The following is a 55,229-nucleotide window of genomic DNA, read 5'->3' as shown; positions in this document are numbered from 1 at the left end:
AGTACGTGGGCAAGCTCATGCGCCAGTTGGACGAGGCGCAGGTCAGCGCCATCGAGGCGGCCGTGGCCGAGCAGCACCAGGGCAGTGCCGCCGAAACGCAGCGTCTGCACGAGGCCGAACGCTGGCGCGAGCGGCTGCTCGCCGACGACACGGCCCTGGAGGCGTGGCGCGAGGTCGAGCCCGGCGGCGACTGGCAGCGCCTGCGCGCCCTGATCCGCCAGGCGCGCAAAGACGCGCAGACCCGCGCCGCGCCGGCACCCGGCCAGGCCCAACGCCAAGGCCGGGCCTACCGCGAACTGTTTCAGCACATACGCGCGGCGCTGGACGCCCGTTCCGCCGACGCGCCCACTGCACAACCCTGACCATGAACGCTTTCGACCCCGTCACCATTGGCATCGTCTCGATCAGCGACCGCGCCAGCAGCGGCGTCTACGAGGACAAGGGCCTGCCGGCGCTGCGCGATTGGCTGGGCCGGGCACTGAAAAATCCGATCACCTTCGTCGAGCGCCTGATCCCCGACGAGCGCGAGCGCATCAGCGCCACGCTGGTCGAATTGGCCGACCAACACGGCTGCAGCCTGATCCTGACCACGGGCGGCACCGGGCCGGCGCCGCGCGACGTCACGCCGGAGGCGACACTGGCCATTGCCGACAAAGAAATGCCGGGCTTTGGCGAGCAGATGCGCCAAATCAGCCTGCGCTTCGTGCCCACGGCCATCTTGTCGCGGCAGGTGGCTGTGATACGCGGGCGCAGCCTGATCATCAACCTGCCCGGCCAGCCCAAGTCGATCGCCGAGACGCTGGAGGGTTTGCGCGACGCCGATGGCCAACCGGTCGTGCACGGCATCTTCGCCGCTGTCCCCTACTGCATCGACCTCATCGGCGGCCCCTACCTGGAAACCGACCCCGCCGTGTGCGCCGCCTTCCGGCCGAAGTCGGCCGTGCGGCCGCCCCGCGCCACCTGAACCCCTGCCGTGGACCCCTCACCCGTCCCCAACCTCGCAGCACCCGCGCAGCCGCTCTGGCGCGTTTGGGCGGCTGGCGTGGCGGTGACGGTGGCGCTGATTGCGGTGGCCCTGTGGGGCGTCCACGCGGCCAGCCGCTGGTGGGCCGACAACCAATGGACGCGTGAACTCGACACGGAACGCGCCCGCGCGCAGATGCTGGCGTCGGCCACCGCCACCGTGTTGACGCAACGCCTGGCGCTGGCCCAGGGGGTCGCGGTCAGTTTTTCACAGGGCGGCGACGTGCGCGCGCTGCTCGACGAACGGGCACGCAACCCCATGGCCGCCGGCGTGGTCGAACGGCAGCAGCGGCTGGATGCGCGCTTGGACATCGTCGTGCGTGAGCTGGGCCTTGGCCTGATCGCCGTGGCCGACCGCGAGGGGACGGTGGTGGCCGCAGGCGAGCCACCGGGCATTCCCTCCTTTGTGGGCAATCGATACCGTGATGGGCCGCTGCATGTGGCCACGCGCGAAGGGCGGTCGGCGCACCTGTTCATGGTCGGCGAGACGACGGGACGGCGCAGCGTGGTGTTTGCCGAGCCGGTGCAGGTGGATGGCCACTTCGTGGGGTATGTGGGGGTGTCGATCATCCTCGACGAAAGCCTGCTGCCCACCGCGGCCGCCGGCGCCATCGTCAGCGATGCGCACGGGGTGGTGGTGCTCAGCCGCGAGCCGCGGTGGCGGTTTCAGCGGCTGGTGCACAAACCAGCTGGCCGCCGCCCGCCGACGTCGACTGGCCGCTCTACGGCGACCGGCCACCGCAGCTGTGGCCGTGGCAGCCAGGCCCGCTGCCCGGCCTGTGGTGGCTGGCACGCGCGGGCGAGGGCACGCCGGTGCTGGAGGCACGCAGCGACGTCTTCGACGGCCTGCTGCACGTGCACGTGCTGCAGCCAGCCAGTTGGATCGACGATGTGGAGCGCCAACGGCGCTTGCTGTTCGGCCTCGGGTCGGGCTTGGCCGTCGCGGTGTTGACGGCGCTGGTGTTGCTCGCAACCGCGCTGTGGCAGGCCCGGCAGCATCGCGTCGCGCTGACAGCCATCAACCGCGAGTTGCAGCGCTTGGTCATCACCGATGCCTTGACCGGCATCGCCAACCGCCGGCGGCTGCTGGAATTGCTGGACGACGAGTTGCGGCGCATGCGCCGCCAGGGCCGGCCGCTGACGGTGCTCTCGCTCGATCTGGACCACTTCAAACAGGTCAACGACACCCACGGACACGCCACCGGCGACGCCGTGCTGCAGCATGTCGTGCGCACGGTGCAGCAGCACCTGCGCGCCACGGACCACTTTGGCCGCATGGGGGGCGAGGAATTCGTCGTGCTGCTGCCCGACACGGGGGCCGACGCGGCACAGAAAGTGGCCTGGAAATTGCGCGAAGCGGTCGCCCGCACGCCGCTGCAAACCCCGGACGGCCTGGTGGTGCCCGTGACGATCAGCGTGGGCGGCGTCACCAGCACCGACCCCAGCGCAACCGCCGCCAGCGTGCTGGCGCAGGCCGACGCCGCCCTCTACGCGGCCAAAGCAGCCGGGCGCGACTGCGTGCGTTGGACCAGCAGCGCCGGCGTCACTTGCCCAGCAGTTGATTGAGCCGCTCGGCTTCGAAATGCTCCGTCTTGGCCGCCTCGGCCGGCACGCAGTCGCCGCGCTGCGCGCAGACGAGCTTTTCGATCGCCTGCCACAACAGCGCGATCTGGTGCTCGTGCGCGGCGGCGTTGTCGATCAGGCCGCGCAGCGCCTGGCTCAGCGGGTCGTCGTTTTGCGTCACGCCGTACGCCGAAAACCCCATTTTCGCCGCGGCGGCCTCGCGCTTTTCGTCGGCATCGGCAACGATGATGCGCGCCGGGTTGCCCACGGCCGTCGCACCGGCCGGCACCGGCTTGGTCACCACGGCGTTGCTGCCAATCTTGGCCCCGTCGCCCACGGTAAAGCCCCCCAGCACCTTGGCGCCGGCGCCGACGATCACGTTGCGCCCCAGCGTGGGGTGGCGTTTGGCGCCCTTGTAGAGCGACGTGCCACCCAGCGTCACGCCGTGGTAGATGGTGCAGCCGTCGCCCACCTCGGCGGTTTCGCCGATCACCACCCCCATGCCGTGGTCGATGAAGACGCGCTCGCCGATGCGCGCACCGGGGTGGATTTCGATGCCGGTGAGCCAGCGGTTCCAGTGGGAAATCCAGCGCCCCAGCCATTTCCAGCCCGCGCGCCAGCACGCATGCGCCAGGCGGTGCAGCACGATGGCGTGCAAGCCCGGGTAGCACGTCACGACCTCCCAGCGCGAGCGCGCGGCCGGATCCCGCTCGAGGATGGCGTCGATATCGGCTTTGAGGCGTCGGAACATGGTCGAGGGCAAAGGAGCAAAACCTGAGTCTAGCGCCTGACGCCGCGCGCGGCGTCGATCATGGCCCGCGCCACCCCGCGCAGGATGTGGACTTCGGGCACGGTGGGCGCGGCGCGCTGGAGCAGGCGCCGCAACCGCGGCATCAGTTTTTTGGGCGCGGCCGGATCCAAAAAGCCCACGGCCACCAACGCCTCCTCCCAGTGCGCCAGCATGGCCGAAACCGCGGGGGCATCTGCTGGCGGTTCGGCCATGGGGCCGCGCGCGCGCGCCCGCGCCGGCATGGCCCCAATGCCGCCCAGGGCCAGCCGCCACTCGTAGGCGATCAGCTGCACCGCCGCTGCCAGGTTGAGCGACCCATAGTCCGGTGCGGTCGGGATGCGCAGACACACGTGGCAGCGGTACACATCCTCGTTGGCCATGCCGTAGCGCTCGGGCCCAAACAAAAACGCCACGCCACCCGTCGACGCCGCACGCATGCGCGGCGCCAGCGCCGCCAGGTGGTCGCGCGGGGCCGCCACCGGGGGGCCAAAATCGCGTGGCGTCATGGCGGTGGCGCACAGGTGGGTCATACCCTCCAGCGCCGCGTCCAGGGTCTCGACCAGGCGCGCGCGTGCAAGCACGTCGGTGGCGCCGCTGGCGCGCTCGATGGCCTCGGGGCGCTGCAGCACGTCCGGCCAGCGCGGGCGCACCAGCACCAGGTCGTCAAAGCCCATGACCTTGAGCGCGCGCGCCGCCGCCCCCACGTTGCCTGCGTGGCTGGGTTCGATGAGGACGAAACGGGTCGGAAGGTCCTGGCTCACGGTTTGGCGAAACACGGGGGCACCGGTAGAATCCCGCTATTGTCGCTGCCATCGCGCAGCTCCCGTCGCTCTTGCCCACAATTCATGTCCTCCCACCTCCACCCCATGCTCAACGTGGCCATCAAGGCCGCGCGCGCCGCTGGCGCCCTCATCAACCGGGCCTCGCTCGACCTCGACACCCTGCGTGTCGGCGCCAAGCAGACCAACGATTTCGTCACCGAGGTCGACCACGCGGCCGAAGCCGCCATCATCGACACGCTGCTCGGTGCCTACCCCGAGCACGGCATCTGGGCAGAGGAATCCGGCCGCCGGGAGGGCAAGGGCAAAGGCCGCGCCTTCACCTGGATCATCGATCCACTGGACGGCACCACCAATTTCATCCACGGCTTTCCGGTGTACTGCGTCAGCATCGCGCTGATGGTGGATGGGCGTCTGGAGCAAGCCGTCATTTACGATCCCACCCGCAACGACCTCTTTACCGCCAGCAAGGGGCGGGGGGCCTACCTCAACGACCGCCGCATCCGCGTGGCGCGGCGCGTGCAATTGCGCGACTGCCTGTTGAGCACGGGCTTTCCCTTCCGCCCGGGCGACGCGTTTCAGACCTACCTGCGCATGTTTGGCGAGGTGATGCCGCGCGTCGCCGGCCTGCGCCGGCCGGGCTCTGCCGCGCTGGATCTGGCTTATGTGGCGGCAGGCTTTAGCGACGGCTTCTTTGAAATGGGCCTGAGCCCCTGGGACGTGGCGGCTGGCGCGCTGCTGGTGACCGAGGCCGGCGGGCTGGTGGGCAATTTCACCGGCGAGGCCGACTTCCTGGAACAAAAGGAATGCTTGGCAGCCAACCCGCGCATCTACGGCCAGTTGGTGGGCGTGCTGAGCAAGTACAGCAAGTTCGCCCCGGTGCGTGACAAGATGGCGCTGGATGCTCAGATGGGGACAGACGCGCCGCGCGCCCCCGCCGCCGATGCGCGCGCGGCGGACGACACCCCCGGCGCAGACGCCGCTGGCAGCACCGACGCCCCGTGGTGAGTGGTCCCGGCGGACAATGGCGACCACGACCCTAGCAGCGGACGCTCCCGCCCCCGGCGGCGCGCCCCCCGCGCCGCTGGAGGCCCACACGCCGATGATGCAGCAGTGGCTGCGCATCAAGGCCGACTACCCCCACACGCTGGTGTTTTACCGCATGGGGGATTTTTACGAGCTGTTCTACGACGACGCCCACCGGGCGGCGCGGCTGCTCGACATCACGCTGACCACGCGCGGCCAGTCGGCCGGTGCGCCGGTGGTGATGGCCGGTGTCCCGGTCCATTCGGTGGAGACGTATCTCGCGCGCCTGATCCGCCTGGGCGAATCGGTGGCGATTTGCGAGCAGGTGGGCGACGTCTCCAGCGCCAAAGGGCCGGTGGAGCGGCAGGTGGTGCGCGTGGTGACCCCAGGCACGCTGACCGAGAGCGAACTGCTGGCCGACAAAACGGACGCGCTGCTGCTCGCGGTGCACCTGGGCGCGCGGCGGCGCTGCGGTCTGGCCTGGCTGGCCGTCACCGAAGGCACGGTGCACCTGGCCGAGTGCGACTGGGCGGCGTTGCGCGGCTGGCTGCAGCGGCTGGCGCCGCACGAGGTGCTGCACGGCGGTGACCTGGCCCCGGCGGCCGAGGCCGAGCTGCGCGCCTGGCTCGACGCGGTGGCCACGAGCGTGCGCCCGGCCCTGACGGTGCGACCGGCCTGGGTGTTCGATGCGGCGCTGGGCCAGCGCAAGCTGTGCGAACAGTTGCAGGCCGCCACCCTGGCCGGCTGGGGCGCGCAAGACTTGGCCGAGGCCCATGCCGCCGCCTCGGCCCTGCTGGACTATGCCGAGCACACGCAAGGGCGGCAGCTGGGGCATGTGCGCGCCCTGCGCGTGGTGCGCCCGCAGGAATGGATCGAGCTGCCGGCGACCACGCGCCGCAACCTGGAACTCACCCAAACCCTGCGTGGAGAGCCCGCGCCCACCCTGTTGTCGCTGCTCGATACCTGTGCCACGGGTATGGGCAGTCGCCTGCTGCGGCGCTGGCTGCTGGAGCCGCCGCGCGAGCGCACCGTGGCGCGCGAACGGCTCGATGCCATCGGCGTGCTGCGCACCCACGGCCCTGACGACCTGCGCCGCGGCCTGCGCGGCCTGAGCGACGTCGAACGCCTGGCGGCGCGCATCGCGCTGCGCCAAGCACGCCCGCGCGAGTTGGTGGGGCTGGCGCAAACCCTGCAACGCGCCGACCATCTGGCCCAAGCGTTGGCGGCCCTGACCGCTGCCCACGCCAGCGCGCTGCTGGCGCGCGTCGCCACGGACCTGCGCCCGCCCCTGGCGGTGGCGCACCTGCTGCAACGCGCCCTGCTGCCCGAGCCGGCGGCCCTGATCCGCGACGGTGGCGTCATCGCCCCCGGCTATGACGCCGAACTGGACGAACTGCGCGCCATCCAGGCCAACGCCGACGCCTTTTTGCTCGACCTGGAAGCACGCGAGCGCGCCCGCACCGGCATCGCCAACCTGCGCGTGCAGTACAACAAGGTGCACGGTTTCTACATCGAGGTCACGCAGGGCCAGCTCGACAAGGTGCCCGACGACTACCGGCGCCGCCAAACGCTCAAAAACGCCGAGCGCTTCATCACGCCCGAGCTCAAGGCCTTCGAGGACAAAGCCCTGTCGGCCCAGGAGCGCGCGCTGGCGCGCGAAAAATGGCTCTACGAACGCCTGCTCGACGAGCTGCAGCCCTACGTGCCCGCGCTGGGCACCCTGGCACGCGCGCTGGCCACGCTGGACGTGCTGGCGGCGCTGGCCGAACGCTCGCTGACCCTGGAGTGGCAGGCGCCAACCTTCGTGCCCGAGCCACGCATCGAAATTCGCCAAGGCCGCCACCCGGTGGTGGAAGCACGCCTGCGCGAAACCGGCGCCGGCCCTTTCATCCCCAACGACACGGTGCTGGACGCGCGCACGCGGCTGCAAATCATCACCGGCCCCAACATGGGTGGCAAATCCACCTACATGCGGCAAGTGGCCCTGATCGTGTTGCTGGCCAGCATCGGCAGCTACGTGCCGGCGCAGAGCTGCCGCCTGGGGCCGATCGACGCCATCCACACCCGCATCGGCGCTGCCGACGACCTGGCCAACGCGCAGTCCACCTTCATGCTGGAGATGACCGAGGCGGCGCAGATCCTGCACGGCGCCACCGAGCACAGCCTGGTGCTGATGGACGAAATCGGCCGCGGCACCTCCACCTTCGACGGGTTGGCGCTGGCCGGCGCGATAGCCTCCTACCTGCACGACAAAGTACGCGCCTTCACGCTGTTTGCGACGCACTACTTTGAACTGACCGAGTTCCCCGCCCGCCATCCGGGCGCGGTCAACGTACACGTCAGCGCGGTAGAGGGCAAGGGACGTGAGATCGTGTTTTTGCACCAAATCGAACCCGGGCCCGCGAGCCGCAGCTACGGCGTGCAGGTCGCGCGGCTGGCGGGCGTGCCGACGGCGGTGGTGCAGCAGGCGCGCCATGCGCTGGCGCAGCTGGAGGCGCAAAGCGCGCGCGCGCAGCAGCAAATCGACCTCTTTGCCCCGGCGCCCGAGCCGCTGCCCAGCCCGCCCGACGAACACCCCGTGCTGCAGCAGCTGGCCGAGCTGGATCCGGACGCGCTGAGCCCGCGCGATGCGCTGGAGGCCCTGTACCGACTGCGCGCCGCGCTCGAGCGCGGCGCCTGAATCGGTGGCCTTCGGTAAAATGCATGGCATTGCCCGCCCAACATACCCATAGGAGTACGGCATGAGCGCGACCGCGTTCGACTTCGAAAAAGCCCGCTTCAACATGATCGAGCAACAGATCCGCCCCTGGGAGGTGCTCGACGCCACGGTCCTGGCGCTGCTGGCCGAAGTCAAGCGGGAAACCTTCGTGCCCCCCGCCTACCAGGCGCTGGCGCTGTCGGACCTGGAAATCCCCCTGTCGCACCCTGCGGTCGAGGGCGAGTGCATGCTCGCGCCCAAGGTCGAAGCCCGCACGCTGCAGGACTTGGCACTCAAGCCCACCGACAACGTGCTCGAAATCGGCACCGGCTCCGGCTACATGGCCGCCCTCATGGGCCGGCTGGCGCGCCAGGTGCTCACCATCGAAATCAACCCCACGCTGGCCGACACCGCACGCGCCAACTTGGCCCGCGCCGGCATCACCAACGTGCAGGTCAAAACGGCCGATGCCGCAGCCGGCCGCTTTGCCCCCTGCGTCAGCGAAGCGCCGTACGACGTCATCGTTTTGAGCGGCTCGGTGGCCGAAGTGCCCACCGATCTGCTCGAGCTGCTGCGCGTGGGCGGTCGGCTGTTCGCCGTCGTGGGTGAAGAGCCGATCATGCGCGCCACGATGGTCGAACGCAGCGGCGAGGCCAGCTACCACAGCGAGCAGCCCTGGGACATCGTGATCCCGCGCCTGCGCAACTTCCCCGAACCCAGCCGCTTCCGCTTCTGAGCCTGCCGCCCATGGTGCCCCACATCCGCCCCGCGCAGCTGACCGACTGGTTGCGCCAGTGCCGCGTGCAAACGCCCGACGCCCAGCCCATCGTGCTCGATGTGCGCGAGCCGTGGGAGGTGCAAACCGCCAGCGTGCGCCCCGACGGCTTTGAGCTGCGGCACATGCCCATGGCCAGCATCCCGGCGCGCTTGGCCGAGTTGCCCAAAGACCGGCCCATCGCCTGCCTGTGCCACCACGGGGGCCGCAGCGCGCAAGTGGCGTATTTCCTGCACCGGCAGGGCTACGACGATGTGGTCAACATCGCCGGTGGCATCCACGCCTGGGCCGCGGAAGTGGACCCGACCATTCCCCAGTACTGAACACCGCCTGCACGGGCGGGCGATTCCCCGTATACTCCCACCTGTATTACACCATCAGGGAACGAACGCCATGCCGAACATCGCCCGTCGCCGCCTCGCCGCCCGTTTGCCGGCCCGCCTGTGGCACGTTGCCGCCGCTGTGCTGGCCGGGACCGGCTCGCTCGCCCATGCGCAAAGCCTGCAGGCCCTGTTGGAAGCGGCCCAGGCCTACGATGCCACCTACCTGGCCGCCAAAGCCCAGTACGAGGCCAACCGGGCCAAGGCCGAGCAGGCCCGCGCACGGGTGCTGCCCACGGTCGGCCTGTCGGCCGAGGCGTTCGTCAACCGGCGCGACAGCTCGATGGCGGCGCTGGACGACACCTTCAACAACCAGACCGCCAAGCTCGCCGCCAGCCACCCCCTGTACCGACCGGGCAACCGGCTGGAGGTGGAGCAGGCCGAACGCTCGCTGCAGGCCGCTGAGGCGCAGTTGCAAGCCGCCGAGCAGGACCTGATCGTGCGGCTGTCCCAAGCCTACTTCGACGTGCTGGGTGCGGAGGACACGCTGACCTTCGTACGGGCGCAAAAAGCGGCGGTCAGCGAGCAGCTGGCGGCGGCGCAGCGCAACTTCGAAGTGGGCACGGCCACGATCACCGACACGCGCGAGGCGCAAGCGCGCTTTGACCTCGTCGTGGCGCAGGAAATCGCCGCCGAAAACGACCTGCGCGTCAAAAAGCTGGCGCTCGACCAACTGGTGGGCAAGAGCGGCACCCAGCCTTGGCGCCTGCCCACCCCGGTGAGCTTGCCGGCGCTGGCGCCTGCGGACGTGTCGGCCTGGGTGCAGCGCGCCGTGGCCGAACACCCCAGCGTGCGCGCGGCCCAAGCCGCACTGGACATCGCCCGGCTGGAAGTGCGCAAGGCCGAAGCGGCCAAGGGGCCAACCCTGGACGCGGTCGCGCAGTATCAGTTTGCCCGCGCGCCCTCCTCTGTTGCCACGGTGCCCGGCTACGTGCGCAACCACACCGCCAGCATCGGCGTGCAGTTCAACCTGCCGCTCTACACCGGGGGTGCGCTGGACAACCGCGTCAAGGAAACCGTCGCCCTGGAGGACAAGGCCCGCAACGATGTCGAAGGCGCTTTGCGCGCCGTCAGCCAAGCCACGCGCGCGGCGTTCTTCGGCGTGCAATCGGGCCTGGGCCAGGTGCGCGCGCTCGAAGCCGCCGAAGCCTCCAGCCAAAGCGCGCTGGAAGCCAACCAGCTCGGCTACCAAGTGGGCGTGCGCATCAACATCGACGTGCTCAACGCCCAAAGCCAGCTCTACCAGACCAAGGCCCAACTGGCCAAAGCACGCTACGACGTCCTGGTCGGCAACCTGCGTCTGCGCCAGGCGGCCGGCGTGCTCAAGCCCGAGGATGTGCAGGCGATCAACGCGCTGTTGCAGGCGCGCTGACGGCGCCTGACGATCCGCCCGCGGCGTGGGGCGGCCTGGACAACCAAGGTTCCAGCGCCTGCACCAACCGCTGGGCAGCGCCGCGGTGCTGCGCCAGCCAGGCCGGCGCCCGGGCGCGGGCATCCCTGGGCCAGGCAGGGTCGTCCCGCCATCGCAGTGCCTCGCGCACCGCTGCGGCCATGCCGTCGACCTGGACGGCGACTTGTGCCTCGACAGCCGCCCGCGTGGCCTCCTGAAAATTGAAGGTGTGCGGCCCCAGAATCACCGGGCAGCCACAGGCAATCGCCTCGATCAGGTTTTGGCCGCCGTAAGGCAAGAAGCTGCCGCCCATCAACGCCCAGTCGGCCAGCGCGTAGTAGGCGGGCATTTCGCCCAACGTATCGCCCAGCCAGACATCCGCCGCCCGCACCGCTGCCCACGACTGCGCGTCACCGGTGGCAGGCCAGTGGCTGCGCCGCGCCACCGTGCAGCCGGCCGCTTGCAACATGCGCGCCACAGCGTCGAAGCGCTGCGGGTGGCGGGGCACGATGAGCCACCGCACCGCAGCGGCCGCCCCCTGGGCGGTCACGGTACGCAGCCAAAGTTCCTCTTCCCCGTCGCGACTGCTGGCCAACACCGCGATCGGGCGGTCATCGGCAAGCCGGGCGCGCCAGGCCCGCCCCCGCGCCAGCAAAGACGCGCTGGGGTCGAGGTCGAACTTGAGGTTACCCATGACGCCGGTCACCGATGCGCCCAACCGTTGCAGCCGCGCGGCGTCTGCAGCGGTCTGCGCCCACACCGCATGCAGCCCGCCGTAGGCCTGGCGGGCCAGCGCCGGCCAGCGCTGCGCGCGCGCCTGACTGCGCTCGCTCAGACGCGCGTTGATCAGCCACAGCGGTACCCCGGCGGCATGCGCAGCATGGACCAGGTTGGGCCACACCTCGGTTTCCACCAGCAGCCCGACACGGGGTCGAAAACGGCGCACAAAACGCTGGCATGCGCCTGCCGAATCCCAAGGCAACCAGACCTGCACGTCGCCCTCGCGGCACCAACGCTGCCCCTCCTCCCAGCCGGTGGCCGTGCTGTGGGTGAGCACCACCCGCACCTGCGGCCACCGGGCGCGCAGGGCCTGCAGCAAGATCGCAGCCGCGCGCATCTCGCCCAGCGAGACGGCGTGGATCCAAACGGCATCCTGCAGGGGCGGGACGTCTAGCCCGTAATACCCCAGTCGCTGCCACCACCGTTGGCCGTACGCCGGTTCGCGTCGCGCACGCCACAGCACCCGGCCCAACACCAGCGGCACCAGCAGCGCACTCAGCAGCCGGTAGGGCCAGGGCGGCGCCGATGATACCGGATGTGTCACGCCACCTCCACGCCAAATCCCGGCCGCATCACCACCTCGTGCTTGGGGGTATTTTTGAAGGCCAGCTTCCACCCCATGCCCAGGGCGCTGTCACCGTACGAGACCGCCTTGCGCGGCAGTGCCAACGGGTCCCACCCCGGCGCAACGCGCGCCCGCACGCAGGTCACCCCTCGCGTATAACCCGTCTCCGCTGCCACGGCGAGCGTGGTCGCGTCGTAGCTGCCGTAGGGATAGCAAACATCGTGTACCGACACCCCCAACCCATCCTCGAGGGCGTGACGACTGTCGCGCAACTCCTGCCACTGCGCCTCCCATGGGCGGCCGGCCAGGCGTTGGTGGTGCCACGCATGGGAACCGAAATGCACCCCTTCACGCTGCAGCGCGCGAATGCGCGGCCAGTCCATGAGGCGCGCCGCCGGGTGGCCCGCTTGTGCCAGCCAGTGCGCCGTTGCGCCAATCGAGCCGGCAATCAGATAGACCGTGGCCGTCCAACCGTGTTGCTGCAAGATCGGCCAAGCGTACTGGTAGAAATTTTCGTAGCCGTCGTCGAACGTCAATACCACGGTGCGGCGGTCGAGCTGGCCCGTGCTCCAGCGGGCGCAGGCATCGGCCAGCGAACACACCCGATAGCCCCAACGCGCCAACCAGGCCATTTGCGCCCGAAAGCGCGCCACGTGGCAGTAGGTCGCGCGGTGCTCGCGCATCGGTTCGAACTCCCCCACCTGGTGGTACATCAGAATGTCAAAGCCATGCGCCGCCCGCGTTTTGGCCATCGTCATGCCTTATGTCCTCCCGTCGACGCCCCGGGCACGTTGCGCGCGGCGGTACACCGCCAGGGTTTGTTCGACCATGCGCTCGAGGTCGAACTGGCGCTTGAATCGCGTGCGCGCCGCCCTCCCCCAAGCCAAACGGCGCTGCGGGTCGTCGATCAACGACAACAAGGCCTGCGCCCAGGCTGACACATCATCCACCGGCAACAGGCGGCCCACCTCGCCATCGGTCACCACTTCCGGCAAGCCCCCCAGATTCGAGGCCAACACCGGACGCCCGACCGCGAGCGCCTCCACCGCCGTCAGTCCCAGCGCTTCACGCCGTGACGGCACCAGCACCACGTCCAGGGAACGCAGAAATTCCATGGGCCGGTCGGTCTGACCGTGCCAAACCAGCGCATCCTCCACCCCCAGCCGGTGCGCCAGTTGCTTCATCTGCTGCCCCCAGGGTGTTTGCGCATCACCCGCCAGGTGCAGTTGAACAGGGGTCGCGGTGCGTGCGCGGACCTCGGCCAGCACGCGCAGGGCGGTGTCATGCCCCTTGTCCGGGATGAAGCGTGCCAGCATGCCCAGCCGCACCGCGGCGCCCGGTGCCGTGGGTGCGGCAGCACCATCCGGTCCCTCCCCAGGATCGGCCATGCCATGCAACACGGTGTCGATGCGCTCGGGCCCCAGGCCGCGTGCCCGCAGCGCGCCCGCGACCGCTGCCGACACCGCGATCACCCGATCGGCGCGCTCAAAATGCCGCTGCGCGTGGGTGGCATGGGCCGTGGCCACCAGGACACAAGCCAGCCCCGACCACCGTCGGCCCCAGTCTGCGTAGTGGGTCGAGCGCGTCAGGTGCGCATGCACCACATCAGGCCGCTGCGCGCGCATGAGGCGCGACAGGCGCCACGCCGACAACGCATCGAATTTGCCATGCAGGCCAACGGCGTGGCAGCGGATACCCGCTGCGCCAGCTGCCTGCGCCAGCCACCCTTGCGCGGGGGCCGCCAGGGACACGTCGCAACCGCGCCGGCGCAGCGCCAGCAACAACGCCAGGGCGTGGCGTTCCGCCCCGCCCAGTTGACGGCTGTGCACCACCATGAGCACACGCAACGGTTGCTGCCCATGCCCGTTCATGCTGGCGCCCTCACACACCACGGCATCGCCGCGCGACATGGGTACACTCCCGGCTCGGGTCGTTGCCGGAGCCCGTTTCGATCATCCCATGGACAAACAATTTTTGACCATCCGCTGGGGCACCAAGTATGGACCCGAATACGTCAATCGGCTCTACGCCATGGTGGCCCGCCACACGACGCCACCGTTTCGCTTCTACTGCCTGACCGATGACCCCGGGCACATCCGGCCCGAGGTGACGTGTCTGCCCCTGCCCGAGCTGGGCTGCGAACTGCCGCGCAACACCTACGGCATTTGGGGCAAGTCGCGGCTGTGGCACCGCGAGTTGCCGGGGCTGCGCGGCCCCGTGCTGTTTTTGGACCTGGACGTCGTCGTGGTCGGCTCGATGGACGCGTTTTTTACGTATGGCGATCCGAATGACGTCATTCTGGCACGCAATCCGAACACGCCGTTTGAGCGCTTGGGCCAAACCTCGATCTTTCGCTACCCGGTGGGCAAGCTCGCCCCTTTGCGCGAGCGTTTTTTGCAGGATCCACAAGGCATTGCCGATCGCTACCGGTTCGAGCAGCGCTTTGTCACCCGCCACGCCCCGGGCGGTGTGCGGTTCTGGCCCCGGGGGTGGGTGGCCCATTTCAAAATGCACTGCATCCCCCCTTTTCCGCTGAACTACTGGCTTGCCCCGCGTTTGCCGCGCCAGGCCCGTGTGGTGATCTTCCCCGGTCCCCTCAACCCGCCCGATGCCATCGCCGGGCGCTGGCACGCGGCGGCACCCGCATTGCCCCCGCTGGCCCACATCCGGGCCGGTTTGCGCGGCGAGCGCGAAGCGGGGTTGTTGCGCCATTTGCGCCATTACAACCGCCCCGCCGCGTGGGTGGCCGACCATTGGCATGACGGTGCCGGTGATGCGTCTCATGTGCCAGACGGGGACGCCGCCCACAAGCGCTCGTAGACTGCCCCAATTCCTGCCGCCTCGCGCTCCAGCGAAAAATGCTCTGCCACGCGCGCACGGGCCGCTTGGCCCATGCGTTGCGCCGCCAACGGGTCGGTCAGCACGCGGCGGACGGCCTGGGCCAGCCCCGCGGCGTCCCCGGTGTCGACCAGCTCCCCGTTGACGCCAGGCTGCACCAGCGCCTCAAACGCGCCCGTGCGTGAACACACCAGCGCACAGCCTGCGGCCGCGGCCTCGAACGGCGTCAGGCCAAAGGGCTCGTAGCGCGGGCACGCGACGCAGACCAGGCAGCGCTGGTACCAGCGGTGCACCTCGGCCGCCGGCACCTCGCCCAGAAAACGGATCCGCTCGTGCAGTCCGGCGGCATCGATGCGCGCTTGCAGCTCGCGTTGGTAGGCCTCGTGCTGCGGCATGGCCCGGCCGGCGATCACGGCGGTCACCTCCGGCAGATGCGGCAGCGCGGCGATCATCGCCTCGACAAAGACGTCCGTGCCCTTGTCGGGCCGCACGCGTCCGAACACACCTATGCCGTAGCGCCCCGGCAAACCGCTGTCGCGCCACGCCATCAGCTTGTCCGGCGGTGGCACAAAGCGCGTCAGGTCAATGCCATGCGGCACCACCGCCGTGGTGTTGGGCACGAAGCTGGCCGCTTTCGGGGTGGTGGCGATCACCGCGTCCATGCGGCTGATCAACCAGCGCGGAAACCAGCCATGCCGGTGTTGCGCCGCCGACGTAAAAACGAGCCGAATCGGCAGCCGCAGCACGTCGCGCGCCCACAGGCCCGCGGCCATCTCATGGTCGCGCCGCACGTGCCAGATGCGAAACGGCCGCCCCGCTGGCGGGCGGCGCGACAGCGCGATGACCTGCCGCAGCGTCATGCCCGGCATGCCATGCGGCAGCGAGGTGCCGCAGTAGGCCAGCCGCCACTGGCGCGCCTGGATCGGGACCAAGGCGTTGACGGTGGCCGACACACCGGTGTAGCGCCGCTTCAGGTTGAAGACGATCACTTCCGGGTCGGGGTCGGGGGCGATGGCAGCGGCGGTCACGACACAGTCCCGAGTGCGCAATACGCGCCGGTCAATGGGCGGCGTCGCCCACCACCGCATCCGGCTTGACGCGGCGCAGCCAGCCCAGCATTTGGGCTTCGATGCGTGCCAGCGCCTCGGGCGTCTGGCCTTCGAACCGCAGCACCAGCACCGGCGTGGTGTTGGAGGCGCGTATCAGCCCGAAGCCGTCCGGCCAATCCACGCGCAGACCGTCGACCGTGCTGACGTCAGCCGGGGGATCGAAGCGTGCCTGCCGTTGCAGCTCGGCCACCAGGCGGTGCGGTTCGCCCTCGGCGCATGCAACGTTGAGTTCGGGCGTGGCGTGGCTGGTCGGCAGCCCATCCAGCACCGCGCCGGGGTTGTCATAGCGGCTCAGGATCTCCAGCAGGCGCGCGCCGGCGTAGCTGCCGTCGTCAAAGCCGTACCAGCGCTCCTGAAAGAAGATGTGCCCGCTCATTTCGCCACCCAGCGGCGCGCCGACCTCGCGCATTTTGGCCTTGATCAGCGAGTGTCCGGTGCGGTGCATCAGCGGCACACCACCCGCGGCGCGGATGGCCGGTGCCAGGCGCTGGCTGCATTTGACGTCGTACACGATGGTGCCGCCCGGCACGCGCGCGAGCACGTCGGCGGCAAACAGCATCATTTGGCGGTCGGGAAAGATGTTCTGGCCACTGGGCGTGACCACACCTAGGCGGTCGCCATCGCCGTCGAAGGCAAAACCGAGGTCGGCACCGGTGCGCTGCAGCGCCGCCATCAGGTCGCGCAGGTTTTCCGGCTTGGACGGGTCGGGATGGTGGTGAGGGAACTCGCCGTCCACCTCGCCGTAGAGCACCGTGACCTCGCACCCGAGGGCGCGAAACAGCGCGGGCGCCGACGCCCCGGTGACGCCGTTGCCGCAGTCGATGACGAGCTTGAGCGGGCGCGCCAGCCGCACATCCCCGGTGATGCGGGCCATGTATTCGGGCAGGATGTCCAGGCGTCGCACGCGGCCGCGCGTGGTTGCGGGCGCGGCATCGGCGGCCATGGCGGCGCGCAAGGCCTGGATGTCGTCGCCGTAGATGGCGCGACCCGCCAGCACCATCTTGAAGCCATTGTGGTGCTTCGGGTTGTGGCTGCCCGTGACCTGGATGCCACTGCGACAGTGGGTGGCTGCGGCAAAGTACAGCATCGGCGTGGTGACCATGCCGAGGTCGAGCACGTCCACCCCGCTGTCGGCCAGCCCCTCGATGAGCGCCTGGGCCAGCGCCGGGCTGCTGAGGCGACCGTCACGGCCGACGGCGACGGTGGGTTCGCCCAACGCGCGCGCACGCGCGCCAAAGGCGCGACCCAGCGCATGGGCAAAGCCGGGATCGATGGTGTCGGGGACGGTGCCGCGGATGTCGTAGGCCTTGAACGCGTGGGCGGGCGGCGGGCGCAGGCGCGCGGGGGAATCAACCATGGGATTCACAGGACGAGTCGTGCGTGACAGTGCGCCGATTGTAGGCGGGCTTATGATGTCCGGCTTTACCCGTGTGCCGTCATGCCACCCAAACTCGTTGCCGAATTTTTGCTGCTCGCCGCCCTGTGGGGCTCGTCGTTTCTGTTCATGCGCGAAGCGGCGCGCGCCTTCGGGCCGGTGGCCACCGCGGGTCTGCGCGTGGCCATTGCCGGCGCGGTGCTGCTGCCGGTGGTGGTGCTCAGTGGTCACTGGCAGGCCTTGCGCGCCCATGCGCGGCGCATTTTGTTCGTGGGGCTGATCAATTCCGGCATTCCGTTTGGGCTGTTTGCCTACGCGCTGCTGTCGATCAGCACCGGGCTGACGGCCATCCTCAACGCCACGGTGCCGCTGTTTGGCGCGCTGGTGGCCTGGCTGTGGCTGGGGGAACGCCCGGCGCGCTGGCGCGCGCTTGGGCTGGTGCTGGGGTTCGTCGGGGTCTCGCTGCTGTCGTGGAAGCAGGCGCGCTTCACCCCGGGGGGCACGGGCTGGGCGGTGTTGGCCTGCCTGGCGGCGGCGGTGTGCTACGCGCTGGCGGCCAGCTACACCAAAAAGTACCTGATGGGCATCCCCCCCATGGCGACGGCGGCGGGCAGCCAGTTTGGCGCGACCCTGGGGTTGCTCGTGCCCACCCTGTGGACGTGGCCAGCGCAGCCTGCGGGCGTGCATGCTTGGCTGGCCGTGATGGCCGCGGGCGTGCTGTGCACCGCACTCGCGTACCTGCTGTACTTCCGCCTCATCGAAGCCGCTGGCCCCGCGCGCACGCTGACCGTGACCTTTTTGATCCCGGTCTTCGCCATCGGCTACGGCGCGCTGCTGTTGGATGAGGCCATCACGCCGTGGATGGTGGGCGGCGGCAGCGTCGTCTTGGCCGGGGTGGCGTTGGCCACCGGCGTCATCGATCCGCGTCGGTGGGGTTCGAAGCGCCGCTCTGCAGCGCTGCCTTGAGCTTGGGCGACGCGTGGAAGGTCACCACGCGTCGCGCCTCGATGGGCACCAGCTCGCCCGTGCGCGGGTTGCGCCCCGGGCGCGGGGGCTTGGCGCGCACCTGAAACTGCCCAAAGCCGGCAATGCGCACCTCTTCACCGGCGATCAGGCGTTGCGCAATGAGCGTGAAGAAGGTGTCGACGATGTCCTTCGACTCGCGTTTGTTGAAGCCGATGCGCTCGAACAAGCGCTCGGCGAGCTCGGCTTTGGTCAGGGTCGCGCCGCCATCGGCGTCTTCGGGTTCCGTACGGGGGTTGCGCGTGGCCATGGTGGCAATCGTAGCAGGACGGTGCCACCGCGCACCATCCCGCGCCTCAACCGCGCAGCCGGGCACCGACGCGCTGTTGCAGCGATGCCAACACCGTCTGCACCACGGCGTCGATCTCCTGGTCGGTGAGGTTGGCGTCGTGACGCTCCAGCGTCAGGCGCACGGCCAGGCTCTTCTCGCCCGGCGCCAGCCCCCCCACGCCACCGGCTTTGGGGCGGTAGACGTCAAACAGCACCGCCTCGCGCAGCCACGGCTGTTGCACGGCGTCGATGGCGGCCATCAGCGCGTCGTGGGTCACCGATTCGCGCACGACGACGGCGATGTCACGCTGCACCGGCTGGTGCCGCCCCACGGGCACCGCCTGCGCCACGGGGCGCACCAACACCGCATCCAGGTCGAGCTCGAACAGCACCGGCGCCTGCGTCCACCCTTCGAGCTGGCGCCAGCGCGGGTGCAGCTCACCCACCACCCCGATGGCGCGGCCGTCGAGCAGCACACGGGCGCATCGCCCCGGATGCAGGGCCGGGTGCTGGGCCGGTTCGAACACGGCACGGCGCGGCGCCAGCAGGGCCTCCACATCGCCTTTGACGTCGTAGAAATCCACCGGCCGCGCCGCTTCGCCCCACTGCAGCGGGGCAGCGTCGCCCCACGCCAGGCCGGCCACGCGGCGCGGCTGGTCGATGCCAGCGACCGTCGCGTCGCTGTCCGGCACCGACGCATCGCGGCGGAACACCCGTCCGATCTCGAACAACCGGGCACGCGGCACCTTGCGGTCGGTGTTGTATTTGAGGGCGGCCAGCAAACTGCCGATCAGGCTGGAGCGCATCACGCTCAGATGGCTGGCGATCGGGTTGAGCAGGCGAATGGGCGCCGTGTTGCCCGCGTAGTCACGCTCCCAGCGTTCTTCGACAAAGCTGAAGTTGATCGTTTCCTGGTAGCCCAGCGCGGCCAGCTGGCGCCGCACGGCGTGGGTGGAGCGCTGGGATTCCGGGCGCACGCGCGGCACCACCGGGGCCAGGGGCGGCGTCTCGGGCAGGCGGTCGTAGCCGATCACGCGCGCCACCTCCTCGATCAGATCCTCCTCGATCTGCAGGTCGAACCGGTACGGCGGCGGTGTCACCGTCAGGGTGCCCGCCCCTTCGGCAACCGCCAGCCCCAGGCGGCGCAGCGGCTCGGCGCACTGGGCCTGGGTCAGCGGCATGCCAATGACCTGGGCAGCGCGCGCCACGCGCAGCGTCACCGGCTGCGGCTGCGGCACGTTGACCACGTGGTCGTCGATCGGGCCCGCCTCGCCGCCGCAAATGTCGAGGATGAGCTGCGTGATGCGCTCGATGTGCTCGCGCGTCGTGCTCGGGTCCACACCGCGCTCGAAGCGATGCCCAGCGTCGGTGCTGAAGTTGAAGCGCCGCGCGCGGCCCGCGATCGCCCGCGGCCACCAAAACGCCGCCTCGACGTAGACGTTGCGGGTATCGTCCGACACGGCGGTCGCATCCCCGCCCATGATGCCGGCGAGCGACTCCACGCCGTGCGCGTCGGCGATCACGCCCACGGTCTCGTCCAGCGCGACGGTCTGGCCGTTGAGCAGCTTGAGCGTCTCACCCGCGCGGCCCCAGCGCACCTGCAGGCCACCGTGGATCTTGTCGAGATCGAAGATGTGCGACGGCCGCCCCAGCTCGAACATCACGTAGTTGGAGATATCGACCAGCGCCGAGATGCTGCGCTGGCCACAGCGCGCCAGCCGCTGCACCATCCAGTCGGGCGTGCGCGCACGGGGGTCGATGCCGCGGATGATGCGGCCGGTGAAGCGCCCGCACAAATCGGGGGCCTCGACGCGCACCGGCAGCACGTCCCCGTGCCGTGCAGCCACCGTGGGGAACACGGGGGCCGTCAGCGGCGCGCCGGTCAGGGCGGCCACCTCACGCGCCACGCCATAGACGCTCAAGCAGTGCGCCAGGTTGGGCGTGAGCTTGAGCGTGAAGATGCGGTCGTCCAGCGCCAGCACCTCGCGCACATCCCGGCCGACGGGGGCGTCGGCCGCCAGCTCCAGCAAACCGCCATGGTCGTCGGACAGGCGCAACTCGCGCGCCGAGCACAGCATGCCGTGGCTTTCCACCCCGCGCAGCTTGCCCACGCGGATGTCGAACGGCCGTCCGTCGTCGCCCGGTGGCAGCACCGCCCCCACCAGCGCGCACGGCACGCGGATGCCGGCACGCGCATTGGGCGCGCCACAGACGATTTGCAGCGGCTCGCCCTGCCCGACATCCACGCGGCACACGCGCAGCCGGTCGGCGTTGGGATGCGGCTCGGCGCTCAGGATTGCGCCCACCACCACGCGGGTAAACGGCGGCGCCACCGGCTCCAGCGCCTCCACTTCCAGGCCGGCCATGGTGAGCACGTCGGCCAGTTGCGCGCTGTCCAGCGGCGGGTTGCAAAAGGTTCGCAGCCAGGATTCGGGGAATTGCATCGGGGGCTCTTTCTCTCAACCGCAACGGAACTGCGACAAAAAGCGCAGATCGCCATCGAAGAACAGGCGCAGGTCGTTGACGCCGTAACGCAGCATGGTCAGCCGGTCCGGCCCCATGCCAAAGGCAAAGCCCATGTAGTGCTCGGGATCGAGCCCCATGTTGCGCACGACGTTGGGGTGCACCTGCCCCGAACCCGCCACCTCCAGCCAGCGCCCGGCCAGCGGACCGCTGGGAAATTGAATGTCGATCTCGGCGCTGGGCTCGGTGAACGGGAAGAAACTCGGCCGAAAGCGCAGCTGGAGGTCGTCCCGCTCGAAGAACGTGCGGCAAAACGCCGTGAACACGACCTTGAGGTCCTTGAAGCTCACGTTGCGCCCGATCCACAGCCCCTCGCACTGGTGAAACATCGGCGAGTGCGTGGCGTCGCTGTCCACCCGGTACGTGCGCCCCGGTGCAATGACGCGAATTTCCGGCATGTCACCGGCAAACAAACCGTCGCCGTCCACGCCCGCAGCGGCACGGGCGCGCTTGACGTGCTGCACGGCGTGGCGAATCTGCATCGGGCTGGTGTGGGTGCGCAGCAGCAACGGCGCCTCGGGCGTTCCCCCTTCGACGTAGAAGGTGTCGTGCATCGAGCGCGCCGGGTGATCGGCCGGGGTGTTGAGCGCCGTGAAGTTGAACCAATCGGTCTCGATCTCGGGACCGTCGGCGACCTCGAAGCCCATGGAGGCAAAAATGGCTTCAATGCGCTCCAGCGTCAGGCTCACCGGATGCAAGCCGCCGACGCCGCGCTGCCGCCCGGGCAGCGTCACATCCAGCGCCTCGGCCTGCAACTGGCGTTGCAACTCGGCGTCGGCCAGCGCGGCGCGACGCGCCTGCAACGCCGCCTCGATCGCTTGCTTGGCCTGGTTGATCGCCGCACCGGCCGCCTTGCGCTCATCGGGCGGCAGCGCGGCCAAGCCCTTCATGCGCTCGGTGATCGCGCCGCTCTTGCCCAAAAAGCGGGCCTTGGCATTTTCCAGATCGTGGGGCGTGTCCGCCTGCGCGAACTGCTCACGCGCCGACTGCACCAGAGATTCGAGGTCGTTCATGCGATCATCCGTTGTGGGGCGCGCGCCACCCCAAAAAACGAACGGGCCAGCGCGCAAAGGCGACTGGCCCGTGAGGAGACGGTGGGCCGCCGGCGGCGGCCCGCGACGTCAGGCGGCCGCGCCTTGCAGCTGGGCCTTGACGCGCTCGACAATGGCGCCGAACGCTGCCTTGTCGTTGACGGCCAGATCGGCCAGCACCTTGCGGTCGATCTCGATCGCCGCCTTGCGCAGCCCGTTGGCAAACTGGCTGTAGGTCAGGCCCAGTTCGCGCACACCGGCGTTGATGCGGGCGATCCAGAGCTGGCGGAAGACGCGCTTGCGGGCACGACGGTCACGGTAGGCGTATTGCCCAGCCTTCATCACCGCCTGCTTGGCAACGCGAAAGACATTCTTGCGGCGGCCGCGGAAACCCTTGGCCAGGGCGAGCACTTTCTTGTGGCGGGCACGCGCGGTGACACCACGTTTGACGCGAGGCATGGTTGGACTCCTGGTTCGTTACGGGGTGGCGCCGCCCATCACAGGCCGGCAAACGGCATCATCTGAGCGATGTGGCCCATATTCGTCTCGTGGACGTTGACCGCACCGCGCAGCTGGCGCTTGTTCTTGGTCGTCTTTTTGGTCAGGATGTGGCGCTTGTAGGCCTGACCGCGCTTGACGGTACCACCGGGACGAACGCGAAACCGCTTTTTCGCGCTGCTCTTGGTCTTCATCTTGGGCATGATGGAACTTCCTTATCGGTTGTGCTCGCGAGGCGCCCCGGCGTCTGCACCGGGGGCTTGTCGGCCCCGAGCCACTTATGCGGTCAGCCAACCCAGGCCAACCGTTTCCCGGCCCCGCGACCCACGCGACCGGAAAAGCCTCTCATTATAGCAACCTGCGCACCACTCGGCTCGCCCTGCACAGGGCCCGGCAAGCCGCGGGGGGCTTCAGGCGGTCGGCGCGGCAGCCTCGGCCTTGCTGGCGCCCGCCCCCTTCTTGCGCGAGGGCGCGATCATCATGATCATCTGCCGCCCTTCGAGCTTGGGGAATTGCTCGACCACGATGCTGTCGCCCAACTCGGTGCGGATGCGCTCCAACAGCGCCAAGCCCAGCTCCTGGTGCGTGATCTCCCGCCCGCGGAAGCGCAACGTCACCTTGCACTTGTCGCCGTCTTCCAGGAAGCGGCGAATGTTGCGCATCTTGACCTGGTAGTCGCCCTCATCGGTGCCGGGACGGAACTTGACTTCCTTGACCTCGATGACTTTTTGCTTGGCCTTGGCTTCGGCCGCCTTTTTTTGCTCGGCGTACTTGAACTTACCGTAATCGATCAAGCGACACACCGGCGGCGTGGCCATCGGGGCGATCTCGACCAGATCGACGTCGAGCTCACCGGCCATGCGCAGCGCCTCCTGGATGGGCACGATGCCGATTTGCTGGCCGTCAGGGCCGGTCAGGCGCACCTCGGGCGCGGTGATCTCACGGTTGAGCCGGTGCTGGCGCTCCTCGCGCTGGCGGCGGTCACGAAATGAACTGGGACGGGCGGTAGCGATGGTGGGTATCCTCTGTCAAACTTGCTTGGACTCGACGTCCGAACGAAGGCGCTGCACGAAAGTGGCCAACGGCATGACTCCCAAATCCTGGTTGCCGCGCGCGCGCACGGCCACCATGGCGGAGGCCTTTTCCTTGTCGCCCACGACCAGGATGTAGGGCACTTTCTGCATCGCTTGCTGCCGAATTTTATAGGTGATCTTTTCTTTGCCAAGGTCGAGCGCGACCCGAAACCCCTGCGCGCGCAACGTGTTGGCAATTTCGCCACAGTAGTCGGCCTGCGCATCGGTGATGTTGAGCACCGCCACCTGCACCGGCGACAGCCACACCGGCAGCGCCCCGGCGTGCTGCTCGATCAGGATGCCGATGAAGCGCTCCAAACTACCAACGATGGCGCGGTGCAGGATCACCGGGCGGCGGCGGCTGCCGTCTTCGGCCACGTACTCGGCATCCAGCCGCTCGGCCAGGTTGAAATCCACCTGGATCGTGCCGCATTGCCACTCGCGGCCCAGCGCATCCTTGAGCGTGTACTCGATCTTGGGCCCGTAGAAGGCGCCGTCCCCCTCGGAGATGACGAAGTCGCAACCCGCGTCGCGCAGGCTTTGCATCAACGCCGCCTCGGCCTTGTCCCACAGCTCGTCCGAGCCGATGCGCGCCGGCGGGCGCGTCGAAACCTTGTAGAGGATGTCGGTAAAGCCAAAGTCCGCGTACACCTTTTTGAGTTGTTTGGTAAACGCGCCGCACTCGGCCAGGATTTGCTCTTCGGTGCAGAAGATGTGGCCGTCGTCCTGGGTAAACCCGCGCACGCGCATGATGCCGTGCAGGCCACCCGAGGGCTCGTTGCGGTGGCACTGCCCAAACTCACCGTAGCGCAGCGGCAGGTCGCGGTAGCTTTTGACCCCCTGCTTGAAGATGAGGATGTGGCCGGGACAGTTCATCGGCTTGAGCGCATAGTCGCGCTTTTCCGACTCGGTGATGAACATGTTTTCCCGGTATTTGTCCCAGTGGCCCGTTTTTTCCCACAGCGCCTTGTCCAGGATTTGTGGCCCTTTGACTTCCAGGTAGCCGTTGCTGCGGTAGACCTGGCGCATGTACTGTTCGATTTGCTGCCACAGCGTCCAGCCCTTGGGGTGCCAAAACACCAGGCCCGGGGCGTGCTCGTCGAGGTGGAACAGGTCGAGCTCGCGGCCGAGCTTGCGGTGGTCGCGCCGTTCGGCCTCCTCCAGCATGTGCAGGTATTGCTGCAGCTCTTCCTTGGTCGCCCAGGCCGTGCCGTAGATGCGCTGCAACTGCTCGTTGCGGTGGTCACCGCGCCAGTAGGCGCCCGCCACCTTCATGAGCTTGAAGTGCTTGAGCTTGCCCGTCGAGGGCACGTGCGGCCCACGGCAGAGGTCCTCGAAGCGTCCCTCGCGGTACAGGCTGACCTCCTCACCTTCGGGGATGCTGCCGATGATTTCCGCCTTGTAGTGCTCGCCCAGGCCCTTGAAGTAGGCCACCGCCTCGTCGCGCGGCAGCACGCGCCGCACCACCGGCTCGTCCTTGGCCGCAAGCTCGGCCATCTTTTTTTCGATTGCGACCAGATCCTCCGGCGTGAAGGGGCGCTTGTAGGCAAAGTCGTAGTAAAACCCGTTGTCGATGACCGGGCCGATGGTGACCTGCGCCTCCGGATACAGCTCCTTGACGGCGTAGGCCAGCAAGTGGGCGGTGGAGTGGCGGATGATCTCGAGCCCCTCCGGGTCCTTGGGCGTGACGATCCACACGCGCGCGTCGCGCTCGACCCGGTAGGCGGTATCGACCAGCCGCGGCTCGGCATCGCCATCGGCTTGCACCTTGCCGGCGACGGCGGCCTTGGCCAGCCCGGCGCCGATGGCGGCCGCGATCTCGGCCACGGTGACCGGCGCATCGAAGCTGCGCTGCGAACCGTCGGGAAGCGTGATCTGGATCATGGGTCTGGGTCCTGAAAACAAACGCGCGGCTCGAGGCCGCGCGGCTGGGATGTCGAGCAGGCGCGCACTGCCGCCGGCCTCACGCGGCCGGGTCAACCTCCGGAAACGTTCGCGGTGTCATCACCATGGCACCTGCACGGGATATCAGTACGGTCGCCGCATTTTCGCACAGAACGGCGCACCCCCATGCCGGCACCGGGGTCATCGCACGGTGGCGCCGCCCCACTGCACAATGGCGGCTTTGCGATGATCTTTGTGACGCCATGCAAATCACCACCGAGCAATTGTTTGACAACGCGCGCACCCACAACGCCTGGCAGGATCGGCCCGTGCCCGATGCGCTGCTGCACCGCCTGTACGATTGGATGAAGTGGGGACCCACCTCGGCCAATTGCAGCCCGGCGCGCATCGTCTTCGTCACGTCGCCCGAGGCCAAGGCGAGGCTGCTGCCCTGCCTGAGCGAGGGCAACCGCGCCAAGACCGCCGCGGCGCCCGTGACGGCGATCATCGGCATGGACCTGGCCTTCTACGAAAAGCTGCCGCAGCTCTTCCCGCACAACCCGCAGGCGCGCACCTGGTTCGAAGGCCAGCCCGAGGTCATCCAGGCCACGGCATTGCGCAACGCCAGCTTGCAGGGGGGCTACTTCATCATGGCTGCGCGCGCGCTGGGGCTGGATTGCGGGCCGATGAGCGGCTTTGACGCTGCCGCCGTCGATGCGGTGTTCTGGGCCGGCACCACGGTGCGCACCAACTTTCTGTGCAACCTGGGCTACGGCGACCCGGCGGGCCTGTTCCCGCGCAGCCCGCGCCTGGCGTTCGACGAAGCCTGCCGCATCGTCTGACGGCCCCCTTCCCCGCGCAGCGCCAGCTGCCCGCCCCACCCTGGGCGCGCGCCTGCGGCACCGCCCCCAAGCGCCCGGCAGCGCCCCACGAAAAAGGCCCGGCACGCCTGCGCCTGCCGGGCCGTCGTCTCCTCGGGCCGCCCAGGGGCGGCACGGGATCAGTGGAACTGCTCTTCTTCGGTCGAGCCCGCCAGCGCCTTGACGCTGGAGGAACCACCCTGGATGACGGTGGTGACGTCGTCGAAGTAGCCAGCGCCCACTTCCTGCTGGTGCGACACGAAGGTGTAGCCCAGCTCGCGCGCCTTGAACTCGGGCTCTTGCACCATCTCGACATAGTGCTTCATGCCCTGACCGCGCGCGTAGTTGTAGGCGAACATGAAGGTGTTGTACCAGTTGATGTGGATGCCCGCCAGCGTGATGAACTGGTACTTGTAGCCCAGCTCGGCGAGCTTGTCCTGGAATTCGGCGATCGTCTTGTCGTCCAGGTTCTTCTTCCAGTTGAACGAGGGCGAGCAGTTGTACGACAGCAGCTTGCCCGGGTACTTCTCGTGGATGGCCTGGGCGAACTCACGCGCAAAGCCCAGGTCCGGCGTGCCGGTTTCGCACCAAACCAGATCGGCGTAGGGCGCGTAGGCCACACCACGGCTGATGGCCTGCTCCAGGCCGTTCTTGACGCGGAAGAAGCCCTCTTGCGTGCGCTCGCCGGTCAGGAACGGACGGTCGTTGGCGTCATGGTCGCTGGTCAGCAGGTTGGCCGCCTCGGCGTCGGTGCGCGCCAGCACGATGGTGGGCACGCCCATGACGTCGGCCGCAAAGCGCGCGGCGATGAGCTTTTCGATCGCCTCTTGCGTCGGCACGAGCACCTTGCCGCCCATGTGGCCGCATTTCTTGACCGCGGCGAGCTGGTCTTCGAAGTGCACGCCAGCCGCACCGGCGGCGATCATGTTCTTCATCAGCTCGAAGGCGTTGAGCACGCCGCCAAAGCCGGCTTCCGCATCGGCCACGATGGGCAGGAAGTAGTCGATGTAGCCAGCGTCACCGGGGCCGATGCCGCGCGACCACTGAATCTCGTCGGCGCGCTTGAAGGTGTTGTTGATGCGACGCACCATGGTCGGCACCGAGTCGTAGGCGTAGAGCGACTGGTCCGGGTACATGGTCTCGGAGGTGTTGCCGTCGGCGGCCACCTGCCAGCCCGACAGGTACACCGCTTCCAGGCCCGCCTTGGCCTGCTGCATGGCCTGGCCGGCGGTGATGGCGCCAAAGGCGTTGACGTAGCCCTTCTTGGCCTCGCCGTTGATCAGACGCCAGAGCTTTTCGGCGCCGCGCTTGGCCAGCGTGTGCTCGATGTGCACCGAGCCGCGCAGGCGCACCACGTCGGCGGCGCTGTAGCCGCGCTTGATGCCCTTCCAGCGCGGGTTTTCGGCCCAATCTTTTTCCAGGGCAGCGATTTGCTGCTCACGGGTGAGGTTTTGCGTCATGACAACACTCCTGTGGGTAGGTGAAGAATCCGCTGCGAGCCGACAGCCGTTGCAGCCCGCGTCGTTGCCACCAGTATAAGTCTTCTATAAGACACAACACCAGTCTTGTGTCTTATAGAAGACTTTTTTGAGTCTTGATTTTTCAATAGGTTAGCGACACCGCTTCACATTGCGGAAACGCGATTTCGCCATACAAAAAACAGCGCCCGGGGCTCGCCCAACCTCTTTCAGAATGATGGGGATTCGTTCCGCGATATGAAATTGCAGCCTCAGGGCTGCCCGCCGCCTGCGCGCTGCAACTCCCAGCGCGCCGACAGGCGCCCGGCAAAGGTGATGTGCAGCTGGGCGCCGTCGTCGTGGGTGACCAAGCGCACGCCGGGCTGGGGCGCCGGCTCCACCGCCGTCACGGCGAGCAGCCCCGCGGGCCAGCTCACGGCAAGTTCAGCATCCATCGGCAAAAACCCATCCAGGTAGCGCCGCATCAGCGGGCCGGCGTGCAGCCGCCAGCGCCCGGGCGCCACGGCATCGAGCGCGCGCGAGCGCAGGTCGATGCACACCGTGGCGCCGCGCTGCACCTGGGCCAGCTCCACACGGTTGCCCTCCACCCAGGCGCGCTCCACGCCTTCGGCGCGCACGATGTCGATCGACTGCACGCGCTCGCGGTTGAACAGCACGACCACGCGCGGGTTGGGGTCGAGCCGCAGATGGCACGTCTGCATGCGCACGACGCCGTCGCGCAAGCTGGACTCGTCGATGTGCACGCGCGCCGTGTACCCGTAGCCCTGCGGATCGGGCCGCTCGGCCAGCAGGCGCAGCTCGCCCTCGCGGGCGACGTCATCCAAGGTCAGCGCACGCCCGCCCGCACCCGATGCCAGCAGCAGCGCCGCCAGCGCCATCCCCCACCGTGTCCAGGCAGCCATCGCACACCCCTCCAACATGGTCGAGCCACGATTGTGGCCACCGCACCGGACATGCCACCGTGCAACCCCAATACCCCGGCCAGCCGCGTGGGTAAGCCGAACGTCGGGCAAGGGGCGTGCGCCACGCGGCTCACGCCGCGCCGATGCCCGGCACCAAGGCACCCGGCGGCTCGCCGCGCTTGAGCGCGGCGGTAAACGCCAACATGCGGTCGATCGGCACCCGCGCACGCGGAATGAGGGCCGGATCGACATGGATTTCGTTGAGGCCCGTCTCCAGCACTTCCAGCACGCCGCGCAGGCTGTTCATCGCCATCCAGGGGCAGTGGGCGCAGCTTTTGCAGGTGGCGCTGTTGCCCGCCGTGGGCGCCTCGATGAAGCGTTTGCCGGGGTTGAGCGTGCGCAGCTTGTGCATCATGCCGTTGTCGGTGGCGACGATGAACACCTCGGCGTCGAGCTCGGCCGCGGCTTTGAGGATTTGCGACGTGGAGCCCACCACATCGGCCTGGGCGATGACCTCGGCCGGGCTCTCGGGGTGCACCAGCACCTTGGCACCCGGGTGGTCGCGGCGCAGCTGCTCCAGCTCGAAGGCCTTGAACTCGTCGTGCACCACGCACGAGCCGCGCCACAGCACCATGTCGGCCCCGGTCTCGCGCTGGATGTAGGCGCCCAGGTGTTTGTCCGGCGCCCACAGGATTTTGTGGCCCCGATCGCGCAGCGCGCGCACGATGTCAAGCGCGCAACTCGACGTCACCAGCCAGTCCGCCTGTGCCTTGACCGCGGCGCTGGTGTTGGCGTAGACGACCACGGTGCGGTCGGGGTGCTGGGCACGAAAGGCCGCGAAATCCCCTTCGGGACACCCGAGATCGAGGGAGCAGGTGGCGTCCAGATCCGGCATCAGCACGGTCTTTTCGGGCGACAGGATCTTGGCCGTCTCGCCCATGAAGCGCACGCCCGAGACGATCAGGGTCTGCGCGGGATGGTCGCGGCCAAAGCGCGCCATCTCCAGCGAGTCGCTGACGATGCCGCCGGTCTCTTCGGCCAGGTCCTGCAGGTCCGGGTGCACGTAGTAGTGCGACACCATGACCGCGCCGCGCTGGCGCAACAGGGTGCGGATGCGGGCCTTGAGCGCCTCGCGCTCCGCGGGTGACGGCTCCTCGGGCACGCGCGCCCACGCGTGGCGCGTGGTGCAGGCGGGCTGTTCGACGTCGACTTCGATGATGGATGCCATGGTGGATTGCCTCCGGCGCCCGCCCCGCGGCAGCAGGCAGGCGCCCGTTCGGTCACAAAGGTTGCAGCCGCATGGACAGGTCGATGGCTTTGACGTCCTTGGTCAGCGCCCCGACGGAGATGCGGTCCACGCCGGTCTCGGCCAGCGCCCGCACGGTTTGCAGGTTGACGCCGCCGGAAATCTCGAGCACCGCGCCGCCGCCCGGGTGGGCGTCGTTGAGGCGCACCGCCTCGCGCAGCATGGCCAGGTCCATATTGTCGAGCAGGATCAGGCGCGCCCCGGCATCCAGCGCCTCGCGCAGCTGCGCCAGCGTTTCCACCTCGATCTGCACGAACAGCGCCTGTGGCGCCATCGCCTGCACCCGCTGCAGCGCCGCACGCACCCCGCCGGCGGCGGCGATGTGGTTTTCTTTGATCAACACCGCATCGTGCAGCCCCATGCGGTGGTTGAGCCCGCCGCCCACGCGCACCGCATACTTTTGCGCCACGCGCAGCCCGGGCAGCGTCTTGCGCGTATCGCAGATGCGCGCGCGCGTGCCAGCCACCGCGTCCACGTAGCGCGCGGTCTGCGTGGCCACCGCCGAGAGGGTCTGCAAAAAATTGAGCGCGGTGCGCTCGGCCGACAGCAGCGCGCGCGCGCGCGCCTGCACCTCGAACACCACCCCGCCAGGCTCGACGCGCTGCCCGTCAGGCACCTGCCAGCGCCATTGGGCCTCGGGGTCGAGCGCCTGGACAGCGGCGCGCACCCAAGGCTGGCCGCACACCACGGCCGCTTCGCGCGCGGTGACGCGCGCGCGCATGCGCAGCTCGGCGTCCACCAACGCCGCCGTGAGGTCGCCGGCGCCAACATCCTCCGCCAGCGCGCGCGCCACATCGGCCGCCGCCTGGGCGTCGATGTCGGGCAGCGGCGGTTGCAGGGACAGCGGGTTGGGTCGGGGACTGGGGTGCATCGCAGCGTGAACAACAGACAACAGCCCCCAAGCATAGCGGCATCCGGCCGCCCCGGTGCGCGCTGCTGGCCCGTGCACCGGCATCGACTAGACTAATTGCCTTCGATCGCCCTGCGGATGCCATGACCGAGACCTCGACCCGCACCCCTTACGGCACGCTGCCGGCCGCTGCACCGCTGCCGCCGCGCAAGCCCATCAGCCTGCCGCGCCTGAACGAAATGCGCGCGCGCGGCGAAAAAATCGCCATGCTCACGGCCTACGACGCCACGTTCGCCGCCGTCGCCGACCACGCCGGCGTGGACTGCCTGCTGGTGGGCGATTCGCTGGGCATGGTCTGCCAGGGGCGCCCGAGCACGGTGGGCGTGACGCTGGAGCAAATGTGCTACCACACCGAAAGCGTGGTGCGCGGCGTGCGCCGCGTCCAGGGCACGGTGTGGATCATCGGCGACCTGCCGTTTGGCAGCTACCAAGAGTCGCGCGAACAGGCCATGCGCAGCGCCGCTGCCCTGCTGCAGGCCGGGGCGCACATGGTCAAGCTCGAAGGCGGGGGCTGGACGGTGGAGACGGTGCGCTTTCTGGTCGAGCGCGGCGTCCCGGTCTGCGCCCACCTGGGCCTCACGCCCCAGACCGTGCACGCCATTGGCGGCTACCGGGTGCAAGGCCGCAACGACGCCGAGGCGCAGCAACTGCGGCGCGATGCGCTGGCGCTGCAAGACGCGGGCGCGTCGATGCTGGTGCTGGAGATGGTGCCCGCCGCCCTGGCGGCCGACATCACGCAACAGCTGCCGCGCTGCCACACCATCGGCATCGGATCGGGCCGCGGCACGGCGGGCCAGGTGCTGGTCATGCACGACATGCTGGGCATCCACCTGGGCAAGACCCCGCGCTTCGTGCGCAATTTCATGGAAGGGGCCGCCAGCGTCCGCGACGCCATGGCGGCCTACGTGGCCGCGGTCAAAGACGGCAGCTTCCCCGACGATCGTCAACACGCCTGGTAAACACACGCCCCCATGCAAGTCGTTCACACCATTGCCGAGTTGCGGCAGGCCCTCGCCGGCTACGACCACCCCGCCTTCGTGCCCACCATGGGCAACCTGCACGAGGGGCACCTGGCCCTGGTGCGGCGCGCGCGCACGCTGGGCGACGTCACGGTGACCAGCATCTTCGTCAACCGGCTGCAGTTTTTGCCGCACGAGGACTTCGACACCTACCCACGCACCCTGCAGGCCGACTGCGACAAGCTGGCCGCGGTGGGCTGCGACATCGTCTTTGCCCCGGCCGAAGACGAGCTCTACCCGCAGCCGCAAACCTTCAAGGTGCAGCCGCCGCCGGCGCTGGCCGATTTGCTCGAGGGGCACTTCCGCCCGGGGTTTTTCACCGGCGTGTGCACCGTGGTGATGAAGCTGTTTCAGTGCGTCTTCGCGCAGGCCAAGGGCGAACGCCACGCGGTCTTTGGCAAAAAGGACTATCAGCAGCTCATGATCATCCGCCAGATGGTGCAGCAGTTCGCCCTGCCCGTCACCATCCACGGCGGCGACATCGAGCGTGCCCCTGACGGGCTGGCCTTGAGTTCGCGCAACGGCTACCTGTCGGACGCCGAGCGCGCCGAAGCCCCGCAGCTGCTGCTGGCCCTGCGCACGCTGGCCGCCGACGTGTTGGGTGGCGAGCACAACCTGGCGGCGCTGGAGCGCCGCGCCGAGCAGGCCTTGGCCGCGCGCGGCTGGCAGCCGGACTACCTGACGGTGCGCCGGCGCGAGGACCTGCAGCCCCCCGGCCCGCACGACCTGCAGCCCGGGCGGTTGGTGGCGCTGGGCGCAGCGCGGCTGGGGCGCACGCGCCTGATCGACAACTGGGAATTCTGACCGCGGCCGCGCCACGCTCACTCGGCCACGGGATCGCGGCCCATGAGCCGCGCGACCGCCTCGCGCGGCTGCAGCGCGCTGTCGAGCAGCGCCACCACCGCGTCCGTGATCGGCATGCGCACGCCCAGGGCCCGCGCCCGCTGCGCCACCGTGCGGGCGCTGTACACGCCTTCGGCCACGTGGCCGAGCGACGCCACCGCTTGCGCCAGCGTCATGCCCTGGGCCAGCAACAGGCCCACCTGGCGGTTGCGGCTGAGGTCTCCGGTGGCGGTCAGCACCAAATCGCCCAAGCCCGACAGGCCCATGAAGGTTTCGGCGCGTGCGCCCAGCGCCAGCCCCAGGCGCGTGATCTCGGCCAGCCCGCGCGTGATGAGCGCCGCGCGCGCGTTGTGCCCCAGGCGCAGCCCGTCGCACAGCCCGGTGGCGATGGCCATGACATTCTTGACCGCGCCGCCCACCTCCACCCCAACGAGGTCATCGTTGGCGTACACGCGCAGCCTGGGGCCGTGGAAAGCCGCCACCAGGGCCTCGCGCACCGGCGCGGCCGCACTGGCCGCCACCAGCGCCGTGGGCAGGCCCGCAGCCACCTCCTGCGCAAAGCTGGGGCCGCTGAGCGCCCCGACCGCCAAGCCCGGCGCCACGCGTGCCGCCAGCTCGTGCCCGAGCAGCCCGTCGGCGCCCGGCTCGCGCGGCCGTTCGAAGCCTTTGCACAACCAGCACACCGGCACCTGGGCGCGCCCGGCCGCCGGCAGGGCATCGGCCAGCCACGCCAGCCATTCGCGCAGCCCCGCCATGGGCGTGGCGATGACGACCAGGTCGGTGTCGGCCAGCGCCGGGGCGAGTGCCGCCGGGTCGCCGCCATCACACACCAGCGAGGGCGGCAGCACCACGCCCGGCAGGTAGCGCGCGTTGACGCGCTCGCGGCGCAGGGCTGCGGCCTGGTCGGCATCGCGCGCCCACAAGCGCACCGTGTGCGCGGCAGCGGCCGCCATGGCCAACGCGGTGCCCCAGGCGCCAGCGCCGATGACCGTGACGTGCATGGAGCGACTCCGCCTCGCCATCACGCGGGTGGGCGCGGGCCGGCGCGCCTCAGGCCGTGGCGGTGCCGGCCCCGTCGCCCTGCTGCTGGGCCTGTTGCTGCTCGTACATGGCCTGGAAGTTGATCTCCGCCAGGTGCACCGGCGGGAAGCCCGCGCGGTTGATCAAATCGGCCACGTTGCCGCGCAGATACGGGTAGACGATTTGCGGGCAGGCGATGCCCATGATCGGGCCCAGTTGCTCCTGCGGCAGGTTGCGGATTTCAAAGATGCCCGCCTGCTTGCATTCGACCAGGAACACGGTGCGCTCACCGATTTTGGTGTGCACAGTGGCCGACACCGCCACCTCGAACACCCCTTCGGCCAGCGCTTGCGCTTCGACGCCGAGCTGGACATCCACGCTGGGCTGCTGTTGTTCGAGAAAGATGGCGGGCGAATTGGGCTGCTCCAGCGATGCTTCTTTCAGGTACACGCGCTGTATTTGAAACACGGGGGCTTGGGAGTCGGACATGGTGGCAAACGGTAGAGACGGGCTGCGGTCACTCCGCAGCCCAGGTGGGCATCGGGCTGGCATGGCAAGCGCACCCCAACCCGACAGGTGCGCCGATTATGACAGCGCCGGATGACGGCCCGGCATCGCGGCATCAGCCCGGCGTGCCGTTGAGCAGGGGCACCAGACCGCCGCGCGCGTCCAGCGCGTGCAAGTCGTCACACCCGCCGATGTGCCGGCCGTCGATGAAGATCTGCGGCACGCTGGTGCGGCCAGCACGCTGCGCCATGGCCTGGCGCACCTCGGGGCGGCCATCGACGTTGATCTCTTCCCACTCGGTCACGCCGCGCGCGCGCAGCAACGCCTTGGCGCGGTGGCAGTACGGGCAGTAGTCGCTGCTGTAGATGGTGACATGGGCCATGCGGCGCTCCTCTGTTCAGCCTTTTTGCACGGGCAAATTGGCGTTGCGCCACGCGGCCATGCCGCCCGCGAGCGAGACGGCTTTTTCGTAGCCCAGTTGTTTGGCAATGGCCACTGCACGGCGCGAGCGCACGCCCGAGGCGCACACCAGCACCAGCGGCGTGGCCTTGTTCTTGACCGCCTGCGGCAGCTGCTGCGCCAGCGCCTCCAGCGGGATGTTGCGCGCCCCCGTGACGTGCCCGGCGGCAAACTCCTGCGGCGAGCAGACGTCGATCACGGCCGCTTTCTCACGGTTGATGAGTTGCACCGCCTCGGTCGGCGTCACGCCCGCACTGCCGGCCGCCCCGCCCAGCGCGGGCCACAGCAACATCAGGCCCGAGCCGACGGCCACGGCCACCAGCATCCAGTTTTGAACGATGAAATCCACTGCCTTGCTCTCTTGTCGGTGTTGGCTCGGGGGCCCGGCCCCGAAAGCCCGATATTCTAGAATGCGCGGCGTTTGTCTGCCCCGTATCACCCCATACCCCTGCCACCATGCACAAGCTCGTTTTGATCCGCCACGGCGAATCGACCTGGAACCTGGAAAACCGCTTCACCGGTTGGACCGACGTCGACCTGACCCCGACCGGGGTGTCGCAGGCCATGTCGGCGGGCCGTCTGCTCAAGGCCGAGGGTTGGGACTTCGACATCTGCTTCACCAGCGTGCTCAAGCGCGCCATCCACACCCTGTGGTACGTGCTCGATGAGATGGACCGCATTTGGCTGCCGGTGATCAAGGACTGGCGGCTCAACGAGCGCCACTACGGCGCGCTGCAGGGCCTCAACAAAGCCGACATGGCCAAACAGTACGGCGAGCAACAGGTGCTGATCTGGCGCCGCAGCTACGACACCCCGCCGCCGGCGCTCGATCCGGACGACCCGCGCGGCCAGCGCCACGACCGGCGCTACGCCGCGCTGGCGCCAGAGCAGATTCCGCTGACCGAGTGCCTCAAGGACACCGTGGCGCGGGTGGTGCCGTGCTGGAACGACACCATCGTGCCGGCCATGCGCCGCGGCCAGCGGGTGCTGATCTCCGCCCACGGCAACTCGATTCGCGCGCTCATCAAGCATCTGGACGGCATTTCGGATGCCAACATCGTCAACCTCAACATCCCCAACGGCATCCCGCTGGTGTACGAGTTCGACGACGAGCTGCGTCCGCTGCGCCGCTATTACCTGGGCGACGCCGCGGCGGCGGAAGCGGCCGCGGCGGCCGTCGCCCGCCAAGGCAAGGCGTGAGGCACGGCCATCGCCCCCACCGGGTATGCGGAACCGCGCGACCGTGCCACCCGTCCAAGGTGTATAGTGAAAGCACGGGTGACAACAGGGATTGCCATGGGGCACAAACTCAAAATCGCTGGCTGGATCGCGCTGGGTGCGCTGGCCGGCGCGTTGACGACAGTGCAGCTGCAGGCCACGGCGCGCGCCAGCCTGGCGCCGCTGCCGCTGGAAGAGCTGCAACAGCTCGCGGCGGTCTTTGGCATGATCAAGACCGACTACGTCGAGCCGGTTGACGAGAAAAAGCTCATCACCGACGCCATCGCCGGCATGGTGTCCTCGCTGGACCCGCATTCGCAGTATTTCGACAAGAAGAGTTTCAAGGAATTCCGCGAAGGCACCGCGGGGCGCTTCGTGGGTGTCGGTATCGAAATCACGATGGAAGATGGCCTGGTCAAGGTCGTCTCCCCGATCGAGGATTCGCCCGCCTTTCGTGCCGGCCTCAAGGCCGGCGACCTCATCACCAAGATCGACGACACACCGGTCAAGGGCCTGACCATCAACGACGCGGTCAAGCGCATGCGCGGCGAGCCCAACACCAAGGTGACGCTGACCATCTTCCGCCGCGACGAAAACCGCACGTTCCCGGTGACCATCACGCGCCAGGAAATCAAGACCGTGAGCGTGCGCGCCAAGGTGGTCGAGCCCGGCTACGCTTGGGTGCGGGTGTCGCAGTTCCAGGAGCGCACGCTGGAGGACTTTGCGCGCAAGGTCGAGGAAATCGTGCGCGCCGAGCCGGCGCTCAAGGGCATGGTGCTTGACCTGCGCAACGATCCGGGCGGCCTGCTGGATGCGGCGGTGGGCCTGTCGGCGGCCTTTCTGCCCGAAGACGCCGTCGTGGTCACCACCAATGGCCAGCTCGAAGAAAGCAAAGCCACCTACCGCGCCAACCCGCGCGACTACCTGCGCCGCGCCAGCACCGACCCGATCAGCCGTCTGACCGTGCAAACCCAGGGGCTGCTCAAGCGCATCCCGCTGGTGGTGCTGGTCAATGAGGGGTCGGCGTCGGCCAGCGAAATCGTCGCCGGCGCCTTGCAGGACCACAAGCGGGCCACCATCATGGGCAGCCAGACCTTCGGCAAGGGGTCGGTGCAGACGGTGCGCCCACTTGGGCCGGACACGGCGCTCAAGCTCACCACGGCGCGCTACTACACCCCCAGCGGGCGCTCGATCCAGGCCAAGGGCATCGTGCCCGACGTGTGGGTGGATGAAACGCCCGAAGGCAACCTGTTTGCGGCCCTGCGCACGCGCGAGGCCGATCTGGAAAAGCACCTGAGCAACGGACAGGAGCGCGCGCTCACCGACGCCGAGCGCGAGGCCGAGCGCCAGCGCGAGCGCGAACGCGAACAGGCCCGCCAGCGCCTGGAGGAAGAACAGCGCAAAAACCCCGGCGCGCGGTTGTTGCCGGAGTTTGGCTCCGACAAGGACTTCCAGCTGCAGCAGGCGCTCAACCGCCTCAAAGGGCTGCCGGTGGCGGCGAGCAAGACGGCGGCTGAGCGCCCCACCAAAACCGACAACTGACATCACCCAGGGCGGCCCATGACCGACGAGCAGCTGCTGCGCTACTCGCGCCACATCCTGCTGGATGAGATCGGCATCGAGGGGCAGGAGCGGCTGCTCGCCGCCCACGCGGTGGTCGTGGGGGCCGGCGGTCTGGGCTCGCCGGTGGCGCTGTACCTGGCCAGCGCCGGGGTGGGTCGCATCACGCTGATCGACCACGACGCGGTGGACGCGACCAACCTGCAGCGCCAAATCGCCCACAACCTGGCGCGCGTGGGCCTGCCCAAAGCGGCGTCGGCCCAGGTGGCCATGCACGCCATCAACCCGGAGGTGCGCGTCGACGCCCTTGTGCAACGTGCCGATGACGCGCTGTTGGACGCCGTGCTGCCGGGCGCCAACGTTGTGCTGGACTGCACCGACAATTTCCGCACCCGCCACCTGATCAACCGCGCCAGCGTGCGGCACCGCGTGCCGCTCGTGTCCGGGGCGGCCATCCGCTTTGACGGCCAGCTGTCGGTGTACGACCCGCGTGGGGCGCACTCGCCCTGCTACGCCTGTTTGTTCCCGGAAACCGAGGGGCTGGAGGAGACGCGCTGCGCAACCATGGGCGTGTTCGCACCCCTGGTGGGCATGATCGGCACGATGCAGGCGGCCGAGGCGCTCAAGCTCTTGGTCGGGCTGGGCTCGCGCCTGGTGGGGCGGCTGCTCATGCTCGATGGGCGCGGCCTGGCGTTTACCGAGGTGGAACTGGCCCGCCACCCCGACTGCCCGGTGTGCGGCGCGCGCCACCCCCTGGCGTGACGGCGGCGGCCGGTTCGCCCGCGGTCACGATCCACCCTTCCAGCGGATCGAACGCCGGCAGCCCCCAGAGCGGGTGACCGGCTTCGTGCTGCTGCAGCCCCCAGACGGCCTGCAGCAGGCACAGCACGGCATCCAGGGTGTCGCCGCTGGCATCGGCCACCAACGCATCGTGCTGCGCATGGCTGACGCGCAGCCGCAGCCCGGCGGCGGCCAACAGCGGCGCTGTGCCGCTCTCCAGGGCGTGCAGCAGATCCTTGCGGGCGATCAGGCGCTCGGGCGTCTGCTTAGCACGTGCGTCACTCTTGTAGGGGCGCCGGCCCAGCACGCTGCGCGCCAGCAGGCCCGGGTAGGCTTCCAGCGCGACCCGGTCACCACCGCCCGGCGGCTGGTACAGGCCGGGCAAGGCCACCCCCGCATCCAGCAGGCGCGGCACCCCCGCGTGCAGCATGAAGGCCACCGGCGGGTTGACCCACTTCATGCTGGGGCTGGCGCCGGCGGGGCCGTCGGTGGCCCGGTGGGCAAATTTGGCCCCGGCCGGCCGGGCCGCGCAGTAGGCGGCAAAGGTGTCGCGGATCTGCGTGCGGTCCAGAGCGGCGTAGTGGGCCAGGCAGGCGCGCCAGTCGGTCGGCCAGCCCAGCGCCTGCACCAGCGGCCGCGGCAGCCCGAAGGGCAGATCAAAACCGCCCACCCAGGGGCCCGGCTCGGCCAGGGCATCGGCCCACGCCGTCAGCGACGCAAACCGCACCCACCCGTCCAGCACCACCTGCTGGCCACGCCCCGGGTCGCCCACCAGACGGCCCAGCGCCTGCACGATCGGCTTGCGCCGCGACGGCGCGCTGGTGAAGTCGCACCCCAGCAACCGTGGGCGCAGCGCCGCAGACCCCGACGGCGTGACCGCCACGCGCGCCTCAGATGCGGCCGATGATGCTGGCCGTGGCCATCAGTTCTTCCAGCAGCGCCAGCGACACCTGGCCCGAGACGGCGTAGGGGTCGAACTCGGGCCGCTCGGAGTATTTGAGCACGATCGAGGTGTTGAGCTTGGTCAGGTTGACCTGGCCCATGGTCCAGCCGCCAAAGCGCCGCTCGGTGATCTCTTCGTAGAGCAGCAGCTCGATGTCCTTGTGGCGCGGGTCCTCGATGATCTGCTTGTACAGACGGTTGACGGCGCCGCGCCCGCCTTCGATGGCCTGCAAAAAGATGCCGCCGCCGTAGCACAGAATGCCGGTGATGCCGTTGTGCAGGTTATGACGCCGCGCCGAGGCCAGGATCGACTCGATCGCCGCCGACGTGTCCGGGTCCACCGCCCGGCTGACATAGAGCAGTCGCACCAGCATGGCCTCAACCCCGCGGGATCAACGACAAAAATTCGCGGCGCAGGTTGGCATCCTTCAAAAACACCCCGCGCATCACCGAGTTGATCATGCGGCTGTCCATGTCCTTGACGCCGCGCCAGGCCATGCAGTAGTGCGTGGCCTCCATCACGATGGCCAGCCCGTCGGGCTGGGTTTTTTCCTGGATCAGGTCGGCCAGCTGGACCACGGCCTCTTCCTGGATTTGCGGCCGCCCCATCACCCACTCGGCCAGCCGCGCGTACTTGCTCAGCCCAATCACGTTGGTGTGCTCGTTGGGCATGATGCCGATCCACACCTTGCCGATGACCGGGCAGAAGTGGTGGCTGCAGGCACTGCGCACCGTGATGGGCCCCACGATCATGAGCTCGTTGAGGTGCTCGGCGTTGGGGAATTCGGTGATCGTGGGCGCCTGCACGTAGCGGCCCGCGAACACCTCCTTGAGGTACATCTTGGCCACGCGGCGGGCGGTGTCCTCGGTGTTGTGGTCGTTGCGGGTGTCGATGACCATGGCATCGAGCACGGCCTGCATTTTTTCGGTCACCTCGTCGAGCAGCTGCTCGAGCTCCCCGGGCTGGATGAAGTCGGCGATGTTGTCGTTGGCGTGGAAGCGCTTGCGCGCGGCCTGGATCCGCTCGCGGATGCGCACGGAAACCGGCACGCCCTCGTCGGGACGGGTATCGTCGGTCATGGTCTCGGGGGCTTTCATGAGCATGGCGCCATCCTAACACCGACCATGCAACCCCACCATCAGTAGCGGTGCCCGGTCAAAAACAGCACGGCGCGCATCACCGCAAAGGCCACCCAGTCGCGCAGGCGCTCGTGCCAGGGGCGGCGTTGCAAGGCCGCGTGGTCCAGCGCCACGCCCGCGGTGCGCATCAGGTGGTCCAGCCGCGCGCGCAGGTGGCGGGCAAAGCGGGCATCGGTGGTCACCACGTTGGCTTCGCGCGCCAACAGCAGGCTGATGGGGTCGAGGTTGGTGGACCCCACGGTGGCCCAGTGCTCGTCCACCACCGCCACCTTGGCGTGCAGCGCGCTGGGGGCGTACTCGTGGATTTCCACCCCCGCGCGCAACAGCCATGCGTGCACCGGGCGCGGCGCGTGGTATTGCAAAAAGCGCTCGTACTTGCCCTGCACCAGCAGGCGCACGCGCACCCCGCGCGCTACGGCCTGCGCCAGCGCACGGCGCAGACGCCGGCCTGGAATGAAATAGGCATTGGCAATGACGACCTCGCGCCGCGCGCGGGCAATCGCCTGCAGGTACGCCTGCTCGATGTCGTGCCGGTGGCGCACGTTGTCGCGCCACAACACGGCGGCCGCTGCCCCGTGCACGGACGGCGCATTGGCAGCATCGGCATCGCGCTGCGCCAGCCATCCACCCCACCAGGCTTGCAACTCGCCACTGTCGAGCGCGCTGCGCCAGGCCTGCCAGGCCGCGCGAAAGTGCCGCGCGCGCGCCTGCCGCACCGCCACCAGCCGCCACCACAGGCGCTCCATCGTCGCCAACATGTCGCCCACCAGTGGGCCGCTGACCTCCACCGCGTAGTCCAGGCGTGGCGCTGCCAGGCGGCCCAGCACCACGTCGTCGCAATCGTCGATCAGGTTGATGCCGCCGCAAAAGCCCACCATGCCATCGACCACGCACAGCTTGCGGTGCAGGCGCCGCCAGCGGCTGGGGATGAGCAGCCCGAGCCGGCCCAGGGGCGCGTAGGTGCGCCATTGCACGCCCGCGGCCGCAAAGCGCTGCTGCCACGCCAGCGGCACCTGCGGCGTGCCGATGGCGTCGACCACCAGCCGCACCGTCACGCCGCGCCGCGCGGCGCGCTCCATGGCCTCGGCCACGGCCAGGGCGTCGTGGGCAAAGTAAAAGATGTACGTCTCCACATGCACCAGGTGGCGCGCGCGGTCCATGGCCTGCACCATGGCGGGAAACAGCGCCCGCGCGCCTTCGAGCAGGCGCAGGCGGTGGCCTGGCCGCAACCCGGCGCTCATGGCAGCTCCAGCTCCGCGATCAGGGGCAGGTGGTCCGACCAACGCCCCCAGCCGCCGCCATGGGGCGTGGCCAGCGACCGCACCGTCAGCCCGCGCGCGTAAATGCGGTCCAGCGGCAGCAGCGGCCAGCGCGACGGAAAGGTGGGCACGCGCTGCGCCGCGCTGCGCAAGCCCAGCGCCGCCAGCGCGTCGTGCAGGCGCTCACCCCAGTCGTTGAAGTCCCCTGCCACGATCAACGGCGCATCCGGCGCCACATGGGCCGCCATGAACCGCCCCAGCGCCTGCACCTGCCGCTGGCGGCTGGCGTGGATCAGGCCCAGGTGCACCACGATCACGTGCACCGTCTGCGCGGACGCGGGCGCAGCCAACGGCCGGGCCGCCCCCGCGACCCCGAGGTCCGTGCCCCCGCCGGGCACTGCCAGCGCCACATGGAGCAAGCCGCGCTGCTCGAAGCGGTGATCGGACACATCCTGGTGCCCGTGCGCCAGCACCGCAAAGCGGCTGAGCACCGCGTTGCCGTGTTCCCCGTGCCGGGTGACGGCGTTGGTGCGGTACACGGCGTGGTAACCCGGCGGGGCCAAAAACTGCGCCTGATCGCCCGCCGGCCAGTGGCCAAAGCGGTGCTGCAGCCGCCGGTGGTAGGCCCGCACCTCCTGCAGGCACACCACATCGGCTTGCAACGCCGCCACCGCGCGGCCCAGGTTGTGGATTTCCAGCCGCTTGAGCGGCCCCACCCCCTGCACCCCCTTGTGGATGTTGTAGGTGGCCACGCGCAGCGTCGTCATGCGCGGATGATGCCAGCAATTCGCCCCCGAGCGGAGGCGGTTGACTGGCTACCGCTTGGGCAGCGGCCACGACAGGCGGCGTCTGGGCTTGTGCACACCTGAACTCGGGTGGCGACGATAGAATCCAACAGCAGTCTTCGCCTCCGCGACGCAAGCGCCACACCATGACCACCGCTGCCGACATCTCATGGGACGATCTCAAAGCGATGATCTTGGGCCTTGCCGAACAGGGCAAGGAAACCGACCGTCGCATGCAGGAAACCGATCGCCGCATGCAGGAGACCGACCGCCTTATCCGCGACTTGCGCGAATCGGGCAAAGAGACGGACCGCCGGATCCGCGCGCTCGAACGTCAGTTGGGGCGCCTGGGCAACCGCTTGGGGCAATTTGTGCAGGACATGGTCGAGCCTGCCGTGGTGCGCCTTTTTCAAGAACGGGGCATCCCCGTGCACCGGGTGATGCCCAACGTCCGCGCGCGCAACGACGCGGGCCAAACGACGATGGAGATCGACCTGTTGGTGATCAACGGCGACCACGCCATTGCCGTGGAATGCAAAAGCCGCCTGACCACCGACGATGTCGATGAGCACCTGGATCGCCTGGGGCGCCTCAAGGCAGCCTTCCCCGAGTACGCCGACAAGCAGCTTCACGGTGCGGTCGCGGCCATGGGGGCGCCCGATGAGGTGGTGCGCTACGCCGACAAGCAAGGCCTGTACGTGCTGGTGCAAGCCGATGACGACGTGGTGCTGAGAAACCAGCCCGGCTTCGAGCCGCGCACGTGGTAGTCCTCCTAGGCTGCGGCTGCACGATACGGGCGTCATTCCCTGACCGCCAACCGCGGCAGCCACAGAATGGCCTCGGCGTTGGACGGCGAAAAGCAGCGATCCGCCGCCTCGCGCCACGGCAGCCAAACGTATGCCGTGTGCTCGCGCGGCGCCATGCCCGCTCCCGCCGGCCCCTCTAGGGCATGCCCGCTGCGGGCGTGCGCGAAAACGCCAGCAGCTTGGCCATCTCCTCCAAATCGATGCGCGCGCGCACCGACGACCCCGGCACCGGATCGCTCACCTCGTAATCCGGGCGCGCGGTGTTGACCAGCTTGGGGCTGCCCAGCGGCTCGCCCGCGCGGTTGACCACCACGGCCGCCACCGGCGTCGCGGCACGGGCGCCACGGCGCAGCACCAGGGCCAGCTCCCCCCTTTGAGGCGCACAAAGGTCCCCGGCGGGTACATCCCCAGGCGCTGCACCAGGGCCAGCCCCACCTCGTCCTGCGTGCCCCCGGTGCGAAACAAAATCGCGGTGCGCGCCGCATCCTTGGCGGTGCGCCCGGGTCGGCTCGCGCGCGGGCTCATCGACGCGGTGTAGCGGTCCAGCACCTGCATCACATGCGCCAACCGCTGGGCCGGCGAACGTTGCGCCAACGCAACACCCGGTGGTAACGGCGCGTGGTGCAGCCGCACCGCCTCCAGCCACAGCGGATCGTCGATGCCCGCTGCGCGCAGCAGCTTGACGCCCTCGGCGGCGTGCGCGTCGATCTGCGCGCGCTGCGCGGGCGACGGCGGCGCCGTCTGCTGGGCCAGCGCGTCCTGCAGCCGCAGCATGGCCACGTTCATGCTCGCCGTGGCCAACACCAGGGCGCGCGCCTCGGCATCGCCCAACCGCAGCACCGGCGCCAGCAAACGGGCCAACACCGCGCATTGCAGCGCGTGCAGCACGCTGTAGTCGGCCGGGCTGATGCAGACCCGGTAGGTCAGCACCAGCACCGTGGTATCCGCCAACGCATCGTGGGCCACCAACTGTTCGATATCCCACCACAGGCGCTGCCAGCGCGCGGGGGCGTCGGACGGCGCAAGCGCACCCTGCTCGATCGCCGCCAACAACCGGCGCAGGCGCGCTGCCACCTCGGCGCACTGCTCCGGCACCGTGCCCCGCAGCGGCTCGGCCTCCGGCGCGGTGTCGCCATCCAGCCGGACGTAGCGGTCCAAGTCCTTGATCGCTGCGCCGCGGCGGTCCAGCTCCAGCAAGCCTGTCATCATCACCTTGACGGCCAGCTCCGACTCCTCAAAGGGCACGAACACCTGCCGCCGTTCCTTGAGCAGGCGCAGCTGCTGCTCGTCCTCGATGCGCTGGCCCTTGGCCAGCAACGTGCGCCCCGCCGCGTCGAGCAGCGTAAACGGCAGCGTCATGCCCACGCGCAACTGCTCGGTGGGCAGGGGGACGGGGGATTGGGTGGCGCCGTTCATCGGTGGGGTGATTGTAGGGACCACCGCGCCGCCCTGGGGCCAGTGGGCCATCGCGCAAAAAAACGGGCGGTGACCCTCAAGTTCGCGCCACCGCGCCCGATATAGCAGGCAACCGGATAGCACACGGTTCAACAGCGGTCGGCACGGGGCCGGCTGCGCGGAACTACCCGGGCTTTTTCACACAGGAGCGACCGTCATGAGCCTGTCCATCAATACCAATCCGATTTCTTTGAACGCGCAGCGCAACACCGTCAACAACATGCAGTCGCTGCAGACCACGATGGCACGCCTGTCGTCGGGGCTGCGCATCAACACGGCCAAAGACGACGCGGCGGGCTTGGGCATTGCCGAACGCATGAACAGCCAAGCGCGCGGCATGACCGTCGCGCTGCAAAACACGGCCGATGCGCTGTCCATGGTGGAGGTCGTCGACGGCGCCCTGTCCACGGTCACCGACGTGCTGCAGCGCATGCGCGACTTAGCGCTGCGCGCGGGCAACGGCACCAACGGTACGAAAGAACGTGTCAACATCAACCGGGAGTTTCGTCAGCTCGCCTCTGAGTTGGGACGGATTCGCGACCAAACCAATTTCAACGGTCGGGCGATCCTCGGCGCGAGTGCCAATTCGTACGTATTCCAAATCGGCGCGCAGGGCGGACAAACTTTGTCAATCACGTTTGCCAGTCTGGGCACTGCCTCTGGTGTGAACTCTATCGTGAATAACTTGTCGATCTCAAGCACTGCCTCCGCCGCCAGCATCAGCGCCATTTTGGGCGCACTCGACACTGCTATCCAATCGATCGTCGGCCGCCGCGCTGAGTTGGGGGCTTACATGAGCCGCTTCGAAAACATCATGACCAACCTGCGCGTGGGCATCGAAAAACAGACCACCGCCCGCGGCCGCATCATGGATGCCGACTTCGCGGCCGAGACCGCCAACCTCAGCCGCACGCAGATCCTGCAGCAGGCCGGCACCGCCATGATCGCCCAGGCCAACCAGCTGCCACAAAACGTGCTGGCACTGTTGCGGTAACACCCGCCACACCGCGCGCCTGAGGCCGGCCGTCCCAACGGTCGGCCTCGGTCCGCTGTAAAGGATGGCCCGCACCCCGTTCATCGCCCCCTTGCAAGCGGTCGGTCCCCGGTATAAAAAGGGGATCACTGCCATATAGGAGCACGCCATGGCCATTTCCTCCCCCGGGGTCGGCAGCGGCCTTGATGTCAACAGCATCGTCTCCCAGCTGGTCGCGCTGGAACGCAAGCCGATTGCCAACATCCAGTCGCAAATCGGGTCGCTTCAGTCGTCGGTATCGGCGTGGGGGCAGATCAAGGGCGGGCTGGCCAAACTGCAGGACGCCGCGGCCAAACTGGCCGCCAGCGCCACCTGGCAGGCACAGGTCGCGCGCTCCAGCGCCCCCGAGAGTGTTGCTGTGACCGCGCAAACCGGCGCGGTCACGGGGCAGTACCAGGTGGAAGTCTTGGCGCTGGCGCAGGCGCAAAGCACACGCACGCAAGCGTTCAACACGGGCGAGACAGTGGGCCAAGCGGGCCGACTCGAAATCCGACTGGGACAGTGGGGGCCAACGGGGTTTGTTGCGGGGTCGGGATCCCCGGTCAGCATCAGCGTATCGGCCACCGACACGCTAGCGACGATCGCCAGCAAGATCAACAGCGCCAACGCGGGTGTGCGCGCCGCAGTGGTGCGCAGCGGCAGCACCGAACAGCTGGTGGTGCGCGGCGCCGACACGGGGCAAGCCAACGGCTTCGAATTGGTCGCCTTCGACGCCACCGATACCCTGATCACCGACACCAGCACCGGGCTGGGACGTTTGGCCTACTACGATGCCGGCGGTTTCGCAGACGGTCAGACCTTGGTGCAGCCCGCCACCGACGCCCAGATCACCGTGGAAGGCATCGCCGTTTCGTCGGCAAGCAACACCTTTTCTGACACGCTGGCGGGCGTGACCTTCACCGCCAAAGCTGTAACCGCCCAGCCTGTGACCTTGACCGTGGAAGATGACCGCGAGGGCATGCAAAAGGCGGTGGAGGCATTTCGTGACGCTTTCAACGAGCTAAGCCGCACGATCAAGGACCTGACACGCAGCGACCCCACCGGCGGGGGCAACGGCCCCCTGCGCGGGGACTCGGCGGCCATCGGCATTTTGACCATGCTGCGCCGCATCGCAGGGGACACCGTCAGCGGCAATACCCCCGCCACGCTCAACGAGGCGGGCATCCGCTTTGACCGCGAGGGTCTGCTCACCCTGGACAGCAGCCAGCTCGCCACCGCATTGAACAACCCCAACGGGTTGGCCGGGCTGCTGGGTGGCAGCGGCATCGCGCAACGGCTCAAGAGCTTTGCGCAGGATGCGTTGGCCGCAAGTGGGGCCGCCAGCAGCCGTGAGCGTGGTCTGCAAGAGACGATCAAGCGCAAGAACGCCGAGATCGACCGCATCAACGAGCGCGTGCAGCGCACCGAGGCCGCCTTGCGCGCCCAATACACCATGCTGGACACCAAAATGGCCGGCTACAGCGGCCTGAGCAACTTCATCAACCAGCAGCTGGCGAGCTGGAACACACGTAAGAGCTGAACGGTCGCACGAACAGCCATGAGCCAGCCCCGTTTATCGGGGCTTTGTTTTTTTCAGGCGCTCCGATCATTACGGCCATGGAGGCGCTGGACGAGCCCCAACCGCACGCCAGGCCGCTGATTCCCCGGAACCACCGCTAGGAGCGCACCATGGCCCTGACCATCAACACCAACGTGATGTCGCTGAATGCCCAGCGCAACACCATCAACAACATGCAGTCGCTGCAGACCACGATGGCACGCCTGTCGTCGGGGCTGCGGGTCAACACCGCCAAAGACGACGCAGCGGGCTTGGGCATTGCCGAGCGCATGAACAGCCAGGCACGCGGCATGACCGTCGCGCTGCAAAACACGGCCGATGCGCTCTCCATGGTGGAGGTCATCGACGGCGCCCTGTCCACGGTCACCGACGTGCTGCAGCGCATGCGCGATCTGGCCCTGCGCGCCGGCAACGGCACCAACGGTGGCGCAGAGCGCATCAACATCAACCAGGAGTTTCGTCAGCTCTCGCAGGAACTCCGGCGCATTGGCGAACAAACGAACTTCAACGGCCGACAGATATTGGGCTCCCAGGCGGGTAGCTTTGTGTTTCAAATCGGCGCGCAAGGGGGGCAGACGATCAGCTTTACACTGAACTCGCTGGCTGGACTTTCTGGCGTTGGTTCTGCGATGGCTAGTGGCTTCTCCATCTCCGCGAGCGCTATACCGTCTAATATTGCGTCTATCCTGGGAACCCTGGATACGGCCATCCAGGGCATCGTGGCGCGCCGCGCGGAGATGGGGGCCTACATGAGCCGCTTCGAAAACATCATGACCAACTTGCGCGTGGGCATCGAGAAGCAGCAGGCCGCCCGCGGCCGCATCATGGACGCCGACTTCGCGGCCGAGACCGCCAACCTCAGCCGCACGCAGATCCTGCAGCAGGCCGGCACCGCCATGATCGCCCAGGCCAACCAGCTGCCGCAGAACGTGTTGCGGCTGCTGCAAGGGTGAGGCGGCACAACGCAGGCGGCGCTTTCAAACGCCGCCGCCGCGTTGCCGCTCGCGTATCAGGCACGCCGCAATCATCAGGTCCAGCGGCGTGTCGATGTCGATGGATCGCTCCGGCGGCATCCGGTACGCAACCGTCTCGTCGGTCAAAAAGGTGCGCGCGTGGCGCAGCCAATCGGCGCGTGCGACGTACACCGCTCCGTTGAGTGCATACAGCGTCGGCGCGTCCTGGCGCCGCAGCGGGCGCTCGCGTTCCGGCAGGATGGCGCGCAGCCGTCCATCGTCGGAGAGCCGAAACATCCACCCGGGCGGGGTATCGACCTCGCTGACGCTGACACAGGCCGGCGCACGCGCCTCCCAACAGCGGGCCACCGCCGCTTCGATGTCCTGCGCTGTCCGCAAGGGCGATGTGGGCTGCAGCAGCACCACCCAGTGCGCGTGGGGCAGCTGCTCCAACGCGTGCAGCACCACGTCGATGCCCGGCGTATCGTCACGTGCCAATGCCGCGGGCCGCACAAACGGCACCGCCGCACCCCACTGACGGGCCACCTTCAGGATGGCGTTATCGTCCGAGGACACCACCACCTCGTCAATGCACTCGGCTTGGCGAGCGGCCTCGATCGTCCACGCCACCAGGGGTTTGCCGCCCAAGTCCCGCAGGTTTTTGCCCGGCACGCCTTTGCTGCCGCCGCGCGCCGGTATGAGTGCGACCACCCGCCCCTTGCCGTCAACCACGGTCGATCACCTGGCGGACGTCACGCTGGGCCAGCTCGAAATCACTCATGCGCCCAATATCGAGCCAATACTCGTGCACGGGGAACATGCGCACCTCGCGCCCCGCATCGATTTGCCGCTTGAGCAAATCGGGCATGTCGATGCGGGTCTGCGGCGTCATGTGATGCACCACTTGCGGTGCCAGCACATAGATGCCGGCGCTGACGAAAAAGTGGTGCACCGGTTTTTCGACGATGTTGGTGATGCGCTGCTCGTCGTGCTCGATGACCCCGTAGGGCACTTGAAAGTCGTATTGGCGTGTGCACACGGTCGCGGCGGGCGTGTGGCGGTCGTGGTCTTGCAACAAAGCTTCGTAGTTGACGCGCGTCATGATATCGCCGTTGACCACGATGACCGGACGCTGCACGGCGTCCTTGGGCAACAGGCCCAGCGCACCGGCGGTGCCCAGTGGCTGATCTTCGTGCACGTATTGGATCGAAACCCCCCAGCGGCTGCCATCCTGGAAGTGCTGGATGACCTGTTCGCGCAGGTAGTGCACCGAGATGTAGAAGCGATAGAAGCCGTAATCGATCAGGTCCTGCAGGATGTGTTCCAGCATCGGCTTGCCGCCTACGGGAAGCATGGGCTTGGGGCAGTGGTCCGTCAAAGGACGCAGCCGCGTGCCCAAGCCGCCGGCCATGAGGAACACAGGATTCTCCAGTCGCGGGCGCTTGAGCAGATCGGTCAGGGTCTCCAGACCCACCAGCGCACCGGCCTCGTCCACAATGGGCACCTGCAACACCTGTGCGCTGCCAAGCAGACGCAGCGCATCTTCGCGCCGGTAATGTTGCGGCAGGACGCGCGGCTGCGGGTTCATCACCTCGACGACCGCGGCGTCCAGGCCCAAGTGGCGCAACAGACCTCGTCTGATGTCGCCATCCGTGACGGTGCCAAGCAGACGGCCGCTGTCATCGACCACCAGCGCGATGCGCTTGGCGCCACGGTCGATGACCTCGATCGCGCGCCGGATGGAGTCGTCCGGTCGCAGCAAAAGCCCTTGCCAGTCCGTGATCACGCCTGCACCTCCAGCATTCTGAGGGGACGCCCCGGAATATACCGATGCCACGGAGGGATGTCGCGTGTGACGGTGGCGCCTGCGGCGACTTCCGCCCCCTCCCCCACGCGCACACCCGGCAGCACGACCGCACCCGCGCCGATGAAAGCCCCCTCCCCCACGAAAACCGACCCACACAGCACGGCCGCCGTGGCCACATGGGCATGGGCACCGATGGTGCAATCATGGTCGATCCTGGCACCCGTGTTGACCAACGCGTTGACCCCAATGCGAACACCCGGCTGTACCACGGCACCAGCCATGATCTGCGCCGCTGACGCCACCGCGGCCGTTCGTGCCACGACCGCCGCGGGATGCATCAATGCGGGCATGCAAACGCCGAGTTGCCTAAGCCGCATGTGCATCGCACGCCGCGCCATCATCTTGCCTGGGACCGCGCCGATGCCGATCGCGTACGCATAGCCCGTTGCGCCCGGCTCGCCCAACCAGGCGTCATCGCCAAGCACGGACACCCCCTCCCATACGCAGCCCGTTGGTGGGTCGGGGGTTAGCACCCCGGCGACGTCCCAGCCCAACAGGCGCAGCACGTCCAGGACCACACGGGCGTGCCCCCCCGCGCCAACGATGACGATGCGTTCACTCATCCAACAGTTCACCCGCAGCGTAGTCCCGGGACGCAACCCGATCCAGCAACTCCCAGTACCGAACCGGTGACATGCCCGTCCCCGGCCGCATGATGGCCACGTTTTGTGCAGAAAAGGGTTCGCCACGCTGAATGGGCGCTTTGGCCACCAAACTCTTGCGCGCCACCGCCGCCGTATCGAGTTCCTGTGGCTGCGGCCGCTTGATGCCGTCCCCAAGCGCCAGGGTCACTAGGCGAATGCCCTGTGTCATCGCCCGAAACGCGTCGGGCTCGAGCGAGGCTGCATGATCCGGCCCCGGCAGCCGTCGATCCATGGTGAGATGCTTTTCGATCACGCTGGCCCCGCGCGCCACCGCGGCGAGCGCCACCTCGATCCCCAGCGTGTGATCCGAGTAGCCAACGGGCAGATGGAATGCACAGGCCATCGCCTCCATCGCGCGCAGGTTGACCGCTTCCGGTGGCGCGGGATACGCGCTGGCGCAGTGCAACAAGGTGACGCGCTGCGCCAGGGCCAGCCGTCCCTCGCGGGAGGCGTATGCGGCGCGGAAGGCGGACACGCCCGGCCGCTCGCGCGGGCCAGCGATGCACCCAAACGCGATGACACCAAGCGCCAGTTCGATGTCACCCAGGCTGGCCATCCCCGTCGACACGATCAGCTGCGCGGCCGTGCGCGCGTGCTGCAGCAGAAAGGGGGCGTTGGTCAGCTCGCCCGAGGGGATTTTGAGCAGCGACAACCCCAACTCATCCACCAACAAGCGCAGACTTTCCTCATCGAACGCGGTGGACAAAAAGCGCAGCCCGCGTCGCTCGGCGTCGGATTTGAGCGCATGGTGCAGTTGCCGCGGGAGCTCCAGACGTCGCAGCATGTCGAGCTGTGACTCGTCCCCACGCGTCGTGCGTTGTTGGTACGCAGCTTTGGGTGCCGTGGCAGTCACCAGGCGCTCGGCTTGAAAGGTCTGGAATTTGATGACATCGGCCCCGGCCTGTGCTGCGGCCTCAACCAGCTGGAAGGCCAACTCCGGTTGGCCATTGTGGTTGACACCGGCCTCGGCAATCACCTGCACATGCGCTGGACAACGATCGTCGTGCATGCTCCGTCACCCCAGGTCAAAAAACGGCTTCCGCAACAACCCCGGTGGATCGACCGTGCGCAAGACCGCCAGAATGCGAGCGGCGACATCGCCCGAGCCGTAGGGATTGTGCACCGCTGCAAGCGTCGCCCGAAACACCGGGTCCAGCACGCGCCGAAGCGCGGCTTCGATGTCGCGCCTCTGTGGCGCACAGTCGATCACGCTGGCTGCGCGTAAGCGGCCGCGCTGCCGGTCGCCAATGTTGACCGTGGCGCAGCCTGCGCTGGGTGCCTCGATCACCCCACTGGATGAGTTGCCTACCACGGCCGCCACCAGGCGCAGCAACGAGAGGTAGCGCTGCTGGCCCAGCGATGCATACAGGCGGCAACGCCCAGGATGGCGACGAACGTAGTCCTCGAGGAGGGGAATGATCGCCTGTCCGCCAGGATCCGCGTTGGGCAGGGTAAAGACGATGCGCGCCTGCGGAAAAGCATCGAGCGCGGCCAGCAGTTCCTGGCACTGTTGTGCGGGGCTGCCAGGATCGAGCGTCGCGGGATGAAACGTAACGAGAAAGACGACGCCGTCCAACGGGCAGCCCAGCTCCCGCTCGAGCTCCGGCTTGGACAGCAGCGGCGTGCGGAAAAAATGCTCCAGCCCTGGCGCCCCGACATTGAAAACACGCTCGGGCATCTCCCCCATCTGGATCACGCGGCGCCGATAGGGTTCGGCAGCCGTAAAGTGCAAGGCCGACAACTTGGTAATGGCGTGCCGAAAGCCGTCGTCGAGCGTACCTTCGGTGACTTCGCCGCCATGAATATGGCCAATCGGCACCCGCTGCGCGAATGCCGCGGTGGCGGCCGCCAGCGCCTCGAAACGATCCCCCAGAATCAGCACGACGTCGGGGTGCAGATCCGCAAAAACGTCGGCGAAACCCGCAGTGCCCAACCCGATGGCGCGAGCGACCACACGCGGACTATCGTCAACCATCGCAAGATCCACAGTGGCAGCAATGGGAAAACCGTCACGCCGAATACCGTCGATCGTATGGCCAAATCGCGGCATCAAATGCATCCCGGTGACGACGAGCTGAAGCTCAAAATCCGAGGCCTGATAAAGATCATGAATGATCCAATAGAGCAAACCGTAGTCCGCTCGGGTGCCCGTCACGACTGCAACGCGCCGGACGGTCATGTCATTCATCCCCTTGGGTCAGCGCCGAGCTCGGCACATTGACCACGGTATCGGAAAGCTTTTCCGTCACCGGCAGGTCGCCACGACGACAGCGTTGGTAAATCGGCAAACGATGCATGGGCGTCCACAGCGGCCGTGTCATGACACCCGCAGCGTTGGTTGCCTGCAAAAACGCGTCCCGTGCTTGCAGATCCGGCAGACAAAAAGCATTGAGCCAGTAGTTGCTGCGAGTGTCAGACGGCTCTTGCACAAAGCACCAGCCGTGCCGATCCGCCCATTGGCGGTACGCGTCCGCCACCTGACGTTTGCTGGACAGCAAAGCGGGTAAGCGCTCCCATTGCGCGATGCCGAAGGCTGCGTTCAGATTGGGCATGCGGTAGTTGTAGCCGACCTCGTCGTGATCGAACAGCCACGGATGCACGCGCTTGGCGGTGGTGGTCAGATGCCGTGCCCAGCGCGCCAGCGCTTCATCGTCTGTCACGACGGCGCCACCGCCACCGGTCGTGATGACCTTATTGCCATTGAAACTGAAAGCCCCAAGCCGCCCAAAAGTCCCGACGTGGCGACCGGCGCGGTAGCTGCCCAGTGCCTCGGCAGCGTCTTCGATCAACGCCAGTCCCCAGCGGCCACACAATTGCGCAATGGCATCGACCCGCGCGGGATGGCCGAGGGTGTGCATCGGCACACAGGCGCGGATCACACGACCGCTTTGGCGCTCGACGCATTGACCGGCTGCGAGCACCGCATGGTCGGCAAGCCAGGCCGCGAGCGCCTCCGGGTCCATGCCCAGGGTTGGGGCCTCCACATCGACGAAAACCGGCTCGGCGCCGCAATACGTGATGGCGTTACAGGTGGCCACGAACGTCAGCGCCTGGGTCAGCACGAGGTCGCCCGGTTGCACGCCTGCCACGCGCAGCGCCACATGCAACGCCGCCGTGCCATTGACCGTGGCGACTGCATGCCGCGCACCCACGAAGGCGGCGATGCGCTGCTCAAACTCCGTCACGAACGCGCCCACGCTGGACACGAAAGTGGAGTCAATCGCTTGATTGACCCACGCCTTCTCCCGTTGGCCCATCGTCGGGGCATGCAGCGCAATGGCGCCTTCGCGCTGCCCGTACAGCTCCCGCACAAAACGGATGAAAGCGCCCACGTCAGACATTGTAGAGCTCGACTTTATAGCGGCGCAGGTTGTTCTCGTCACGAAACCAGGCAATGGTCCGTATCAGCCCTTCGCGCAAGGAAACCCGGGGTGTAAAGCCCGTCAACCGTACGATTTTTCGGTTGTCGCACCACAGACGATAAACCTCCGATTGGCTGGGTCGCAAGCGGCGTTCGTCCTGCGCGATCTCAATATCGCTACCCATGAGCTCGCGGATCAGATGCACCGTCTCGCCAATGGAAATTTCGGTATTCGAACCGATGTTGACCACCTCCCCAACGGCGCCGGGGCACTCCGCCAGCGCAATCATGCCGCGACAGGTATCTTCGACGTAATTGAAGTCCCGCGTCGGCCGCAGGTCGCCCAGTTCGATGCGACGTCTGCCCGCGGCGATCTGGCTGATGATCGTGGGAATGACCGCACGCGCGGACTGGCGAGGCCCGTAGGTATTGAATGGACGCGCCACCGTCACCGGCAAACCAAAGCTGCTGAAAAAACTCATGGCAATGGCGTCCGCGCCAATTTTCGAGGCACTGTAAGGCGACTGGGGCTGCAGTGGATGCGCCTCATCGATGGGCACATAGCGCGCGGTGCCGTACACCTCGCTGGTGGAGGTGTGGATGAAGCGCTTCACCCCAGCGGCATGGGCAGCCTGACACATGTTGAGCGTGCCACGCACGTTGGTGTCCACATAGCTGTCCGGGGCGGCGTAGGAGTACGGGATGGCGATCAGCGCCGCAAGATGGAACACGATATCCACCCCTTCGACCATGCGGCGGCAAAAATGCGGATCGCGGATGTCGCCGGTGAGCACGTCGATCTCGGGCAGACAGGGCAAACCCTCTAACCAGCCCCAGTGGTTGAAGCTGTTGTACTGCGCCAAAGCCCGGACACGAAAACCGCGCGCCACGAGCATTTCAACCAAGTGCGAACCGATGAAGCCGTCGGCCCCGGTCACAAGACACCGTGGCGCAGCGGACGAAGCGGTGGTTTGGGGTATTTCCATCGGGCTGATTGGGACAATGGGGGTTGAGGCGTTGCGTATCATCCTAGCGCATCGTCGCCGGATTGTGCAACCTCTTTTCTGTAAATTTCCGGTTGGGTGGTCATGACAACCGGGTTACAGGTTGAAGTTGAGATAGACCTTGCCGGTCAGCCACTCGTCGTCGAGTTCGGCGAGCATTGCGGAAA

Annotated in this window: 56 protein-coding genes and 1 pseudogene (1 of these 57 running past the window's edge); 20 read left to right on the top strand and 37 right to left on the bottom strand. The window is 68.2% G+C overall.

Annotated elements, in window-relative coordinates; all coding sequences use genetic code 11:
* Nucleotides 1-362, top strand: the 3' portion of a protein-coding gene (gene yjgA, locus Tther_RS04055; protein ID WP_143901190.1) for a ribosome biogenesis factor YjgA. Its footprint begins 277 nt before the window's first position; the window shows 362 of its 639 coding nt (coding positions 278-639); its start codon lies off the left edge, out of view; the stop codon is at nt 360-362.
* Between the two features lie 2 nt (nt 363-364).
* Entirely contained in the window at nt 365-964 is a 600-nt protein-coding gene (mog, locus tag Tther_RS04050; RefSeq protein ID WP_143901188.1) for a molybdopterin adenylyltransferase, read from the top strand.
* A gap of 267 nt (nt 965-1,231) precedes the next feature.
* Here the strand turns inward: mog and Tther_RS04045 are convergent, their stop codons facing one another.
* Nucleotides 1,232-1,651, bottom strand: coding sequence for a hypothetical protein (locus tag Tther_RS04045; RefSeq protein ID WP_143901186.1), 420 nt, complete (start codon nt 1,649-1,651; stop codon nt 1,232-1,234).
* Nucleotides 1,652-1,680: 29 nt separating this feature from the next.
* Here Tther_RS04045 and Tther_RS04040 point away from each other — a divergent pair, with 29 nt between their 5' ends.
* Nucleotides 1,681-2,589 carry a GGDEF domain-containing protein gene (locus tag Tther_RS04040; RefSeq protein ID WP_143901184.1) on the top strand — a complete coding sequence of 303 codons (909 nt, stop codon included), beginning with the start codon at nt 1,681-1,683 and terminating at the stop codon, nt 2,587-2,589.
* Here the strand turns inward: Tther_RS04040 and cysE are convergent.
* On the bottom strand, nt 2,567-3,337 hold the full coding sequence (gene cysE / locus Tther_RS04035) for a serine O-acetyltransferase (RefSeq protein WP_143901182.1): 771 nt from the start codon (nt 3,335-3,337) through the stop codon (nt 2,567-2,569). The genes Tther_RS04040 and cysE overlap by 23 nt on opposite strands.
* A gap of 29 nt (nt 3,338-3,366) precedes the next feature.
* Nucleotides 3,367-4,137, bottom strand: a complete 771-nt coding sequence (locus tag Tther_RS04030) for an RNA methyltransferase (protein ID WP_143901215.1) — start codon at nt 4,135-4,137, stop codon at nt 3,367-3,369.
* An 84-nt stretch (nt 4,138-4,221) separates the two neighbouring features.
* Between Tther_RS04030 and Tther_RS04025 the strand changes: the two genes are divergently transcribed.
* The 5 genes from Tther_RS04025 to Tther_RS04005 all read left to right on the top strand — a co-directional run bounded on the left by Tther_RS04025 (nt 4,222) and on the right by Tther_RS04005 (nt 10,406).
* Nucleotides 4,222-5,163 (top strand): inositol monophosphatase family protein, encoded by a 942-nt coding sequence (locus tag Tther_RS04025; protein ID WP_143901180.1) that lies wholly within the window; start codon nt 4,222-4,224, stop codon nt 5,161-5,163.
* Between the two features lie 16 nt (nt 5,164-5,179).
* A complete protein-coding gene (gene mutS / locus Tther_RS04020; RefSeq protein ID WP_425472799.1) occupies nt 5,180-7,861 on the top strand; it encodes a DNA mismatch repair protein MutS in 2,682 nt (893 codons plus the stop codon).
* A 61-nt stretch (nt 7,862-7,922) separates the two neighbouring features.
* Complete coding sequence (locus tag Tther_RS04015; protein WP_143901176.1) at nt 7,923-8,615, top strand: protein-L-isoaspartate O-methyltransferase family protein; 693 nt, start codon at nt 7,923-7,925, stop codon at nt 8,613-8,615.
* A gap of 11 nt (nt 8,616-8,626) precedes the next feature.
* A complete protein-coding gene (locus Tther_RS04010) occupies nt 8,627-8,977 on the top strand; it encodes a rhodanese-like domain-containing protein (RefSeq protein ID WP_143901174.1) in 351 nt (116 codons plus the stop codon).
* Nucleotides 8,978-9,047: 70 nt separating this feature from the next.
* A complete protein-coding gene (locus tag Tther_RS04005) occupies nt 9,048-10,406 on the top strand; it encodes a TolC family outer membrane protein (protein WP_143901172.1) in 1,359 nt (452 codons plus the stop codon).
* Here the strand turns inward: Tther_RS04005 and Tther_RS04000 are convergent.
* From Tther_RS04000 to Tther_RS03990, 3 genes are read right to left on the bottom strand one after another with little or no spacing between them, the layout of a single operon-like run.
* Nucleotides 10,381-11,748, bottom strand: coding sequence for a 3-deoxy-D-manno-octulosonic acid transferase (locus tag Tther_RS04000; protein WP_246098904.1), 1,368 nt, complete (start codon nt 11,746-11,748; stop codon nt 10,381-10,383). The genes Tther_RS04005 and Tther_RS04000 overlap by 26 nt on opposite strands.
* Entirely contained in the window at nt 11,745-12,527 is a 783-nt protein-coding gene (locus tag Tther_RS03995) for a polysaccharide deacetylase family protein (protein ID WP_246098903.1), read from the bottom strand. The genes Tther_RS04000 and Tther_RS03995 overlap by 4 nt, the downstream gene beginning before the upstream one ends.
* Before the next feature lie 3 nt (nt 12,528-12,530).
* On the bottom strand, nt 12,531-13,679 hold the full coding sequence (locus Tther_RS03990) for a glycosyltransferase family 4 protein (RefSeq protein WP_143901170.1): 1,149 nt from the start codon (nt 13,677-13,679) through the stop codon (nt 12,531-12,533).
* A gap of 49 nt (nt 13,680-13,728) precedes the next feature.
* On the opposite strand from Tther_RS03990, the gene Tther_RS03985 reads away from it, so the two are divergent.
* On the top strand, nt 13,729-14,589 hold the full coding sequence (locus Tther_RS03985) for a glycosyl transferase (protein ID WP_143901168.1): 861 nt from the start codon (nt 13,729-13,731) through the stop codon (nt 14,587-14,589).
* Here the strand turns inward: Tther_RS03985 and Tther_RS03980 are convergent.
* Nucleotides 14,550-15,635: a glycosyltransferase family 4 protein gene (locus tag Tther_RS03980; protein ID WP_246098902.1), complete on the bottom strand. Its 1,086-nt coding sequence runs from the start codon at nt 15,633-15,635 to the stop codon at nt 14,550-14,552. The two genes, Tther_RS03985 and Tther_RS03980, sit on opposite strands and share 40 nt — an antisense overlap.
* A gap of 31 nt (nt 15,636-15,666) precedes the next feature.
* A complete protein-coding gene (locus Tther_RS03975; RefSeq protein WP_185975000.1) occupies nt 15,667-17,073 on the bottom strand; it encodes a phosphomannomutase/phosphoglucomutase in 1,407 nt (468 codons plus the stop codon).
* A gap of 81 nt (nt 17,074-17,154) precedes the next feature.
* Here Tther_RS03975 and Tther_RS03970 point away from each other — a divergent pair, with 81 nt between their 5' ends.
* A complete protein-coding gene (locus tag Tther_RS03970; protein WP_143901164.1) occupies nt 17,155-18,057 on the top strand; it encodes a DMT family transporter in 903 nt (300 codons plus the stop codon).
* On the opposite strand, the gene Tther_RS03965 is transcribed toward Tther_RS03970, so the two are convergent.
* The 7 genes from Tther_RS03965 to thrS form a co-directional block, all read right to left on the bottom strand.
* Nucleotides 18,005-18,364, bottom strand: a complete 360-nt coding sequence (locus Tther_RS03965; RefSeq protein ID WP_143901162.1) for an integration host factor subunit alpha — start codon at nt 18,362-18,364, stop codon at nt 18,005-18,007. The two genes, Tther_RS03970 and Tther_RS03965, sit on opposite strands and share 53 nt — an antisense overlap.
* 46 nt (nt 18,365-18,410) lie before the next feature.
* Nucleotides 18,411-20,828: a phenylalanine--tRNA ligase subunit beta gene (gene pheT, locus Tther_RS03960; protein WP_143901159.1), complete on the bottom strand. Its 2,418-nt coding sequence runs from the start codon at nt 20,826-20,828 to the stop codon at nt 18,411-18,413.
* A 15-nt stretch (nt 20,829-20,843) separates the two neighbouring features.
* Nucleotides 20,844-21,920 carry a phenylalanine--tRNA ligase subunit alpha gene (pheS, locus tag Tther_RS03955; protein WP_143901157.1) on the bottom strand — a complete coding sequence of 359 codons (1,077 nt, stop codon included), beginning with the start codon at nt 21,918-21,920 and terminating at the stop codon, nt 20,844-20,846.
* A gap of 108 nt (nt 21,921-22,028) precedes the next feature.
* The gene (gene rplT, locus Tther_RS03950; protein ID WP_143901155.1) at nt 22,029-22,397 is read right to left on the bottom strand and encodes a 50S ribosomal protein L20; all 369 of its coding nucleotides are present in this window, start codon (nt 22,395-22,397) and stop codon (nt 22,029-22,031) included.
* Between the two features lie 38 nt (nt 22,398-22,435).
* Nucleotides 22,436-22,639, bottom strand: a complete 204-nt coding sequence (rpmI, locus tag Tther_RS03945) for a 50S ribosomal protein L35 (protein WP_143901153.1) — start codon at nt 22,637-22,639, stop codon at nt 22,436-22,438.
* A gap of 207 nt (nt 22,640-22,846) precedes the next feature.
* Nucleotides 22,847-23,458 carry a translation initiation factor IF-3 gene (gene infC, locus Tther_RS03940; RefSeq protein ID WP_425472800.1) on the bottom strand — a complete coding sequence of 204 codons (612 nt, stop codon included), beginning with the start codon at nt 23,456-23,458 and terminating at the stop codon, nt 22,847-22,849.
* 6 nt (nt 23,459-23,464) lie between these two features.
* A complete protein-coding gene (gene thrS, locus Tther_RS03935; protein WP_143901148.1) occupies nt 23,465-25,393 on the bottom strand; it encodes a threonine--tRNA ligase in 1,929 nt (642 codons plus the stop codon).
* Between the two features lie 263 nt (nt 25,394-25,656).
* Between thrS and Tther_RS03930 the strand changes: the two genes are divergently transcribed.
* Nucleotides 25,657-26,235, top strand: a complete 579-nt coding sequence (locus Tther_RS03930; protein WP_143901146.1) for a malonic semialdehyde reductase — start codon at nt 25,657-25,659, stop codon at nt 26,233-26,235.
* Between the two features lie 158 nt (nt 26,236-26,393).
* On the opposite strand, the gene aceA is transcribed toward Tther_RS03930, so the two are convergent.
* The 4 genes from aceA to nadC form a co-directional block, all read right to left on the bottom strand.
* Nucleotides 26,394-27,713 (bottom strand): isocitrate lyase, encoded by a 1,320-nt coding sequence (gene aceA, locus Tther_RS03925; protein ID WP_143901144.1) that lies wholly within the window; start codon nt 27,711-27,713, stop codon nt 26,394-26,396.
* 269 nt (nt 27,714-27,982) lie between these two features.
* Nucleotides 27,983-28,633 (bottom strand): hypothetical protein, encoded by a 651-nt coding sequence (locus tag Tther_RS03920; RefSeq protein WP_143901142.1) that lies wholly within the window; start codon nt 28,631-28,633, stop codon nt 27,983-27,985.
* A gap of 130 nt (nt 28,634-28,763) precedes the next feature.
* Entirely contained in the window at nt 28,764-29,861 is a 1,098-nt protein-coding gene (gene nadA / locus Tther_RS03915; protein WP_143901140.1) for a quinolinate synthase NadA, read from the bottom strand.
* 52 nt (nt 29,862-29,913) lie between these two features.
* A complete protein-coding gene (gene nadC / locus Tther_RS03910; protein ID WP_143901138.1) occupies nt 29,914-30,810 on the bottom strand; it encodes a carboxylating nicotinate-nucleotide diphosphorylase in 897 nt (298 codons plus the stop codon).
* A 122-nt stretch (nt 30,811-30,932) separates the two neighbouring features.
* On the opposite strand from nadC, the gene panB reads away from it, so the two are divergent.
* Together panB and panC are read left to right on the top strand one after the other, a co-directional pair.
* Nucleotides 30,933-31,808, top strand: a complete 876-nt coding sequence (gene panB, locus Tther_RS03905; protein WP_143901136.1) for a 3-methyl-2-oxobutanoate hydroxymethyltransferase — start codon at nt 30,933-30,935, stop codon at nt 31,806-31,808.
* A gap of 12 nt (nt 31,809-31,820) precedes the next feature.
* A complete protein-coding gene (gene panC / locus Tther_RS03900) occupies nt 31,821-32,672 on the top strand; it encodes a pantoate--beta-alanine ligase (protein ID WP_143901134.1) in 852 nt (283 codons plus the stop codon).
* A gap of 17 nt (nt 32,673-32,689) precedes the next feature.
* Here the strand turns inward: panC and Tther_RS03895 are convergent, their stop codons facing one another.
* From Tther_RS03895 to Tther_RS03880, 4 genes are all read right to left on the bottom strand, one after another.
* Nucleotides 32,690-33,712 carry an NAD(P)H-dependent glycerol-3-phosphate dehydrogenase gene (locus Tther_RS03895; RefSeq protein WP_143901132.1) on the bottom strand — a complete coding sequence of 341 codons (1,023 nt, stop codon included), beginning with the start codon at nt 33,710-33,712 and terminating at the stop codon, nt 32,690-32,692.
* 49 nt (nt 33,713-33,761) lie between these two features.
* Entirely contained in the window at nt 33,762-34,220 is a 459-nt protein-coding gene (secB, locus tag Tther_RS03890; protein WP_143901130.1) for a protein-export chaperone SecB, read from the bottom strand.
* Between the two features lie 133 nt (nt 34,221-34,353).
* The gene (gene grxC / locus Tther_RS03885) at nt 34,354-34,620 is read right to left on the bottom strand and encodes a glutaredoxin 3 (RefSeq protein WP_143901128.1); all 267 of its coding nucleotides are present in this window, start codon (nt 34,618-34,620) and stop codon (nt 34,354-34,356) included.
* A gap of 15 nt (nt 34,621-34,635) precedes the next feature.
* Nucleotides 34,636-35,046, bottom strand: coding sequence for a rhodanese-like domain-containing protein (locus Tther_RS03880; RefSeq protein WP_143901126.1), 411 nt, complete (start codon nt 35,044-35,046; stop codon nt 34,636-34,638).
* A gap of 107 nt (nt 35,047-35,153) precedes the next feature.
* Between Tther_RS03880 and gpmA the strand changes: the two genes are divergently transcribed.
* The 3 genes from gpmA (at nt 35,154) to Tther_RS03865 (ending at nt 38,237) form a co-directional block, all read left to right on the top strand.
* Complete coding sequence (gene gpmA / locus Tther_RS03875; RefSeq protein ID WP_143901124.1) at nt 35,154-35,897, top strand: 2,3-diphosphoglycerate-dependent phosphoglycerate mutase; 744 nt, start codon at nt 35,154-35,156, stop codon at nt 35,895-35,897.
* Between the two features lie 96 nt (nt 35,898-35,993).
* Entirely contained in the window at nt 35,994-37,457 is a 1,464-nt protein-coding gene (locus Tther_RS03870; protein WP_143901121.1) for a S41 family peptidase, read from the top strand.
* A gap of 18 nt (nt 37,458-37,475) precedes the next feature.
* A complete protein-coding gene (locus Tther_RS03865) occupies nt 37,476-38,237 on the top strand; it encodes a HesA/MoeB/ThiF family protein (RefSeq protein ID WP_143901119.1) in 762 nt (253 codons plus the stop codon).
* On the opposite strand, the gene Tther_RS03860 is transcribed toward Tther_RS03865, so the two are convergent.
* From Tther_RS03860 to Tther_RS03840, 5 genes are read right to left on the bottom strand one after another with little or no spacing between them, the layout of a single operon-like run.
* Entirely contained in the window at nt 38,170-39,138 is a 969-nt protein-coding gene (locus Tther_RS03860) for a DUF429 domain-containing protein (protein ID WP_246098901.1), read from the bottom strand. The genes Tther_RS03865 and Tther_RS03860 overlap by 68 nt on opposite strands.
* A 7-nt stretch (nt 39,139-39,145) precedes the next feature.
* Nucleotides 39,146-39,571 (bottom strand): BLUF domain-containing protein, encoded by a 426-nt coding sequence (locus Tther_RS03855; RefSeq protein WP_143901117.1) that lies wholly within the window; start codon nt 39,569-39,571, stop codon nt 39,146-39,148.
* A gap of 4 nt (nt 39,572-39,575) precedes the next feature.
* The gene (gene folE, locus Tther_RS03850) at nt 39,576-40,295 is read right to left on the bottom strand and encodes a GTP cyclohydrolase I (RefSeq protein WP_143901205.1); all 720 of its coding nucleotides are present in this window, start codon (nt 40,293-40,295) and stop codon (nt 39,576-39,578) included.
* Between the two features lie 41 nt (nt 40,296-40,336).
* Complete coding sequence (clsB, locus tag Tther_RS03845; RefSeq protein WP_143901115.1) at nt 40,337-41,578, bottom strand: cardiolipin synthase ClsB; 1,242 nt, start codon at nt 41,576-41,578, stop codon at nt 40,337-40,339.
* Nucleotides 41,575-42,363: an endonuclease/exonuclease/phosphatase family protein gene (locus Tther_RS03840; RefSeq protein WP_143901113.1), complete on the bottom strand. Its 789-nt coding sequence runs from the start codon at nt 42,361-42,363 to the stop codon at nt 41,575-41,577. The genes clsB and Tther_RS03840 overlap by 4 nt, the downstream gene beginning before the upstream one ends.
* Before the next feature lie 164 nt (nt 42,364-42,527).
* Between Tther_RS03840 and Tther_RS03835 the strand changes: the two genes are divergently transcribed.
* Nucleotides 42,528-43,148, top strand: coding sequence for a DUF3782 domain-containing protein (locus tag Tther_RS03835; protein ID WP_185974999.1), 621 nt, complete (start codon nt 42,528-42,530; stop codon nt 43,146-43,148).
* A 32-nt stretch (nt 43,149-43,180) separates the two neighbouring features.
* On the opposite strand, the pseudogene Tther_RS13440 reads toward Tther_RS03835, so the two are convergent.
* Nucleotides 43,181-43,303, bottom strand: a pseudogene (locus tag Tther_RS13440) (dihydroneopterin triphosphate diphosphatase); the annotation flags it as partial.
* A gap of 121 nt (nt 43,304-43,424) precedes the next feature.
* Nucleotides 43,425-44,603: an HD-GYP domain-containing protein gene (locus Tther_RS03825; RefSeq protein WP_143901111.1), complete on the bottom strand. Its 1,179-nt coding sequence runs from the start codon at nt 44,601-44,603 to the stop codon at nt 43,425-43,427.
* A 196-nt stretch (nt 44,604-44,799) separates the two neighbouring features.
* Here Tther_RS03825 and Tther_RS03820 point away from each other — a divergent pair, with 196 nt between their 5' ends.
* The 3 genes from Tther_RS03820 (at nt 44,800) to Tther_RS03810 (ending at nt 48,186) form a co-directional block, all read left to right on the top strand.
* Nucleotides 44,800-45,636, top strand: coding sequence for a flagellin N-terminal helical domain-containing protein (locus tag Tther_RS03820; protein WP_143901109.1), 837 nt, complete (start codon nt 44,800-44,802; stop codon nt 45,634-45,636).
* Nucleotides 45,637-45,784: 148 nt separating this feature from the next.
* Nucleotides 45,785-47,194, top strand: a complete 1,410-nt coding sequence (gene fliD, locus Tther_RS03815; RefSeq protein ID WP_143901107.1) for a flagellar filament capping protein FliD — start codon at nt 45,785-45,787, stop codon at nt 47,192-47,194.
* A 149-nt stretch (nt 47,195-47,343) separates the two neighbouring features.
* Nucleotides 47,344-48,186, top strand: a complete 843-nt coding sequence (locus Tther_RS03810; protein WP_143901105.1) for a flagellin N-terminal helical domain-containing protein — start codon at nt 47,344-47,346, stop codon at nt 48,184-48,186.
* A 24-nt stretch (nt 48,187-48,210) separates the two neighbouring features.
* Here Tther_RS03810 and Tther_RS03805 read toward each other — a convergent pair whose 3' ends face one another.
* From Tther_RS03805 to Tther_RS03775, 7 genes are read right to left on the bottom strand one after another with little or no spacing between them, the layout of a single operon-like run.
* A complete protein-coding gene (locus Tther_RS03805) occupies nt 48,211-48,918 on the bottom strand; it encodes an acylneuraminate cytidylyltransferase family protein (RefSeq protein ID WP_143901103.1) in 708 nt (235 codons plus the stop codon).
* On the bottom strand, nt 48,911-49,972 hold the full coding sequence (locus Tther_RS03800; RefSeq protein ID WP_143901101.1) for a nucleotidyltransferase family protein: 1,062 nt from the start codon (nt 49,970-49,972) through the stop codon (nt 48,911-48,913). The genes Tther_RS03805 and Tther_RS03800 overlap by 8 nt, the downstream gene beginning before the upstream one ends.
* Nucleotides 49,969-50,616 (bottom strand): NeuD/PglB/VioB family sugar acetyltransferase, encoded by a 648-nt coding sequence (locus Tther_RS03795; RefSeq protein WP_143901099.1) that lies wholly within the window; start codon nt 50,614-50,616, stop codon nt 49,969-49,971. Before Tther_RS03795 ends, Tther_RS03800 begins: the two co-directional genes overlap by 4 nt.
* Entirely contained in the window at nt 50,609-51,706 is a 1,098-nt protein-coding gene (gene neuB, locus Tther_RS03790) for an N-acetylneuraminate synthase (RefSeq protein ID WP_143901097.1), read from the bottom strand. The genes Tther_RS03795 and neuB overlap by 8 nt, the downstream gene beginning before the upstream one ends.
* Before the next feature lie 6 nt (nt 51,707-51,712).
* A complete protein-coding gene (neuC, locus tag Tther_RS03785) occupies nt 51,713-52,885 on the bottom strand; it encodes a UDP-N-acetylglucosamine 2-epimerase (protein ID WP_246098900.1) in 1,173 nt (390 codons plus the stop codon).
* A complete protein-coding gene (locus Tther_RS03780; RefSeq protein WP_143901094.1) occupies nt 52,878-54,038 on the bottom strand; it encodes a LegC family aminotransferase in 1,161 nt (386 codons plus the stop codon). Before Tther_RS03780 ends, neuC begins: the two co-directional genes overlap by 8 nt.
* The gene (locus Tther_RS03775) at nt 54,031-55,044 is read right to left on the bottom strand and encodes an NAD-dependent 4,6-dehydratase LegB (protein WP_143901092.1); all 1,014 of its coding nucleotides are present in this window, start codon (nt 55,042-55,044) and stop codon (nt 54,031-54,033) included. The genes Tther_RS03780 and Tther_RS03775 overlap by 8 nt, the downstream gene beginning before the upstream one ends.
* Nucleotides 55,045-55,229: the final 185 nt, after the last annotated feature.

The sequence above is a fragment of the Tepidimonas thermarum genome, from assembly GCF_007556705.1.
GTDB lineage: Bacteria > Pseudomonadota > Gammaproteobacteria > Burkholderiales > Burkholderiaceae_C > Tepidimonas > Tepidimonas thermarum.
Note: the sequence above shows the minus strand (reverse complement) of the source record. Positions and strands in the feature narration are given on the sequence as shown.

Coding starts and splice junctions, on each gene's coding strand:
- aceA (WP_143901144.1), bottom strand. CDS start 27,713: ATGACGCAAAACCTCACCCGTGAGCAGCAAATCGCTGCCCTGGAAAAA.
- pheT (WP_143901159.1), bottom strand. CDS start 20,828: ATGCAATTCCCCGAATCCTGGCTGCGAACCTTTTGCAACCCGCCGCTG.
- panB (WP_143901136.1), top strand. CDS start 30,933: ATGACCGAGACCTCGACCCGCACCCCTTACGGCACGCTGCCGGCCGCT.
- grxC (WP_143901128.1), bottom strand. CDS start 34,620: ATGGCCCATGTCACCATCTACAGCAGCGACTACTGCCCGTACTGCCAC.
- Tther_RS03985 (WP_143901168.1), top strand. CDS start 13,729: ATGGACAAACAATTTTTGACCATCCGCTGGGGCACCAAGTATGGACCC.
- Tther_RS03865 (WP_143901119.1), top strand. CDS start 37,476: ATGACCGACGAGCAGCTGCTGCGCTACTCGCGCCACATCCTGCTGGAT.
- Tther_RS03930 (WP_143901146.1), top strand. CDS start 25,657: ATGCAAATCACCACCGAGCAATTGTTTGACAACGCGCGCACCCACAAC.
- Tther_RS03840 (WP_143901113.1), bottom strand. CDS start 42,363: ATGACGACGCTGCGCGTGGCCACCTACAACATCCACAAGGGGGTGCAG.
- Tther_RS03855 (WP_143901117.1), bottom strand. CDS start 39,571: ATGCTGGTGCGACTGCTCTATGTCAGCCGGGCGGTGGACCCGGACACG.
- secB (WP_143901130.1), bottom strand. CDS start 34,220: ATGTCCGACTCCCAAGCCCCCGTGTTTCAAATACAGCGCGTGTACCTG.
- Tther_RS03825 (WP_143901111.1), bottom strand. CDS start 44,603: ATGAACGGCGCCACCCAATCCCCCGTCCCCCTGCCCACCGAGCAGTTG.
- Tther_RS03870 (WP_143901121.1), top strand. CDS start 35,994: ATGGGGCACAAACTCAAAATCGCTGGCTGGATCGCGCTGGGTGCGCTG.
- mutS (WP_425472799.1), top strand. CDS start 5,180: ATGGCGACCACGACCCTAGCAGCGGACGCTCCCGCCCCCGGCGGCGCG.
- Tther_RS03820 (WP_143901109.1), top strand. CDS start 44,800: ATGAGCCTGTCCATCAATACCAATCCGATTTCTTTGAACGCGCAGCGC.
- Tther_RS03810 (WP_143901105.1), top strand. CDS start 47,344: ATGGCCCTGACCATCAACACCAACGTGATGTCGCTGAATGCCCAGCGC.
- clsB (WP_143901115.1), bottom strand. CDS start 41,578: ATGAGCGCCGGGTTGCGGCCAGGCCACCGCCTGCGCCTGCTCGAAGGC.
- panC (WP_143901134.1), top strand. CDS start 31,821: ATGCAAGTCGTTCACACCATTGCCGAGTTGCGGCAGGCCCTCGCCGGC.
- Tther_RS04015 (WP_143901176.1), top strand. CDS start 7,923: ATGAGCGCGACCGCGTTCGACTTCGAAAAAGCCCGCTTCAACATGATC.
- Tther_RS03965 (WP_143901162.1), bottom strand. CDS start 18,364: ATGGCCACGCGCAACCCCCGTACGGAACCCGAAGACGCCGATGGCGGC.
- neuC (WP_246098900.1), bottom strand. CDS start 52,885: ATGAATGACATGACCGTCCGGCGCGTTGCAGTCGTGACGGGCACCCGA.
- fliD (WP_143901107.1), top strand. CDS start 45,785: ATGGCCATTTCCTCCCCCGGGGTCGGCAGCGGCCTTGATGTCAACAGC.
- Tther_RS03920 (WP_143901142.1), bottom strand. CDS start 28,633: ATGGCTGCCTGGACACGGTGGGGGATGGCGCTGGCGGCGCTGCTGCTG.
- nadC (WP_143901138.1), bottom strand. CDS start 30,810: ATGCACCCCAGTCCCCGACCCAACCCGCTGTCCCTGCAACCGCCGCTG.
- Tther_RS03775 (WP_143901092.1), bottom strand. CDS start 55,044: ATGGAAATACCCCAAACCACCGCTTCGTCCGCTGCGCCACGGTGTCTT.
- Tther_RS03795 (WP_143901099.1), bottom strand. CDS start 50,616: ATGAGTGAACGCATCGTCATCGTTGGCGCGGGGGGGCACGCCCGTGTG.
- Tther_RS03975 (WP_185975000.1), bottom strand. CDS start 17,073: ATGGTTGATTCCCCCGCGCGCCTGCGCCCGCCGCCCGCCCACGCGTTC.
- pheS (WP_143901157.1), bottom strand. CDS start 21,920: ATGAACGACCTCGAATCTCTGGTGCAGTCGGCGCGTGAGCAGTTCGCG.
- Tther_RS03780 (WP_143901094.1), bottom strand. CDS start 54,038: ATGTCTGACGTGGGCGCTTTCATCCGTTTTGTGCGGGAGCTGTACGGG.
- rplT (WP_143901155.1), bottom strand. CDS start 22,397: ATGCCTCGCGTCAAACGTGGTGTCACCGCGCGTGCCCGCCACAAGAAA.
- cysE (WP_143901182.1), bottom strand. CDS start 3,337: ATGTTCCGACGCCTCAAAGCCGATATCGACGCCATCCTCGAGCGGGAT.
- Tther_RS03835 (WP_185974999.1), top strand. CDS start 42,528: ATGACCACCGCTGCCGACATCTCATGGGACGATCTCAAAGCGATGATC.
- Tther_RS03990 (WP_143901170.1), bottom strand. CDS start 13,679: ATGTCGCGCGGCGATGCCGTGGTGTGTGAGGGCGCCAGCATGAACGGG.
- rpmI (WP_143901153.1), bottom strand. CDS start 22,639: ATGCCCAAGATGAAGACCAAGAGCAGCGCGAAAAAGCGGTTTCGCGTT.
- nadA (WP_143901140.1), bottom strand. CDS start 29,861: ATGGCATCCATCATCGAAGTCGACGTCGAACAGCCCGCCTGCACCACG.
- Tther_RS03970 (WP_143901164.1), top strand. CDS start 17,155: ATGCCACCCAAACTCGTTGCCGAATTTTTGCTGCTCGCCGCCCTGTGG.
- folE (WP_143901205.1), bottom strand. CDS start 40,295: ATGAAAGCCCCCGAGACCATGACCGACGATACCCGTCCCGACGAGGGC.
- Tther_RS04025 (WP_143901180.1), top strand. CDS start 4,222: ATGTCCTCCCACCTCCACCCCATGCTCAACGTGGCCATCAAGGCCGCG.
- Tther_RS04010 (WP_143901174.1), top strand. CDS start 8,627: ATGGTGCCCCACATCCGCCCCGCGCAGCTGACCGACTGGTTGCGCCAG.
- Tther_RS03895 (WP_143901132.1), bottom strand. CDS start 33,712: ATGCACGTCACGGTCATCGGCGCTGGCGCCTGGGGCACCGCGTTGGCC.
- Tther_RS03995 (WP_246098903.1), bottom strand. CDS start 12,527: ATGACGATGGCCAAAACGCGGGCGGCGCATGGCTTTGACATTCTGATG.
- Tther_RS04005 (WP_143901172.1), top strand. CDS start 9,048: ATGCCGAACATCGCCCGTCGCCGCCTCGCCGCCCGTTTGCCGGCCCGC.
- mog (WP_143901188.1), top strand. CDS start 365: ATGAACGCTTTCGACCCCGTCACCATTGGCATCGTCTCGATCAGCGAC.
- gpmA (WP_143901124.1), top strand. CDS start 35,154: ATGCACAAGCTCGTTTTGATCCGCCACGGCGAATCGACCTGGAACCTG.
- neuB (WP_143901097.1), bottom strand. CDS start 51,706: ATGCACGACGATCGTTGTCCAGCGCATGTGCAGGTGATTGCCGAGGCC.
- thrS (WP_143901148.1), bottom strand. CDS start 25,393: ATGATCCAGATCACGCTTCCCGACGGTTCGCAGCGCAGCTTCGATGCG.